At 68.1% G+C, this 45,163-nt stretch carries 42 protein-coding genes and 5 pseudogenes (1 of these 47 running past the window's edge); 21 read left to right on the forward strand and 26 right to left on the reverse strand.

All coding sequences use genetic code 11. The annotated features are described in order from the left end of the window. Together ACFO3J_RS24880 and ACFO3J_RS24885 are read right to left on the reverse strand one after the other, a co-directional pair. Positions 1–596 (reverse strand): annotated as a pseudogene (locus tag ACFO3J_RS24880) (IS5 family transposase); it reaches 193 nt to the left of the window's first position. A 617-nt stretch (positions 597–1,213) separates the two neighbouring features. After that, positions 1,214–4,510, reverse strand: coding sequence for an NB-ARC domain-containing protein (locus tag ACFO3J_RS24885; protein WP_386433315.1), 3,297 nt, complete (start codon positions 4,508–4,510; stop codon positions 1,214–1,216). 810 nt (positions 4,511–5,320) lie between these two features. Between ACFO3J_RS24885 and ACFO3J_RS24890 the strand changes: the two genes are divergently transcribed. Then, on the forward strand, positions 5,321–5,578 hold the full coding sequence (locus tag ACFO3J_RS24890; protein ID WP_386433441.1) for a transposase family protein: 258 nt from the start codon (positions 5,321–5,323) through the stop codon (positions 5,576–5,578). 205 nt (positions 5,579–5,783) lie between these two features. Here the strand turns inward: ACFO3J_RS24890 and ACFO3J_RS24895 are convergent, their stop codons facing one another. The 9 genes and pseudogenes from ACFO3J_RS24895 to ACFO3J_RS24935 all read right to left on the reverse strand — a co-directional run bounded on the left by ACFO3J_RS24895 (position 5,784) and on the right by ACFO3J_RS24935 (position 14,258). After that, positions 5,784–7,646: a hypothetical protein gene (locus ACFO3J_RS24895; RefSeq protein WP_386433318.1), complete on the reverse strand. Its 1,863-nt coding sequence runs from the start codon at positions 7,644–7,646 to the stop codon at positions 5,784–5,786. Beyond that, on the reverse strand, positions 7,639–8,100 hold the full coding sequence (locus ACFO3J_RS24900) for an ABC-three component system middle component 2 (RefSeq protein ID WP_386433321.1): 462 nt from the start codon (positions 8,098–8,100) through the stop codon (positions 7,639–7,641). Before ACFO3J_RS24900 ends, ACFO3J_RS24895 begins: the two co-directional genes overlap by 8 nt. Next, entirely contained in the window at positions 8,097–9,113 is a 1,017-nt protein-coding gene (locus ACFO3J_RS24905; protein WP_386433324.1) for an ABC-three component system protein, read from the reverse strand. Before ACFO3J_RS24905 ends, ACFO3J_RS24900 begins: the two co-directional genes overlap by 4 nt. A 153-nt stretch (positions 9,114–9,266) precedes the next feature. Continuing rightward, a pseudogene (locus tag ACFO3J_RS24910) lies at positions 9,267–9,480 on the reverse strand (IS5/IS1182 family transposase); the annotation flags it as partial. A gap of 177 nt (positions 9,481–9,657) precedes the next feature. Further along, positions 9,658–9,921, reverse strand: coding sequence for a hypothetical protein (locus tag ACFO3J_RS24915; RefSeq protein ID WP_181801438.1), 264 nt, complete (start codon positions 9,919–9,921; stop codon positions 9,658–9,660). 340 nt (positions 9,922–10,261) lie between these two features. Then, positions 10,262–11,350 (reverse strand): hypothetical protein, encoded by a 1,089-nt coding sequence (locus ACFO3J_RS24920; protein ID WP_386433327.1) that lies wholly within the window; start codon positions 11,348–11,350, stop codon positions 10,262–10,264. Between the two features lie 685 nt (positions 11,351–12,035). Beyond that, a complete protein-coding gene (locus ACFO3J_RS24925) occupies positions 12,036–12,698 on the reverse strand; it encodes an HNH endonuclease family protein (protein WP_386433330.1) in 663 nt (220 codons plus the stop codon). Between the two features lie 425 nt (positions 12,699–13,123). After that, on the reverse strand, positions 13,124–13,465 hold the full coding sequence (locus ACFO3J_RS24930; RefSeq protein WP_386433333.1) for a hypothetical protein: 342 nt from the start codon (positions 13,463–13,465) through the stop codon (positions 13,124–13,126). Between the two features lie 33 nt (positions 13,466–13,498). Next, positions 13,499–14,258, reverse strand: a pseudogene (locus ACFO3J_RS24935) (transposase family protein). A 497-nt stretch (positions 14,259–14,755) separates the two neighbouring features. Between ACFO3J_RS24935 and ACFO3J_RS24940 the strand changes: the two are divergent. Continuing rightward, a complete protein-coding gene (locus tag ACFO3J_RS24940) occupies positions 14,756–14,899 on the forward strand; it encodes a hypothetical protein (RefSeq protein WP_386433336.1) in 144 nt (47 codons plus the stop codon). A 561-nt stretch (positions 14,900–15,460) separates the two neighbouring features. On the opposite strand, the gene ACFO3J_RS24945 is transcribed toward ACFO3J_RS24940, so the two are convergent. The 6 genes from ACFO3J_RS24945 to ACFO3J_RS24970 form a co-directional block, all read right to left on the reverse strand. After that, positions 15,461–15,847: a peptidase inhibitor family I36 protein gene (locus tag ACFO3J_RS24945; protein WP_386433339.1), complete on the reverse strand. Its 387-nt coding sequence runs from the start codon at positions 15,845–15,847 to the stop codon at positions 15,461–15,463. Between the two features lie 910 nt (positions 15,848–16,757). Beyond that, positions 16,758–17,549 (reverse strand): Crp/Fnr family transcriptional regulator, encoded by a 792-nt coding sequence (locus tag ACFO3J_RS24950; RefSeq protein WP_386433342.1) that lies wholly within the window; start codon positions 17,547–17,549, stop codon positions 16,758–16,760. Next, entirely contained in the window at positions 17,546–17,875 is a 330-nt protein-coding gene (locus tag ACFO3J_RS24955; protein WP_386433345.1) for a hypothetical protein, read from the reverse strand. Before ACFO3J_RS24955 ends, ACFO3J_RS24950 begins: the two co-directional genes overlap by 4 nt. Positions 17,876–18,641: 766 nt before the next feature. Beyond that, a complete protein-coding gene (locus tag ACFO3J_RS24960; protein ID WP_386433348.1) occupies positions 18,642–19,364 on the reverse strand; it encodes a hypothetical protein in 723 nt (240 codons plus the stop codon). Beyond that, complete coding sequence (locus ACFO3J_RS24965; RefSeq protein WP_386433350.1) at positions 19,361–19,972, reverse strand: sigma-70 family RNA polymerase sigma factor; 612 nt, start codon at positions 19,970–19,972, stop codon at positions 19,361–19,363. Before ACFO3J_RS24965 ends, ACFO3J_RS24960 begins: the two co-directional genes overlap by 4 nt. Positions 19,973–20,857: 885 nt before the next feature. Further along, positions 20,858–21,651 (reverse strand): IS5 family transposase gene (locus ACFO3J_RS24970; RefSeq protein ID WP_386433444.1). Its coding sequence is split into 2 segments (ribosomal slippage): positions 20,858–21,319 and positions 21,322–21,651, totalling 792 coding nucleotides; the frame shifts between segments, so codons are not numbered across the junction. A gap of 90 nt (positions 21,652–21,741) precedes the next feature. On the opposite strand from ACFO3J_RS24970, the gene ACFO3J_RS24975 reads away from it, so the two are divergent. From ACFO3J_RS24975 to ACFO3J_RS25000, 6 genes are all read left to right on the forward strand, one after another. Then, on the forward strand, positions 21,742–22,512 hold the full coding sequence (locus tag ACFO3J_RS24975; RefSeq protein ID WP_386433353.1) for a transposase family protein: 771 nt from the start codon (positions 21,742–21,744) through the stop codon (positions 22,510–22,512). 246 nt (positions 22,513–22,758) lie between these two features. Next, complete coding sequence (locus tag ACFO3J_RS24980; RefSeq protein ID WP_386433355.1) at positions 22,759–22,896, forward strand: hypothetical protein; 138 nt, start codon at positions 22,759–22,761, stop codon at positions 22,894–22,896. Further along, positions 22,897–23,088, forward strand: coding sequence for a hypothetical protein (locus tag ACFO3J_RS24985; RefSeq protein ID WP_386433358.1), 192 nt, complete (start codon positions 22,897–22,899; stop codon positions 23,086–23,088). Positions 23,089–23,423: 335 nt separating this feature from the next. Then, positions 23,424–23,987: a hypothetical protein gene (locus ACFO3J_RS24990; protein WP_386433361.1), complete on the forward strand. Its 564-nt coding sequence runs from the start codon at positions 23,424–23,426 to the stop codon at positions 23,985–23,987. Between the two features lie 790 nt (positions 23,988–24,777). After that, positions 24,778–26,256, forward strand: a complete 1,479-nt coding sequence (locus ACFO3J_RS24995) for an aminotransferase class I/II-fold pyridoxal phosphate-dependent enzyme (RefSeq protein WP_386433447.1) — start codon at positions 24,778–24,780, stop codon at positions 26,254–26,256. Between the two features lie 601 nt (positions 26,257–26,857). Then, positions 26,858–27,415, forward strand: coding sequence for a hypothetical protein (locus ACFO3J_RS25000; RefSeq protein WP_386433364.1), 558 nt, complete (start codon positions 26,858–26,860; stop codon positions 27,413–27,415). A 346-nt stretch (positions 27,416–27,761) separates the two neighbouring features. Here the strand turns inward: ACFO3J_RS25000 and ACFO3J_RS25005 are convergent. Then, positions 27,762–28,418, reverse strand: a pseudogene (locus ACFO3J_RS25005) (lipase family protein). Between the two features lie 762 nt (positions 28,419–29,180). Between ACFO3J_RS25005 and ACFO3J_RS25010 the strand changes: the two are divergent. Beyond that, positions 29,181–29,438 (forward strand): STAS domain-containing protein, encoded by a 258-nt coding sequence (locus ACFO3J_RS25010; RefSeq protein ID WP_386433367.1) that lies wholly within the window; start codon positions 29,181–29,183, stop codon positions 29,436–29,438. Here ACFO3J_RS25010 and ACFO3J_RS25015 read toward each other — a convergent pair whose 3' ends face one another. After that, complete coding sequence (locus tag ACFO3J_RS25015; protein ID WP_386433370.1) at positions 29,439–29,702, reverse strand: hypothetical protein; 264 nt, start codon at positions 29,700–29,702, stop codon at positions 29,439–29,441. A gap of 25 nt (positions 29,703–29,727) precedes the next feature. On the opposite strand from ACFO3J_RS25015, the gene ACFO3J_RS25020 reads away from it, so the two are divergent. After that, positions 29,728–30,558 carry an integrase core domain-containing protein gene (locus ACFO3J_RS25020; RefSeq protein WP_386433373.1) on the forward strand — a complete coding sequence of 277 codons (831 nt, stop codon included), beginning with the start codon at positions 29,728–29,730 and terminating at the stop codon, positions 30,556–30,558. Positions 30,559–30,830: 272 nt separating this feature from the next. Here the strand turns inward: ACFO3J_RS25020 and ACFO3J_RS25025 are convergent, their stop codons facing one another. The 6 genes from ACFO3J_RS25025 to ACFO3J_RS25050 all read right to left on the reverse strand — a co-directional run bounded on the left by ACFO3J_RS25025 (position 30,831) and on the right by ACFO3J_RS25050 (position 36,605). Next, positions 30,831–31,136, reverse strand: a complete 306-nt coding sequence (locus tag ACFO3J_RS25025; RefSeq protein WP_386433376.1) for an ArsR/SmtB family transcription factor — start codon at positions 31,134–31,136, stop codon at positions 30,831–30,833. A 70-nt stretch (positions 31,137–31,206) separates the two neighbouring features. Further along, entirely contained in the window at positions 31,207–31,509 is a 303-nt protein-coding gene (locus ACFO3J_RS25030) for a hypothetical protein (protein ID WP_386433379.1), read from the reverse strand. A 264-nt stretch (positions 31,510–31,773) separates the two neighbouring features. Further along, the gene (locus ACFO3J_RS25035) at positions 31,774–32,535 is read right to left on the reverse strand and encodes a class I SAM-dependent methyltransferase (RefSeq protein WP_386433382.1); all 762 of its coding nucleotides are present in this window, start codon (positions 32,533–32,535) and stop codon (positions 31,774–31,776) included. A 101-nt stretch (positions 32,536–32,636) separates the two neighbouring features. After that, on the reverse strand, positions 32,637–33,854 hold the full coding sequence (locus ACFO3J_RS25040; RefSeq protein WP_386433385.1) for an aminotransferase class V-fold PLP-dependent enzyme: 1,218 nt from the start codon (positions 33,852–33,854) through the stop codon (positions 32,637–32,639). A gap of 1 nt (position 33,855) precedes the next feature. Further along, positions 33,856–35,172: a pyridoxal-phosphate dependent enzyme gene (locus ACFO3J_RS25045; RefSeq protein ID WP_386433388.1), complete on the reverse strand. Its 1,317-nt coding sequence runs from the start codon at positions 35,170–35,172 to the stop codon at positions 33,856–33,858. Continuing rightward, positions 35,169–36,605, reverse strand: a complete 1,437-nt coding sequence (locus ACFO3J_RS25050; RefSeq protein WP_386433391.1) for a Y4yA family PLP-dependent enzyme — start codon at positions 36,603–36,605, stop codon at positions 35,169–35,171. Before ACFO3J_RS25050 ends, ACFO3J_RS25045 begins: the two co-directional genes overlap by 4 nt. Before the next feature lie 396 nt (positions 36,606–37,001). Between ACFO3J_RS25050 and ACFO3J_RS25055 the strand changes: the two genes are divergently transcribed. The 11 genes from ACFO3J_RS25055 to rpsR all read left to right on the forward strand — a co-directional run bounded on the left by ACFO3J_RS25055 (position 37,002) and on the right by rpsR (position 44,741). Further along, positions 37,002–37,985 (forward strand): metal ABC transporter solute-binding protein, Zn/Mn family, encoded by a 984-nt coding sequence (locus tag ACFO3J_RS25055; protein WP_386433394.1) that lies wholly within the window; start codon positions 37,002–37,004, stop codon positions 37,983–37,985. A gap of 2 nt (positions 37,986–37,987) precedes the next feature. Then, entirely contained in the window at positions 37,988–38,947 is a 960-nt protein-coding gene (locus ACFO3J_RS25060; RefSeq protein WP_386433397.1) for a metal ABC transporter ATP-binding protein, read from the forward strand. Continuing rightward, complete coding sequence (locus ACFO3J_RS25065) at positions 38,934–39,866, forward strand: metal ABC transporter permease (RefSeq protein ID WP_386433400.1); 933 nt, start codon at positions 38,934–38,936, stop codon at positions 39,864–39,866. Before ACFO3J_RS25060 ends, ACFO3J_RS25065 begins: the two co-directional genes overlap by 14 nt. Then, positions 39,863–40,729, forward strand: coding sequence for a metal ABC transporter permease (locus tag ACFO3J_RS25070; RefSeq protein WP_386433403.1), 867 nt, complete (start codon positions 39,863–39,865; stop codon positions 40,727–40,729). The genes ACFO3J_RS25065 and ACFO3J_RS25070 overlap by 4 nt, the downstream gene beginning before the upstream one ends. A gap of 29 nt (positions 40,730–40,758) precedes the next feature. Continuing rightward, a complete protein-coding gene (locus tag ACFO3J_RS25075; protein WP_386433404.1) occupies positions 40,759–41,286 on the forward strand; it encodes a Fur family transcriptional regulator in 528 nt (175 codons plus the stop codon). 60 nt (positions 41,287–41,346) lie between these two features. Further along, positions 41,347–41,517: a 50S ribosomal protein L32 gene (gene rpmF / locus ACFO3J_RS25080; RefSeq protein WP_386433407.1), complete on the forward strand. Its 171-nt coding sequence runs from the start codon at positions 41,347–41,349 to the stop codon at positions 41,515–41,517. Between the two features lie 3 nt (positions 41,518–41,520). Continuing rightward, complete coding sequence (locus tag ACFO3J_RS25085) at positions 41,521–42,702, forward strand: GTP-binding protein (RefSeq protein ID WP_386433409.1); 1,182 nt, start codon at positions 41,521–41,523, stop codon at positions 42,700–42,702. A 156-nt stretch (positions 42,703–42,858) separates the two neighbouring features. Then, a complete protein-coding gene (gene rpmG / locus ACFO3J_RS25090) occupies positions 42,859–43,023 on the forward strand; it encodes a 50S ribosomal protein L33 (RefSeq protein ID WP_386433412.1) in 165 nt (54 codons plus the stop codon). A gap of 49 nt (positions 43,024–43,072) precedes the next feature. Continuing rightward, entirely contained in the window at positions 43,073–43,282 is a 210-nt protein-coding gene (rpmE, locus tag ACFO3J_RS25095; protein WP_386433415.1) for a 50S ribosomal protein L31, read from the forward strand. Positions 43,283–43,299: 17 nt separating this feature from the next. Continuing rightward, positions 43,300–44,436 (forward strand): CobW family GTP-binding protein, encoded by a 1,137-nt coding sequence (locus tag ACFO3J_RS25100; RefSeq protein ID WP_386433418.1) that lies wholly within the window; start codon positions 43,300–43,302, stop codon positions 44,434–44,436. A gap of 56 nt (positions 44,437–44,492) precedes the next feature. After that, a complete protein-coding gene (gene rpsR, locus ACFO3J_RS25105; RefSeq protein ID WP_386433420.1) occupies positions 44,493–44,741 on the forward strand; it encodes a 30S ribosomal protein S18 in 249 nt (82 codons plus the stop codon). A 116-nt stretch (positions 44,742–44,857) separates the two neighbouring features. Here the strand turns inward: rpsR and ACFO3J_RS25110 are convergent. Then, positions 44,858–45,163: pseudogene (locus tag ACFO3J_RS25110) on the reverse strand (hypothetical protein); the annotation flags it as partial.

Genomic DNA, 45,163 nt, shown 5'->3' on the forward strand with positions numbered 1-45,163 from the left:
GGTGTGATGCCGCGTTCCCGCAACCATCGCCGCAGGTAGTCATAGTCGTAGCCCTTGTCTGCATGCAGCTTGTCGGGCTTGCGGCGACGGGGCCCGCGTCGGGACCGGATCGGCGGTATACCGCGGACCAGCGGGATGAATGCCTTGCTGTCGTGTGTGTTGGCCGCCGAGATCCCGACAGAGACAGGCAGACCGGAGCGCTCGATGATCAAGTGGATCTTCGACCCGTTCTTACCCCGATCGACAGGATTCGGACCTGTCAGGTCCCCCCCCTTGAGGGCCCGCATGTTCACGGAGTCGATCGCGCAGCGCGTCCAGTCGAGTTCTCCGCGAGAGCCCAGCTCGTCCAGGATCAGACGGTGGAGCTTGGCCCACACCCGGGCCTTTGTCCACTCGGCAAACCGACGGTGCGCGGTCGCCCCTGAAGGGCCGAAGCCCGGGGGCAACTGCTGTCATGTACAGCCTGAACTGGCCACGAAGACGATCGCCGCCAGCACCTCACGGTCACCATGCCGTCGCCGGCCACCACCCTGCGGCCTCGTCGGAGCCGGCGGAACCTCTCGCTCGAACAACATCCACAGCTCGTCAGGAACCATTCGCTCCACAATCCCCACAAAGCCAGACTAGCGAACACCCAAATGAGATGGCTTCTAAGCGAGACGACTCGATGCTCTTCTGAGGTCGGCGGAGCGGCAGGGCTTCGGCGTAGTTGTAGGTTCCGCGTCTCGATGGACAACGCACGCGTGAGATGGACACCGGATGGGCAATTCCGCTGTTCCGTGGGCGCTGACTGCGATCAGTAACTGGGGTCCTCCGCATGGCCTCAAGAGTCAAACTCGTTCCAGCGGGAAGCATGCACCGGCCACGACGTCGATCCGGTATGACGACACGTCGGTTCGCAAGATCCCCTTGAGAGACCTGCGGCTGTCGGACTTCACCTGGTCAGTTCCCTGGCGGAGCTTCCGATTCGTCCATGGCCAGGCACATTACTCGGGGCGATACGCATCGGCGACGATGGCCGGGGCCGTCGCGTACGAGAGTCGTTTGGAACTCGCGCGGCTGCTCTTGGCCGACATGGATCCTGCGGTCCGCGGGATCTACGCCCAGCCTTGCCATCTGAGTGCCCGTTGTCGGCGGCGCGGCGGGCGAGAGTGCAGGTCATCGGTCGCGGCCTTCACGGCCAGGGTCAGGTTGAAGGTGTCATAGACCTCGATTACGGTGTCCGTCCGCGTCCCGTTTGGCCGGTGCCCGATTCGAAGGCGAACAAGTACACCCCCGCCGACCCTGTCATTACCAGGCCACTCCCGTCAGGGAGCCAGCAGCACGATGTGAGAGGCCCCTCAACGCGCATCATGGTTGCAGGATGGCCGGTAGCAACGTCCCAGATCCGCACGGCACCGTCGTCGTCGGTAGTGGCGAGCCAGGTCCCGTCCGGGGAAACCGCCACCGCGTTCACCTGGCTTCTGTGGCCGGTGAGGGTGCTGGTAAGCCGACCGGCAGCAACGTCCCAGATCCGCACCGCACCGTCGCCGCCGGCGGTGGCGAGGCAGGTACCATCCGGGAAGACCGCCACCGCCCGCACCCAATTGGCCTGCTCCGTGAGGATGCTGGTGAGCCGGCCGGTAGCAACGTCCCAGATCCGCACGGCACCGTCGTCATCGGAAGTGGCGAGCCAGGTCCCGTCCGGAGAGACTGCCACCGCGTTCACCTGGCTGATGTGGCCGGTGAGGGTGCTGATGGTCCGACCGGCAGCAACGTCCCAGATCCGCACCGTACGATCGCCGCCGGTAGCGAGCAAGGTCCCGTCCGGGGAGAAAACCACCGCGTTCACCTGGCTGGTGTGGCCGGTGAGGGTGCTGATGGTCCGGCCGGCAGCAACATCCCAGATCCGCACCGCACCGTAGCCGCCGGTGGCGAGCCAGGTCCCGTCCGGGGAAACCGCCACCGCGCTCACCCAATCGGTGTGGCCGGTCAGGGTCGCGGTGGTCCGGCCGGTAGCAACGTCCCAGATCCGCACCGCACCGTCGTCGCCGGCAGTGGCGAGCCAGGTCCCGTCCGGAGAGACCGCCGCGCTCACCCGGCGATCGTTGCCGATTGGCGCGGTGGTGGTCCGGCCGGTGTCCGAGTCCCAGATCCGCACCGTACGATCGTCGCCGCCGGTGGCGAGCCAGGTCCCGTCCGGGGAGACTGCCACCGTCCGCACCCAACCGGTGTGGCCGGTCAGGGTCGCGGTGGTCCGGCCGGTAGCAACGTCCCAGATCCGCACCGCACCGTCGCGGCCGCCGGTGGCGAGCCAGGTCCCCCCCGGGCAGATCGCCACCGCGCTCACCCAATCGGTGTGGCCGGTCAGGGTCGCGGTGGTCCGGCCGGTAGCAACGTCCCAGATCCGCACCGCACCGTCGTCGCCGGCAGTGGCGAGCCAGGTCCCGTCCGGGCAGATCGCCACCGCCCGAACCCAGTCCGTATGTCCGGTCAGGATCGCGGTGGTCTGGCCCGTAGCCGCGTCCCAGATCCGCACCGTACCGTCCTGACTGCCGGTGGCGAGCCAGGTCCCGTCCGGAGAGATCGCCACCGCCCGAACCCAGTCCGTATGTCCGGTCAGGATCGCGGTGGTCTGGCCCGTAGCCGCGTCCCAGATCCGCACCGTACCGTCCTGACTGCCGGTGGCGAGCCAGGTCCCGTCCGGGGAGACTGCCACTGCCAGCACCCAGTCCGTATGTCCGGTCAGGGCGGCGATGGTCCGGCCGGTAGCCGCGTCCCAGATCCGCACCGCACCGTCGTCGCCAGTAGTGGCGAGCCAGGTCCCGTCCGGAGAGATCGCCACTGCCCGCACCCAACCGGTGTGGCCGGTCAGAGTACGGAGTAATGCAGGATCGGGGAGGTCAGGCAGCGGCCATCTGTTCCGGAGGGTTGGCTGCCCGGGATTCCAGGAGGCAGCCTGCTCACGCCAGGTGTCGTGAGAGCCGAGGCGGCTGCGTAGGACCGCCGCGCGTGCGTGCGCTGGAGTGGTCGGGGCGAGCAGGTGGGCTGCGGAGGCGAATACGCGGGCGGCGCTGCGGGCGGTGGGGGTCGGTATGGCGGCCAGATCGGTCCAGGGCGCGGTGGTGGCGCGGTGGTCCAGTCGCCATTGGATCCAGCGCAGGTCGGTGGCGACGGCTTCGGCCTGCCCCTGCCGGCCGGCGGCCAGGAGATGTGCGATGAGATGGTCGGCGAGGTAGCCGTCCGGCATCTGCCACCATGCCCGCCCCACCGCGGGGTTGACACCTGAACGGGGCTGTACCACGGGCAGGTCCGCTGCTGCCGCGTCGACCAGGACGCTGTTCACTTGCTGCAGATGCTCCTGGCCCAGGCGGGTGCGAAGGTAGTCGCGAATCACGTCGTGCAGTTGGATCCGCCCGCCGGCCTGCGGGTCCAGGGACAGCAGCGACACCCTGCCCAGAGCGGCGCTCAGCGCTCTGGACTGCTGAGGAGTCAAGCCGCCGGTGGCCTGCCACAATGCGGCAATCAGATCGACCGGGACGCTCTCGTCCTCGGCGAAGATCCCAAGTTCGGTGAAGCGTTCGTAACCGCCCTCGGGCAGCAGATGGGCGGCCGCTTCGATGGCAGCCCGTACGGCGGTGCTGCGCTGCCGGGGATCGCCCAGATCCACTGCCGTGCCCGGGTCGATCGCGGCGGGCCCGCGGCGGCGCAACTGCTCCAGGACCCCGGATGCGGCCACCACAGGATCGGCGCCCGTATGCACTTGTTCGGCGATCGCCTGGTGGGCCAGGCGCAGCAGCAACGGCCAGCGGCCGGTCGCACGCAGCAGCCCCTCGGTGATCTCACCTGGCCATTGTTGGAGCTGCCAGGTCAGCAGCAACCGTGCCTGCTGTGGGGACATCTGGTCGACCAGGACGCGCGTGGCATCAGCGGGAAGGAGATCCGGGACACGGGTGGTCACCAGCCGTACGCACCGCTGCCCGCCCATGAGGAAGGGGGCGAGCTGCTCACTGAACCAGATGTCGTCCAAGATTAGCAGGACCGGCGGCCGCTGGTCGAGCAGGCGACCCAGATGCGCGCCGGCCAGGTCCGGATCATCGAACGCGGTGTCGTCTCCGGTGATGAACCGGGTGGCTTCCACAACCTTCGCGGCGATGGTAGCCGGGCTGCGTACGTCCCGGCCCATCGTGGTCCGGTAGATGCGCCCGCGGAAACGGCGCCGCACGCGTCGGTTCGCCCAGACCAACTCGGACATGGTGGTCTTCCCGAAACCGCCTGCTCCGTGCAGGCCCGTCGTACTGGTGATCCCCACCGCCCGCCGCCCGCCCCGGCACACCACGGACACCACCTGATCCGCCTCGTCCCGGTCAACCACCCACCCCGGCACCTGCGGCGGCGAAGGTGGTGGAGGGTCCTCCCGCCCGGCGCCAGCCCCGTTCTCGAAGATCACGACCACAGCACCCACTACGAGCAGCAGGACCGTGAACCCGCCGAACGCCGACCACGGATAGCGGCGCAGCAGATCAAGCACACCGGGCCACCGGCTCTGACCGGAGGCGGCGTTACCAGCTAGCGACGCACCCGCGGCGGCACCCGCCTCGACCGCCAACAGCCCCACCAACAAGGGATTACGCCCGTCGGCCATCCAAGCCCCCGCTCCGCACAACACCGTCGCGTGAGGCTATCCGCACACACCAGGGCAGTAGGGCCAAACGCACAACCCCACGCAGGTCTGACCAGCACCTCGCATCAACGTGCCCGGATGCCAGCCCAGCGCCCGGCTCTACCCGACCCGCCCCCGGCCCTTTTTTCACACGCCTATCTGCGCTCATCCCATGAACATGCGGGAGTGCCTCGGGGCGGAACTGACGCGGCATAAGCGTGTGAGAGATAGCAGGTTCAAGTTCTGTGGTGAGACCGATGGGCTAGAGAGCCCTCGCAGTATCGGGGTCGCTGATCGGGCCGACACGGGCTGGTCTCATAGCTCGATTAGGTCCGACTACCGACAGTGGTTGCAATCGACCGCCCGACGAGCCTTTTTGCTCATGCCCGGCCGACGAAAGCTGTGCTCACCTCGCGCGGATTCCGACGTATCCCCAGGAACCAGTGCTCGCGGTGCCGCGTAACCTACAGTAGTCGGTGGGCGTCCGGTTCATGAGGGTCTGCCAGGTTGATCGGCCCGGAGAGCGGGACAGGCACGGTGTTCCAAGATCATGGAGTTCTCGACGCCCCGTGACCTGTCTGGAAGACCGTGCCTGCCGAAGCGCCATTGCTGATCCCGCCTGCCCTTGACCAACTTCGCGGGCATCCGGAGGTCGCGCCGGACGAAGTGCCCGGACTGATGGAGCGCCTCGCTGAGGTGCCCGATCCACGTGATCCCCGCGGAGTGCGCCACGCTCTGGTCGTTGTCCCTGCCCTGGCTGCCTGCGCGGCGCTGTCGGGGGCAACGTCACTGCCGGCAGTCAGCGAGTGCATGACCGACGCTCCGCCCTACATGCTCGAACACGTTGGCGCGAAGCTCGACCCTCTGTTTCCTCGACGTTCGGTGCCTGCGGAAACGACGGCTCGGCGGCTGCTGGCCCGCCCGGATCGATGGTGAGGCACTGGACCTGGCGGTGGGCCGCTGGCTCGCCGACTGCCGCAGCCGAGCCGAGGGCGGATGCCCGGCCTGACGGTCGACGGGAAGGCGCTTCGCGGAGCCGCCAGGGCCCGGGGACGCGGTCCACCTGCTCGCGGCCCTGGATCACACCAGCCGGCTGGTCTTGGCCTAGCTGGATGTGCTTGCAGCTCGTGACCTCAGCCCCTCATGGACCTGACCAGCTCTCCCGCTCTGAGGGGAAGAAGCCGACGCGGTCGCCTTCTTGCAGGCCGAACCGGTAGGTGCGGGCTTGGGCGATGACGTCATGGGGCGGGTCAGGGTTCTCGAAAATGATCACCTGTCCTGGGAAGGTGAGCATGTTCCGGTAAAAGTGATCGACGACAGTCGATGTCATCGGTACGTCGTCGCCTGGGGCGTCGTCCTGGGGGTCGCTGTGGGGGCCGCGGTAGGTGACGACGGGAGAGTCGAGGACGACGAGCCCGGGGTGCGGCCGGTCGTGTTCACGGCAGTAGTGGGCCAGGGCCGTGGTGAATGCGGAGTGCAGCACGGAGCGGACGCCCTTGCCCCGAGAGGCCCGCAGTCGGCTACCTGCCCTGATCTCCATCTGGTACTGGTCGTACTCCGCGTACTCGACGGAGGGCACCTTCCACGCCTCCAGCGTGTGCTGGAGGACCTGGTCAAAGGCGGAGAGTATCCGGTTCGGAATGTAGTCGGTCGGCCGGGGGCCGGGGGTTGCGGCTGCACCGTCCAACTTAGACCGGCGTTCTTCCAGTTCCTCGATGCGCTGGTGAAGATCCAGGTCGCGTTCGATGGCCGAGCGGACCTCAAGATGCTGGTCCATGTCCTCGCGCAGCGGGGCAAGACGTCCTCGGGTGACCGAGATGTCCGCGTCGAGGCGAGCAGCGGACACCTTCAGCTCCTCCCTGCTGCTGCTGAGCTCTTCGAGCTGACTGCGCAGGTGGCGCATGGTTGGCCGAAGGTCATCTAGGAGGGAGATGGTCTTGGCCATCTCGGTCTCCACTGCGAGATGCAGCTGAGTCGTCTCGCGTTCGCTGTGGTCGGGGTGTTGGTGCTCGGGTTCGGCGCCGCAGAAGACGCAGGTGCCGACCTTGAAGAACCCGAGGAGGTTGCCGGCCTCGGTGACCATGACGAGCCGGTCCATGTCGGAGAGGTACTGCTTTTCCAGCAGGGTGAACCGGGACATGAGGTCGCCGGCCTCGGCCAGGCGCGCTTCGATCCCGGCCAGCTTCTCCGTGACTGACATACGTTCGGCCACGGAGTTCAGGTGCTGTTGGGTGATGGTTTCGACTGCGCGGGAGTAGCCGTCGATGGCTGTCTGCAGGCGCCGGTGCCGGTCGCGAAGTTCCTGAACGTTCTCGGAGGTGCTGAGCTTGTTCTGCAGGTCGACGATGATCCGGTCGAGGAGACCGACCTGCCCTTTGTTGACACGGCGCTGGCCGGGGTTCATGCCGGTATTGACCTCGGCGTCGCCTTCTCCGGTCAGCAGCAGCCGCATGACGGAGGCCGCCATGGTCTTCCCGTTGGCCGAGGAGGAGTGCAGGGCCGGGGAGCGTTTGTCGACCATGCGGTTCTCGGGAACGACCGAGAGGTGCACCAGGTCGCTCAGGCGCAGCTCGCGCGTGCCGCCTGCGTCGTTCGTGCGAATGCGCAGGTCGTTCCATCCCAGGCGGCCCAGGAGGAACTGGGAGAGGCTGTTCTTGCTGCGCGCGGTGTGCGTGGCCGTGACGTCGAAGTCAGAGGGGCGGGTGACTAGATCCCGCAGGTCCGCCCAGTGCACGTGGATGATGTTGGATTCCGGGACGCGCAGCAGAGTGAGCGGGGTGCCGTCATCGAGTTCGAGGCCGAGGAGGATCTGGCTGTATCCCTCGGCCTCGGAGACGAGGTCGAGCTTGCTGCCGCCGAGCATGTACTCGATGGACTCCGCGACGAACGACTTGCCAGTGTCCGAGGCGCCGTAGACGACGGTGAGGGACGGATCGAAGTCCACTGTCGCGAGTGGCTTGGCCGCGGAGGCGTAGGTGAGATGTGTCAGACGCAGGTCAGCCATGGCCAGCCCCTCCGGATGCGGAGCCTGTTGCGGCGCGGTTGATGATCTGATGGGTCACGCTGCGGGCGTGCGCCGGGGAAGCGTAGTGGCGGAGGGCCCACTCGGCGCGTTCGCGCAGAGATGCGATGTAGGGGGCTTCCAGCACTTCGATGAAGGTGGGGCCGTTTTCCGTGGCCGTGTACATGAGGCCGTCGTCGCTGCTGACGAGGTCGGCCAGCCCGGCCCGGATCAGAACGAGAAGGCCTTGTTCGAGGAGTTCTCGCTTCCTGCCTAGTTCGCCTTCCCGTGCCGGCAGGTCGGGGTGGAGGCTGTGCGGGCCGTCGAACTCGCCGCTGTGGAGCACGAGGTAGTCCAGCGCGACGAGCTGGGTAAGGTCCATGGGCTGGGGGTGGCTCTCGGCCAGGAGGACAAGAGCGCGAACGCCCACCTCAAGCGGACTGTTGAGCGGGGTCACTGTTCTCCCTCCTGGCACCAGATAAGGCGGTTGTCGTTCGCCAGGTGGTGGCATACCCCCTTGCGGACCTCCGGCCCCACGTAGGGCTTGAGGATCGTCTCGGTCACTTCCACGGTTCCCGCACAGACCATGACGGCTGCGTGGCGTTCCCAGCCGTTCGGGTGAGACCGCTCCGACTCCTCTACGACAATTGTGTAGATATCCTCTTTGACCTGGTCAAAGTATTCCGGTGTGGTCGAATCCCGCGCGAATACGCGCACGGACTCGGCGGCAAAGAAGGCCACCCGCTGCCGCAGGAGGTGCCCTTTGGCCTCAGCCACGTCCTCGACCTGCTCCAGGGAGTTGATCTTGTCGGAAAACCGCTCCCGATAGACATCGACGAGGCGCTGCACATACCGAGCCTCGTCGTGCCGGGGCCGCTCGGGAGGAGTCAGCTTGGTCGGCCCGTTCGCAGGCGGGACGTGCGGGAAACGCGCGAGCCAGTGCGGCGTGGTCATGTGCTCTTCGAGCACCTGATCGAGATCGACGCATGAGAACATGCCGAAGTCGGTGCCTTCCGCCAGCTCCTTGACCTTGCGGCGCTCGTCATCATCGAGCTTGGTCACGAGCTTGTCCCTGGTTGTGGACAGGTCCTCTAGAAACCTTGCCCGGCACTCGGACGGCTTCGAGATGAGGCGCTTCAGGCTGGCAGCGAAGGTGAGAGCGACGAAGACGTAGCGGGTGGGGACGGTGAAGTGATCGGCCGCGGCGGCCACGAACATCTTCCGCATCTCCTGGGCCGCAGTGGTCCAGGACAGATCCCGCTTGTACTGCTTGCACTGATAGTTGTGCCATTCCCCCTCAAGCTTCGCCTGCGTCAGGAAGCCCGCCACGTCGATGCCGTGGTCCCCGGCGCCTCCCTGCCGCTCAACGAGGTCGTACTTCGCCCCCTGCGTCGGCACCCATTCCTTCACGAACTCCTCGAAATCGTCGGGGTCCATCAGGAAAGTGACCGTCTGCTTCGGCGTCGCCATCCTCGGCATGCTGAGCCTAGGCGGCAGCACTGTCAGTGCCTGCTGCTCTTCACTCCTCGGCTGACCGTCATGCTGGCCCGTCACGCCATCCCCCTGCTGCGCTTGGCGATCTCAACAGATATCACCCGGGACGCATCCGCATCCAGACTCCAACAGCGGCGTGAGCTGCCGCGTAGTCAAGTTCGTTCGCCAGTAGGCCACAACCAGCAGTGGCCGGTCCTCCAGCCGGAGGCTCCAGTGTCAGCCGCTGCGGACCACGTCCGCACCCCACCCCTCACACCGTCACCAGCTTCCCGAAGACACGCGGGCTCAGCCCGGAGAGCAGGGCTGTCCAGGACGGCTTCGAAGCCGTCATCACACCAGCCACACCAAGATCATCACATCAGGATCAGGCGAAGGTCCCCGGCTCAGCGCTCGCAGCGGATGAGACCTCCAAGGAATGAGAACTCCATGACAGCGTGTCCGGTGACTACCGGAGCACGCTGGTCGGAGAACACAGTCTCGAAGGTGCAGAAGCGCCTACTCGCCGCCTGAAGACGCCCGCCTAGTCGTCGTTCGGCAGGTACCACCCGTGCTCGCGATGCCTGGGCTCTGGTGGGTTCGGGTTCTCGCGGGCATAGGCCTCGTTTGCACGGCGCGTCATCTCTTCGTCGTAGCGGTGCAGCTCGTCGTAGAGTTTCGACGCCTCGTTGACATCCCCGCTAGATACGTAACGCTGTCGCAGCGCCTCGCGCTCGTCTTCGAGTTCCGCATCGGACAGCGGGCGGAGGCTACCGAGGCCACGCGCGATGGAGTCGAAGATACCCATGCGTTGATGTTGTCACGCTGGGGGCTACCGCCGCGTCGTTGTCCGCCAACATCGCCTCGAAGGTGCGCGAAGACGCCCGGCTCGCGGCCGCCGGGATCACCGCGCCGGAAGGCCCCATCCGCAATTCTTGACTATTGCTCGATCGCTTCGTCCTCCTCACGCATCCCAGAAGGTTTTCCCGTGACCTGCGAATGGTGTCTCGTCACCAATCACTCCCACAGTGACGCATCCCCAGTCGCCCATGTCTGTCGGCGTGCGGCCCCAACCCCTCGACGGTCGGCGGCCGAGATTGGGCCCGTGAACACACCAGAGGGCCTCCCACAGCCCTGGGCCGCCGGGGTTACGCGTCAGGACGTACGGCGACGGCCGAGGTCCGCGCCTTCGGCAACGAGATGCCCTGAGCCTGAGCCATCACCCCAGGCCGTAGCGTCCACGGCACTGGGCTCGTGTCCATCAGCCACTCGTTCGACAGCAGTCGCTGCACGATGAAGCTGCGCACGGATCGGCATACGTCCCACCCCAGGCCCGAGCACAGCTGGTTGAAGGAGGGACCGTGGCCGTGCTCGCCCCGGAAGGCCACGGTGAACTCGGCTGCTTGCTGGCCGCGGTCAGGGTGTGCCTCCTTCCACTCGCCGTAGGCGTTCTTGATCCACTTGGGGACGAAATGCGGGCGGACCCGCTCCATGAACGCCGCAGCGACCTGACCCGGTTCGAGTGCGCACACGGCGCAGTACTCGACGGCCTCGGCGTGTCGCCTCAACACGGGAGTTGCCGCGTTCTTCCACTGGGACCAGGCTGCAGCGTCAAAGCGAACCGCCAGCCTCGTGCGGCGCTCGACCTGGCCTTCGGCCTTTTCGACCTTCGCCGTCCGCCCGTCTTCGGTGGGACGGCGCAATCCCGACAAGTGGCGTACAGCCGGGTCGAGGCGGTAATAATCCTCTGACAACTCCGTAAGGAACCCCTTCGGCAGGAGGTCGGGCAGGGCGGCTCGGCAGGCATCGGGGAAGTCGGACGGGATCTGCCCGAGAAGCTTGGACGTGCTGTGCGCCGCGAGGAACAAGCCGGCCAGCCGCGCCGTAGGAGGAAGCTTTTTGACCGGCTTGACGGACAGGGCGCGCGTGGTCCATCCGGAAACCCGCGAGCGCACGTTCTTCCCGAAAGGGAGCGGGTGGTCAACTGTCGGGGTCAGGTCGGGGACTGTGATCGGTACCGGAAGCGCGGGATCGTCCCCGAGGAGAGCGCCGCCGATCTGCCAGCCCAAACAGCGAAGGGCGTCTACGGCTTCGCGTGCATCGCCGAGCCGCAGAGAGGACAGGTCCGTCCCGGAGAGGTTGCCGACACCACCACGGGCGGCCCGGATGGCCACCACCACGGCGACGAGCTGAGCATCAGGACTAGGCAGCGCGAGGGAGGACGCGAAGCTCAGCAATGTTCGTGCGGCTTCTCCTTGTTGGGAACTCAACAAGAACGGCTGCGGCTCTGTAGCCGGGGGTGCGCTGATATTGCTGGAGCTGGATGCATTCTTCGGCACGAGGGTTCCAACGCGTGCGGAAAGGGCTGGTCACGATCCATGCTCCATCTGACCAGACCACATGGAGATTGCCTTGGTCCGACCTCTGCTAGTAATCCCAACCTCTGGTCACAGGGTGAGATGGTGCCTCCAGGACGGGCCCCACCCGACAGAGCCCGTGCAGACTCCCAAAACTTCAACATGCTGAACTTGACGGAGAAACCATGTGCCTGAAGGGCGGACCATCTCCGCTCGCGCGGAGACCGGCCAGCCAGTAGGGCCAGGGCGTCGTTCTCGAACGGACCACCTCCGCTCGAGTGGATGTAAGCCGTTCACCCTGTCCGGGGAGTGCGACCTGACCGTCCGCTCTCCGTGCCCGTCCTGGACTCGGTGGCCGCGGGAGCCGCCGAGTCCAGGACGATCGCGTGCGCCCCACGGCATCCGCCGCAAGGCTGGTGAGGCAGTACACGGTGTGGCCTTCCTCCAGCCTTGTGGCGTCGACCGGAAGCGGTAGAGCAGCCGCGGCAGCAGGCTTGGGGGGAAGTTCTTCATGAGGAGGGCTCTGGGAGGTGGCGTGTGGTGGCGGGTTGGTTTGGGGTCGTGGTCAGGGTGCGGGGGTGTAGGTGATGTCCTGGTCGGGGCAGCTGTCGGCGAGCCGGGTGAGTGTGTCGTGTTCGGCGGGGTCGATGGTGAGCTGCCAGGTGAGTTTTACGCTGATCCAGTCGGCGGTGTAGCGGCAGGTCGCGTCGGGGGACGGCGGCATCCATTCGGACGGGTCCTTGTCCGCCTTCTGCCGGTTGGAGCGGGCGGTGACCGCCACCAGGTGACGCGGGTCCGTCAAGTAATTGGCGTAGCGGACCCGCCGTTCCTTGGTCCACTTCGAACCCCCGGAGTCCCAATTCTCAGCCAATGGCACGACATGATCAATATCGAGTCCGCTGGGGCCTTCGACGGTGGTGTTGTCGTACCAGGAGTACCAGCTGCCGCCGGTCAGAGTGCACTTGCCGGTGACGATGGGGGCGGTGACGGCCTCGTCCAGGAGGACTTCGGCGCGGGTGTTGCATCCGTTGTGGTCAGCGTCGGTCCAGCCGCCGTAGGAGGTCTCGCGGTTGTAGCCGGTGCGGTCCTCGGCTGCTACGGGGAGTTGGGCGACGGCCTGGTGCAGGGTGATGTCCAGCACGGTGCTGGCTGAGTCCGCCGCCTGGGCCGGGACGGTCATCAGGAGGGCGGCGCAGGCGAGCAGGCTCGCCAAGACGGTTCGGATCATGGAGCGCATGACCATGGTCTTACCGCCCCCGCGGGCCGGGCGTCCGCACCCGCTGCGGGAACTCCACGCATGGGGGTGAAGCAGACCACCCGCACGAGTGGCACCCGCGGCTTCGACCGCGCCCCGCAACTGGCGGCCTGCAAGTACGGGCCGGTGCGGTGGGAGGAGACCGGGGCGGCTGGCGCTACCTGGATCGGGTCCTCCTCAGAACCTGCGTGCGGCAGCGTGGCGGGGTCGGCACCTGGCGGCGCGGCCGGCTGCGGCGCCGGCAGTAGATGCGAGCGCCGGGAAGAGTGCCGGGCCCCGCCTGGCTGACCTGCGGCCCCCTGGCGCTCCCGTCTACTCCCTGCGCCGCAGCCGCACCTTCGCCGAGCTCGCAGCCGGATTCCGCGTGGGCCTGCCCCCGGCCATAGCGCCGGGCGAAGTCAAAAACCAAGGTGCGGAGGAATGTCTGATCGCACGAGGCGGACTCGCGCGGCTGGTATGCGGCCGGGCAGGTAGACGAATCCGTGGCCGTTGTCGAGCAGCAGCTCCTCATCGATGCCGTCCACGGACCAGAGATCAACCGGCCCGCCGGTGTTGTTGATCTGAAGGAAGAACTCTGCTGCCTCCTCGCCCCGGCAGACGAAGATCCCCTCCACCTCGGGGCGGCGGCTGCCGGCGATTCCCGGTGCGGCGCCCATCCGGGTCCAGTCCAGGCCATGCCGTGCGATCGACTGCCGATTGAGCACGGAGGAGACGTGGAAATGGCTCCAAGTATCAGACACGCAGGGAGTATAGGAGGCAGCGAGACGTTCTCCTCAGGTTGAGGCGGTCAGCTCCAGGGGGAGAACGGCCTTGACGAGGTTGGTGATGCGGGTGGTGCTGCAGCGGAGCTTCCTCAGCAGACACAAGGACTTGAGGATGGCCACAGCCTGTTCGCCGAGTGCGCGGGGATCTTCGCGGGAGCGCAGTTAACGGCCTTCTTGCCCGCGGAGAGCTGGTTCCAGAGGCTGCGGAAGGGGAACGCGGACGGCGGTGCCGGAGCCCTGGTACGCCGTGCCGGCCCAGCACCGGATGCCGCCCGGCGTTGAGGGTGCCGAGCAGGCCGTGGGATCGGGCCGGCCTGCTGTCGTGGACCGCGCCCGCCAGGGCTGGCGAGGCCCGGATGGGCTTCCCGAACGGGTCGGTGAGGACCTGGACGTTCATGCCGTGCTTGCCGGAGTGGCAGGGGTGGTTGGCCGCGATGCGGTCGTTGGGCAGCAGGGTTCCGTCCAGGATCGCGACCGCCTTGCGTGCGGCAACCGTCGTGGCCTGCTGGAGGGTTGGGGCGAGGACGGCCAGGACGTCCACGGCCTCGGTGACGCAGCACTGGGCGGTGGCCAGGCCGACGCCGAACCCGGCCGCGAGCTGGGCGAAGGTGTGACCGCAGCGTAGGTGGGCCAGGGTCGCCAACGCTTGTCCGTCGCAGGTGAGTCGACGCCGGCGGGTGCCGATCCGTCGCCGCCGAGCGGTCCGCTCCTGCCGCGGCAGCCGCAATGGGGAAGTGGACAGGTCCAGTCCGGACGGGTGGACAAGCACGCGAAGCTCCTGGCAGCAAAGGCCGATCTTGGTTGACGACCCGTCTGCCAGGAGCTTTGTCGTTCTGCCACGCCAACCCCTGCGATTCTCAGCCATGTTGGATAGGGCTCAGTTCCCCAGTCAACAGCGAGACGCTTGGTCTGATTATCATATCGCCCGGCCATCGTCCGACTTGGCGGGAGGGTCGCGCCATTGCAGAACTCACTCATTAGGAGGAACTGCAGTCATGTGAGCATACGCAAATGGCGGCTCAGTCGTTGAATGTGAAGACCGCACTAGCGGAATCGTGTAGGTGGGGTCCCTCGCGACTCGTATCAACTTCTCAGGGCGATCAAGCCGCGAGGGCCCCGGACAGTGGAGGCGTTATGTCGCCAACTTTGCCGTGCTCATGCCCGTCCCGGGAGCGGGATGATCAGTCGCAGCCCGACCGGCCCGGCCGAGGACTGTTGCAGGCCGGTGCGCAGATGCTCCTGGTCGCAGTAGGCGGAGTCGCGTTCGTGCTGGAGTCCCTTCGAGGCCTTTCACCTGCGGAGGCCAGTGGTGTCGCGGTCTCGCTGACCGGCGGCCTGAACGCTGCTCTCATCTTGCCGCACACCATGGGCGCATTGAAGGACAAGGTGCTGCGGTTCATGCGCTCGTAACACCTCACCTTTGTGTGGGCCGCCGGTTGCTTTCCGGTGGGGCGGCACTGTGCTTACTCAGTGTCGCCCTGCTTAACGGTAAGAGTCCGCTTTCGTTCCCCGATTTAACCCGAAAGGGTGAGAGGGCGGAGCCTTGCCTGGATACTGAGGCGTGTTACAGTGCGCGCCCAACCGGCGGTTTTTGCATAAGGCATCAAAGAGCAGTCTCATGCGATCAGTTGTGAAAGTGCCGGTGGGGTTGACTCCGGCGAGGCGGCGGTAGATCTCTGTCGCCTGTTCGGTGGCGGTCGGTGTCTCCGCACGGCGTCCCGTCTTCAAAAGCCGGATGCTGAGGTTGGACAGCGAGGCGGCGAAGCCGGGTTCCGGCACAGGCGCCTCGTCCCGGCCGCAACGGTTGCGGCGCCGTCCGAGGCGTTGCCGACCCGGCACGGTCAGGGAGACACCGGCGCTGCCGCAGCCGGCGGCACGGTCACGCTGGCCGGCCGCCTCGTGTCCGACCGGCGCTGTCCTTCGTCGTGGATGTCCGGGCCCGGGCGGGTGCGCGTGGAGTCCGGACATCTGTCATGTGCCGCAGTAGGAGCTGTTGACGCGCAAGCTGCGTGTCTGATCGTTGAGGGCGTAGCTGCGCAGGTCGTTGATGCTGCCGCCGGGGACGACGCAGACGTGGGAGCCGGTGTAGAGGCGGTGCCGGTAGACGCGGGCGGTGCGGTTGGAGGCGTTGCGGATGGAGCTGCCTTTGTCGCGGATGCTGGATGGGAGTTCCGCGACGCTGCCGTCGACGGCCCGTTTGACCCAGGGCTGACCGCCGTAGTTGATGTCGGGGTAGATGCAGACATAGCCGGCCGGGCAGGTGATTTCCGCGGTGGGACGGGCGTCGGCGGCAGGGGCGGACAGGAGCAGTGCGGCCACGGCCGCGGCTGCTGCCGCCGCGTACATGCGGGGTTTCATACCGCCAGTACAGCCATGCAGAGATCAGCAGTCGGCCAATGGGCATCAAAGGAAACCCTTTTGGGGTAATCAGTCATATCTGACGCCTATTGGGGATGTGTTATCAGCTGCCACGGTGTGGGGCCTGTCTCGTCCATGATCGGCACCCCCGTCGTCACCGAGGTGCTCTCAGACGTAGGGGCGGACTTCATCAGGCACCACATCGGCGTTCCAGGGTGGCTTCGCAGTAGTCGCTGCATCGCACCGGGACGGTCGTGTTCGGCCCGCTCGGCCGGCTGCCAGCAGTTCTTGCGCTCGCGCCGGACAGTAGTCCGTGCACGAACGCCCCTGCCGTCGTCCGGGGGTTCAGCGCGCCTCCGGCGGCCCGCGACGCGGGCTATGGCCCGGTCGAACATTGCCCGCCAGCCCCCGGGTGCCGATCGGAGTCGGGCCGGGAGACTTCCGGTCGGTCGACGTGCGAGTGACCGGGAGAAGCCTGAGCGCGCTGTACACCGACGGCGTGGTCGAGACCCGGAGAGCTGATATCGACCGAGGTGAGCGCGGCTCCGTACTCGTAGTGTCCGTTGACCGAGGCGGTGCTTTCCGTGGCCGACGCGCCCGGCACGCCGGAGGTGGCTGCCAGCTGCAGGCAGTCGCCCTGCCAGATGTCGGCCCCGGTCGCGGGTTCGGAGTGGACGTCGTCAGTGAGGATGCCGACGGGGCCTGGCCGCGGCCCACCGATCTATGCTGGCCGCCGTGCGTTCGGGTGGCGCGGCACAGTTGAGGTTGTGATGGCCGTCCTTTGGAGGGTGCGGCCTGGGGCCGGCCGGAGAGCGGGCCGTCCCGCCTTGCGTGGTGGCGGGTGTGGTCCTGGGGGCTGGGGGAGCCGTTCCGGGCCGCATTGTGGCGGCCCGGAACGGCGAGGGAGGGGTCAGTAGTCGGGCTGGATGCGGCTGGGGGAGCCGGCTTCGGCCCACAGGGCTCGTGGTTTGTGGATGGCGTAGGTGCGGTGGTTGGTGCTGAGGATCTCTTTGTCGCGGAGTTCCCTGAGGGCGGCTTCGATGCTTGCCCTGCCGAGCATGAGGGCTTCGGCCAGGTTGGTCTGGGTGGGTCCGGTGACGGTCAGGCGGGGTGGCTGTTCGCTGCTGTGGCTCCATTCGGAGAGGTAGAGGAGGAGATGTGCCACGCGTTGCAGGGCGGCGAGGCGTGAATTGGCGTAGACCATCTGGGACTCGGTGCTGCTTTTCGCCACGGAGGCCAGGAGTGCCTTGCCGAAGGCGGGTTCGGAGTCGAGGAACTCTCTCATCTTCACTATCGGGATGGCGTCGACGACGGAAGGCGTCAGGCACGTGACAATGGTCGTGTACAGGGATGCGTCGTGCTCTGTTTTTTGTTGAGGGTTGAATGGTGTGGACAGGTCGTTTTCGCCGATGACGGATCCGGCCTGGCGGAACCTCAGCGAGGCCGGTCTCATGTGGCCCGCCTCGGGGAAGAGGATCTGTTCGGTGATGCACCCGGATTCCACGAGGAAGACGTGGGTGGCCCGGTAGCCGGCGTCTTTGAGGGTGGTGCCCCGGCGGACGGACTTGCGGACGGCGGCGCCCAGGACGGCCGCGGCCAGGCCGGGCGGCAGGTTGTCGAGGAAGGCGGACGTCCGGGCGCCCTTCCTGAGCCTTCGGGCTTCGGACGGTGTCAGAAGGGGGGATGGGGGGATGGTGGTCATGTCCGGCCCCGCACGGGGCCGGCCGAGGCTCTGGCCAGGGCGCCGATGGCTTTGCCGCACAGGCCGGGCCCGGGCGGGCTCTGGCCGGCGGGGCGGCCGGTGTGCTGGGGAGGGGGCGCGATCAGGCCGATCACGGGGGGCACGCTCGCGAGGAGGGTGCCGCCGGCCAGCATGACCGCGGCCACGCGGGCGGGGTGCTTCCGCAGCGTCTTGACGATGACGATCGCGAGGCTCGCGACGGTCAGCACGACGGCGGTCACTGCAGCGAGGTACAGCGAATAGGCGTACACGGTGGGTTCTGCTACCTCCTGGGAAGTACTTGCCAAGGCCCTTGCACCGGAAGCCGCTAGGACTTGCCCGGACGGGTGTCGCGCCTGTGGTGAGCAGTCCCGTTCGGGTGAAACCCGGTAACCGCTGAGGATATATGAATGCCTGAGAAGCCGTTAATTTGCCCTGTGTGCAGGGGGATTGGGCAGGTCAGGGCGGTGTCGGCGGCGACGGCAGCGGGAGCGGCATGATCGTAAGCGGAGAAATCCCGGTGATTCACGGCCACTTTGCGTCATGGATTGCTCTCGCAGAGCGCGCAGTCTCGGTTGTATATGATCTTTTTGTTATTAACATCCTGCAAGGATCGGCGACTTGGTTGCTTCCCGGTGTCGGACCCTCGTGATATTCTCCGGACCTTCACCATCTACTCGCGGGTAATACTTGGTTTCAGGGCTTCTGGTGCCATGAAAGTTCCCTGAAACTAGGGACGAACCAATGGTCTGACCCCTGATTCCATGGTTCTGGGGATAACATGGGGTCCGGGTGCGGTTATATGTGCACTCGCTGGACGGTGGCTTGCCAAGGCCCGATTCAGCACTGGCCGCAGGGACCCCCGGGGGTGGTGCCCTGGGATGACCTGGGTCACACGGCGCCATCGAATGACTCGATGGCGCCGTGTCGTCTCCGCACCCGGTCCCGCCGTCGCGCCACCGTCTCCTCAGGCCCGCACGGCCGCCGCGGCGAGGCAGCGGGCAGGTACGCGGCACACCTCTGCCGGCGGCGCCGGCCCGGCTGCTGGGGCGCCCGGCCGTCCACGGGATGCCTTCAGTGTCGGGAGGAGAAGTCGTGGAGGCGGTCGGCGAGCCGGCGGTCGGGGCGGCTGACGATCCCGCTGGGGTGGCGGGAGGCAAGGCGGTCGACCTCGACCTCCAGGCTGCCGGGGGGCGGGGCGCTGGCCGCTGATCCGTTGCGCCGCACGTAGAGCGCGACGGTGCCCAGGCCTTCCAGGAAGTCGCCGTCCGGCGCGGTGTCGGCGGCTTCTTCAATAGCCCAGGTGACCTGGTGGTACCAGTGCTGTGACTCCCGGGTCTCGCCGAGGACCAGGTGGTGCAGGTGCAGGCAGTAGGCGGCGATCCGGTTGCCGGCCCCCGCGGCCAGCTGCCACCAGAACTGGGCCGATTCCGGCTGGCGGGTCAGGTGCAGCAGGCACGCGAAGACCACGGCGCCCTGGATGTCGAGCCTGTCCTCCAGGAAGTGGCGCTCGGCGGCCGGCAGGATCGTGATGGAGTCCTCCGTGCTGCCGCGGTCCTCCGGCGGCTCCTGGACCAGGCGGTCGACGTGGGCAGCGGCGCCGGGGGTGTTCAGCACCCACCGGCACATGATGCCCAGGCGCTGCCCGGCCTGGGCGGCGCGCAGGACTTCGGGTGTCGGGCTTCCCGTGGCGGCCTCCGCGGCGAGCCGCCGCAGGCCCGCCGCGACATCGAAGCCGCAGGAGGAGGTCGGGACGGCCGCGTCGGCGAGCAGGGCGTCCAGGGCGGCGGATGTCACTGGCGTGCTCCCTTCCGGGTGGTCTCGGCGGGCAGGCCGAGCTGGACGCGCAGTCGCTCCTTGGCCCTGCGCAGGTGGTAGTCGACGGTCCGCTCGTTCTTCAGTCCCAGCAGCCAGGCGATGTGCGTGGTGCGGTAGCCGAGGACGAAGCGCAGCACGATGACGTCGAACTGACGGGTGGGCAGCTGGGCGATGGCCGCGTACAGGCCCCGGCTGCTGTCCATCAGGTGGAGGCGGTCGCGGGCGGAGTCCAGAGCCTGGGCGGTGTGCAGCGCGCGGAGGATCGGCCCGTTGATGACCAGCGCGGGCGGCCGGCCGTCGGCCTCCAGCTGCCGGCTGACGAGCCGGCGCATGATGGCCCACGCCTGCTGCTCCAGGTTTCCGTCGGCGAGCAGCTCCGTCCAGTTGCCCAGGATCTCCAGGAAGCCGCGGTGCACCGCCTCTTCGGCCTCCTCGCGGTGCCCGAGGGTGACCTCGGCGTAGTCGTGGAAGGCCTCCTGGTGGCCCAGGTAGAAGGCTTCGAAGTCCAGCGGCAGGGCCTTCAGCGCGCCGACGGGGGGAGCGCTGTGCGGGGCTGCGGCGGCCTGGTCCGGAACGTCATCGTTCACAGCGGCCTCCGGTGGTGCGTGGGCGTCATCGTGATCCTCTGCGAGGGGCGGCTCGGACCCCCGGCACGGTGCCGGAGGTCCCCGGGTCTCAGCACCACTCAAGCGATTTCCCGGCCCGGTCACGCATCCCTTCACCTGAAAAAATCACTCCATGATCATGAATCAGCACGTTCAGTAGTAAGTATTCTTCCCAGAGGGCGCTGACCTGCGGCGACGCCGGATGCACTTGCAGAACCGCTCAAAAGCGTTCTTAGAAGTGCTCTAGATCACACAGGTGCATAAACGTAACGATTCGTGATCATGCGAACTGGGCAAATCAGAAGGCTCAAAAGGATCAATCGGTCACATCAGTGAATCAAGTCAGACAACTTGCTGCGAGCAACCAACGCCACAGGGCAACAGAGCTGTTGATGCCGGCGACGGGCCGCCGCGAGGCAGTGTCCGTGGCCGGCCCTGCCGCGAAGAGGTGCCGTCGAGCCCGCCATTGCCGGGGAGCAGCCCTGCTGCAACGCAACCGCGGAGGGCGCGGCGTGCCGGCCGTGGCTCCAGCCTGGGGCCCCGGCTGGCAGGGCAGAGCGAGCCGGAGCAGGGTCGGGAGCCTGTGAAACCCGGCAGCGGCGAGTCCCTCAGCCGCGCCGGGTCGCTGCGAGCGGGCAGGCGTTGCCGACAGGCCGAACGTCCTGCGCGAACGACCCCGCACGAGCTCCGGCGTCTCGCCAGCGCCTTCGTCGGCCGCCTTACCCGAGGTCTGCATCGCCATCGAAACGGGCGGCAAGCACCGCGACGTCGTCATCACGCCCCGGCCGAAGATCACCCGACCGGGAAGCCACACTCGAACCCATGCTCACCATGAGCGATAGAGCATCGGCTTCCTAAGAAGTCGTCTCATTTGGTGAGTCTGCGGTAGCAGATGAGGGTGCAGGCGATGCTGGTGAAGGCGAGGAAGTGCTCGGCTTTGCGTTCGTAGCGGCGGTGCAGGCGGCGGCAGCCGGCGAGCCAGGCCATGGTGCGTTCGACGGTCCAGCGGTGACGGCCCAGGTGCTGGGAGGACTCGATGCCTTTGCGGGCTATGCGGTGTGTGATCCCGCGTAAGCGGAGCCATCGACGCAGGTGGTTGTAGTCGTAGCCTTTGTCCGCGTGCAGTTTGGCGGGACGCCGACGCCGCGGACCGCGGCGGGAGCGGATCGGCGGAATGCCGCAGACCAGTGGGATGAGGGCTTGGCTGTCGTGGAGGTTCGCCCCCGAGATCCCGACGGATATGGGCAGGCCGGACCGCTCGGTGATCAAGTGGATCTTCGAGCCGTACTTGCCCCGATCGACAGGATTCGGACCTGTCAGGTCCCCCTTCTCATGGCCCTCATGTTCACCGAGTCGATCGCGCAGCGGCTCCAGTCCAGCCCACCGCGGGCACCGAGTTCGTCCAGCACCAGGCGGTGGAGCTTCGCCCATACCCGGCCCTTGCTCCACTCGGCGAACCGGCGGTGGGCCGTGGGCCCCGAAGGCCCGAAGGAAGGCGGCAACTGCCGCCAGGTACAGCCAGAGGTGGCGACGAAGACGATGGCCGCCAGCACCTCACGGTCTCCGTACCGACGCCGACCACCACCCTGCGGCCGCGACGGCGCAGGCGGCACGACCCTCTGGAACAGCTCCCACAGCTCATCCGGCACCAAGCGCTCCACGATCCCCACGACCACAGACTACCGAACCCACCAAATGAGACGACTTCTAAAGGGTGTTGCAGAAGGGCTAGTTCTGGGCATTTTTCCTGTATGGGTGGGGTGTTGAGGGCTGAGCGGGTGTGGGTGGAGACGTTCACCGGGCTGCGGGTTGAGCAGTTCGGTCGGTTGTTGCGGGCGGTGCGGGAGCGGGGCGGTGAGGGGCCGCGGCTTGGTCGGCCGTGGTGTCTGCCGCTGGCCGAGCGGGTGCTGCTGGCGGCGGTGTACTACCGCACCAATCTCACGATGAGGCAGTTGGCGCCGTTGTTCGGTGTCTCGCCGGCGACGGTCTGCCGGGTGATCCAGAAGCTGGGTCCACTGCTCGCGCTGGAGCCGGTGCCACGTCGTGAAGAGGGGGTGGAGCGGTTGTGGATCGTGGACGGCACGCTGATCCCGGTACGCGACCGGAGTATCGCGGCATCGTCGAAGAACTACCGGTTCTCGGCGAACGTGCAGGTCATCATCGACGCGGACACCCGGCTGGTGGTGGCAGCAGCCCGCCCGGCTCCGGGCAACCGGGGCGACGCGCAGGTCTGGCGTGCCTCCAGCCTGCCCGAGCAGTGCGGGGATGCGGTCGTGCTCGCCGACGGCGCGTACATCAACACCGGCCTGGTCGTCCCACACCGCAAACGCCCAGGCCGTCCATTGCTCCCGGGCGAGGAAGCCGACAACGCACAACACCGAAGGGTCAGAGCTCGCGTCGAGCATGCCTTCGCCCGCATGAAGACCTACAAGATCCTCCGTGACTGCCGCCAGAAAGGCCCCGGTCTCCACCACGCCGTCCAAGCCGTCGCCCACATGCACAACCTCGCCCTGAGCACATGAACACCACCACGCCGAAACCGGTGCCAACCCGCCCGCGAGCACCCTTCTGCAACACCCTTTAAGCAGCGGGCGGGGTGTTGGGGCGGGGTGACGGATTGGTGCGGGGTCTGCGGTTTCGCCTGCGGGGTGAGTGTGGCGGGGCTACGGTCCGAAGAGCGGGTCGACGCGTTGGTGGGGGTTACCGTGTTCGATGCGGAGTTAGCGGTGGGTTATGTGGTCGCGTGGGCGGTGCGCAAGGTTCGACGTGTGGCCGGTGCCGCTGACGAGGCGGTGGACCAGGCGTTGGACGCTGGTGTGGAGCGGGTCCATGATCTGGTGGCGGGCCGGTTGTGCGGGCAGCGGGCGCTGGAGCGGGTGGAGGAGGAAGTCGCCACGAGCCTGTAGTTGGCGATCGAGGATGCCGTCGCCGGTGATGAGGCCTTCGCCGCTGTGTTGCAGGAGGCGGTGGCGGCCGTGCTGGTTGCCACTGAGCAGGCGCCTGCGCCGACTCGCGCGGTGTACGGGAATGTCTTCCACGGACCGATCGCGTTCCAGGTCGGTAACCACGCCACGCAAACCAACACGTTCGGGTCCTGACCGGTGGCCGGCGACACCTACCATGGCCCAAGCGCTGGCCAGGACGGCGACCACAACACCCAACACAACCACTTTCACCCCTCCGCTTCCCGTCCGATCGTCTGGCCGTACCAGGTGGGGGTGATCCCGTCGCGGGCGGGTGGGTTCCAGGATCGGGCCGAGCAGGCGCGGCTTCGCGAGGTGGTGTCCGGTGGGGGGGCCGTGCTCGGCCAGCCGCAGCCGCCGGCGCGTCAGGGCACAGGCGCTGGCGGGCGTGGGGTGCTGTCGGGGATGGGTGGGTCGGCAAGACCTAGCTCGCGGCCGACTACGCCCTCACCTTGTGGGCCGCTGGTGAGGTGGACCTGCTGGTGTGGGTGACCGCGACGGACCGTGCGGCGGTCGTGGCGGGTCTGGGCCGGGCCGGGGTCCAGGTGGCGGGTGCGGATGCGTCGGATCCGGCGGCGGGGGCCGAGGCGTTTATCGCGTGGCTGGAACCCAAGACCGGGCAGGCGGTGTGCCGGTGGCTGCTGGTGCTGGACGACGTGGCCGATCCCGCTGATCTGGCGGGGTTGTGGCCGCCGTCCAGCCCGCACGGGCGCACCCTGATCACGACCCGGCGCCGCGTTGCCGCCATCACTGTCGGCAGCCGTACCCTGATCGAGGTCGGCCTGTTCACCCCCGCCGAGGCCGTCTCCTTCCTCACTGTCGTCCTTGCCGGCCACCAACGCATAGGACGCGCAGGCCAGTTGGCGGCCCTCGCGCAGGATCTGGGACACCTACCGCTAGCGTTGTCCCAGGCGCCCGGCAGGGTTGGCCCGGCCGCTGCTGCACCTGGCCTCGCTGCTCGACCCCAACGGAATCCCGGCCATTGTCCTCACCACCCCACCGGCGTTGGCCTTCCTGGCAGAGCGCCGCGCTGACACGGCTGAGCGGCCTGCGACCAAGCAGGCCGCCTCGGGGGTCAGCGCTGCGGACGTGTCGGCTGGACTGCGGGTGCTGCACCGTCTCAGCCTCATCGACCACACCCGAGACGACCCCCACCAGAATGTGTGGGTTCACGCCCTGGTCCAGCGCACTGTGCGCGACGCCCTCGCCCCTGACCAGCAGCAGCACACCGCACGTGCCGCTGCTGACGCCCTGTTCGCAGCCTGGCCTGAGGTTGAGCGCGACACCGCCTTCGCCCAGGCCCTGCGCGCCAACACCAATACCCTTACTGCCCAGGCCGAACCTGTGCTCCACGAGCCGGACGCCCACCTGGTGCTGTTCCGGGCAGGAAACAGTCTCGGTGAGTCCGGCCAGGTCCTCGCCGCCATCGCGTACCACGAACACCTGGCGGCCACCGCAACCCGTCACCTCGGCACCGACCACCCCCACACCCTCGCCGCCCGCTACGAAATCGCATCTTGGCGGGGGAGGGCGGGGGATGTGGCCGGTGCCGCGTCCGCGTTCGCGGAACTGCTGGAGGACCGGTTGAGGGTGCTGGGCCCCAACCACCCCGACACTCTCACCACCCACCCCGAATCGCCTACTGGCTGGGGCGAGCGGGGGATGCGGCCGGTGCCGCGACGGCGACCGAGGTACTACTGGAGAGCATGGTCGCTTTTCCGGGTTGCGGCACAAACCTTCGATGCCGCGCTGCCGTGTAGCCGGCAGCGCGGCCTGGAGCCCCGGTCTGTTTTCCGCGTTGCCGGACCGGGAAGCCGCACCAGCATGGACCACTCGAAAGTTCCCGTCCTGGACGCCCTGTCTGCATACCAGGAACAGCACCAGCTGCCCTTCACCCCGCCGGGGCACAAGCAGGGACGCGGGGCCGATCCGCGGGTCCGGGCCGTGCTCGGCGACGCCCTCTTCCGGGCCGACATGCTCGCGGTGGCCGGCATGGACGACCGCACCTCCTCGCAAGGCATCCTGGAACAGGCCGAGGAGCTGATGGCGGACGCGGTCGGCGCCGACCACACGTTCTTCTCCACCTGCGGCAGCTCGCTGTCCGTGAAGGCCGCGATGCTGTCGGTGGCAGGCCCGCACGAGAAGCTGCTGGTCGGCCGGGACGCGCACAAGGCCGTCGTCTCCGGCCTGATCCTGGCCGGCATCCGTCCCGTCTGGGTCGATCCCCAGTGGGACCCGGATCTGCACATCGCCCATCCGCCGGCCCCGGAGGCCTATCGGGCCGCGTTCGAGCGGCACCCCGACGCCCGCGGCGCCCTGGTCACCAGCCCCACTCCGTACGGCACCTGCGCCGACGTCGCCGCCATCGCCGGCCTCTGCCACGACCGCGGGCTGCCGTTGATCGTGGACGAGGCCTGGGGCGCCCACCTGCCCTTCCACCCCGACCTGCCCGCCTGGGCCATGAACGCCGGCGCCGACATCTGCGTGACCTCGGTCCACAAAATGGGCTCCGGTCTCGAACAGGGATCGGTCTTCCATCTCCAGGGCGACCTGATCACCAGAGCGACCCTCGCCTCGCGCGCCGACCTGCTGGGCACCACCAGCCCGTCCGTCCTCATCTACGCCGGCCTCGACGGCTGGCGCCGCCAGATGGTCGAGCACGGGCACGGCCTCTACGAGCGGACCCTCGCCCTCGCGCGCGACGTCAGGGCGGCCATCGAGGGCATCGACGGGCTGCACGTCAACGGCCGAGACGACTTCTGCGCCCCGGGCCGCGCCTTCGACATGGACCCGCTCCAGGTGTTCATCGACCTGCACAACGTCAAGTTCAGCGGTTACGACGCCGCCGACTGGATGCTCGAGCACCACCACATCAACCTGCATCTGTCCGATCACCGCCGCATCAGCGCACAGCTCACCCACGCCGACGACGAGACCACCACCGCACGGCTGCTCGACGGCCTGCGCGACCTCGTCGCCCACGCCGACCAGCTGCGCCCCGCCCCGCCCGTCGACATCCCCGACCCCCACGACCTCCGCCTCGACCAGGTTGCCCTCCCGCGCGATGCGTTTTTCGGTGCGGTGGAGCAGATTCCCGCCGACGAGGCGGTCGGCCGGATCTGCGCCGAGATGCTCACCCCATACCCCCCGGGCATCCCCGCCGCCCTGCCGGGTGAGCGACTCGACCAGGCCGTGGTGGACTACCTGCGCAGCGGAGTCCGCGCGGGCATGGTCGTCCCCGACGCCGCCGACAGCGATCTCGGCACCTTTCGCGTGTCCGTCGAGGAAGCCCACGCCGACTGACCGGACAGCGGGTCCGGCAGGCACCGACCAGCCGGACGACGCTCCGGCCGGATCGGTCCGGCAGTGGACAACGGCGGGCCTGTGGCCCACGCCCCGACCGGAGCAGCGTGACCGAGCCATCAGGGGGCTCTTCGTTGCGGTACGCAGCCGCGAGGCGCGGCGCGGGCATCTGAGACGGCGTGCCCGGTTTGCTCCGGCGGGATCTGGTAGACGCCGAAGCCGAGGATCGGAATCCTGAGGCCGTTGTGGAGGATGACGGTTTGCACAGTGATCTTCCCTGTCGCCCGATACGCGATGAGTCGACGCCCGGCCAGTACTCGGCCAGACCAGGGGAACGGGGCTATCCAGAACGTGGGCAGCAGCTTCTCGCCGACCGTCGAGAAAGATGATCATGACGGCGAGGCTGCCGTAGGTCCTGTGCAACAGCCGGCGACACCCGGCCCTGTCAGAAGCAGGGTCGACCGACGCGCACCTCGTCCCCTGTGGCCGGCGAACAGTGCCCGGACGTACCACCCACCTCGCGCGGTGGCGCATCTTCCCGAAGAGTGATCCGGAGAGCCCGGCACCGCCACGGCCGCCCTACGCCAAGAAGAGGAACGACATGTCCGAGCGAAACACTGTCCTGCGCAGCGTCCATGACCTCGGGCTGGCCGCCTGGTTCGGCGGCGCCCTGATGGGTGCCGTCGGCGTGAACGGCGCCGCTGAGCAGGAAGGGAGTACCGAGCGGGACACCGCGCGGATCGCCAGCACCGGCTGGGCGAAGTGGGCACCGCTGGGCGCCGCCGCCGTAGGAGCGCATCTCGTCGGAGGAGCCGGGCTGCTCAACGTCAACAAGGGCCGGGTTCTCAGCCAGCCCGGAGTCACCGCCTCAACCGTGGCCAAGACCCTCCTCACCGGAGCCGCGCTGGCCGCAACCGTCTACACCCGCCTCCTGGGCAAGAAGGTGGACCTCGCCACCTCCGAGGACCCCGACAAGCGCGAAATCTCGGCGAAGGCCCCCGGCGACCCCGACCAGGCCCAGCGCCATCTCACCGTCATGCAGTGGGTCGTACCGGCCCTGACCGCCGGCCTGGTGGTCCTCAACGCGCTCCACGGCGAACAGCAGCGCCCCTCCCGGCGCGGTATGAGCGTCCTGCGCCGCGCCGGCCTGTCCAGTTAAGAAAACACAACCGCCGACACGGACCGGGAGAGCACGCCCAGGGCGAGGACTCCCTTAGCGGACTAGAAACCGCACGCGCGCGGATCGGCAGGCGAACTGGTGGTAAAGGCCGCCCGGCTCTGGTTGATCCGCAGACTGATCGAGGCGATGATCCCGGCACGGAACCCGCAGAAGCCGTATGCATACCGGTCATCAGGCGTGGAGATCGAATAAGAATCCTGATCGGATGGTCTCGGGGTGGTTCGCGGCTTTCGTTGTCGCCGGCAGAGCCGGAAAGTTGTCCCTGCCGGGCCATGATGGCAGCGCACAGACCGGAGCCGGCGCTGTAGGCGGCGGGCCCGGGTGATCAGCTGGTCGTGGCGAGGTTCTTCTCGAACGCGGCGATGTAGCTGGGCAGGTCCTTGATGGCGTCGGTCTCGGGGGCGAACAGGTCGGCCCCGACGCCCTTGGACCGGTCTTGCAGCATCGCGACCATGGGCATTGCCTGGTGGAGCCTGCCGTCGGCGTCGAAGTAGCGCAGGGCGTCGACGTGGGTGTAGCCGGGCTCGGGCGGGAGGTGCGGGACGATGTCGTTGGTGTTGACGAAGCGGTAGCAGCGGTCGGCGAACGCCCTGCTGTGCGCGCCGGCGAGCAGCCGTTCGCAGGTGCGGGGCTGGCCGAAGGTGTACACACCGTCAGCGAGCAACTGCGGATGCTCGAAGTACAGGCGGGCGCCTGCCAGCATCGCCAGCGCCGCGCCGAGGCTGTGGCCGGTGAATCAGATGCTCTGCCCTTGGGTGCGCACATCCTGGATGGTGTCGCGGACCTGGGGGTAGACGGACTGCAGTGCCTGGTGGAAGCCGTAGTGGACGAAGCCCTTGTTTCCCGGGCCGGGAACGGGCGCTGTGTCGATGTCGGTGAGCCAGTCGAGGATCTTGGTGACCTCGGTGCCTCTGAAGCCCGTGACGATCATGCGGTCACTGGCCATGACGTACGCCTGGGTGTCCTCGATCGGGAACGGCATCTCGTGCGTCGACGTAGTCACGCGCTGAGCACGGTGGCACCGACCGCGCCCGTGCCCCACCCGGACGGACGGAGGCGCTTCACCCGGCAGTGGTCAAGAGTCTCGGCGGCGGCTGTTCAGCACTCCGGGAGGCGCCATTGCCGGCGGCGGTCCCGGAACTGGTGTCGGGGGTGCAGGTGGTGGTCACGCCGATCGCAGAGTCGGTGATGTCTACGGTCGCGCACGCGGCGGCGCCGGGTGCGGAGCGGGGCGGCGGCCGCCGGGCGGAGGTGATCCCGCCGACGTCTGTTCGGTCTGGGCAGCTATTGCACTGGTGGAAAGCTCAAGCCTGAGCAGGCGAAGTATCCCGGGCTTGGGCTGGGTGTCGGTCCAGAGGAGGTCACCGCCGCCTACTTGCCGCGGTTCGCGCGGTTTGCGGGCCGCGGTGGCACCGGGTTCTCGCCGAAGCCCCGGCGCAGGAGTAAACTCCTGGACAGCCATTGGTGGTTCCCGTGCCGCTGCATCCTTTCAGATCGAGAAGCGGCGCCTTAGGTGCGGGCTCCTCGATCGTGTGACCGCCCGAAGGGCCGCACACTTCCTTCCCGCCCGCCGGGAACGAGGGGCTCCGCGCACCACCAAGGCTTCAAGAACGGCGGCCATGGCCCCAAATTCCCTCGCGCCTGTCGACCGGCCGGAGCGCGCGCAGACGCACTCCGAAACTGCCGGGCCGATACCCCCACCGTCGACGCCACGTGCACGCTCGAGCAGGAAGAGCGGATACTCGTGATCCGCGCGGCCGGAGACTTCGACGCCGATACCGTCCACTTGATTCAGGACCCTCTGCGGGCTTTCCCCGCGACGCGGACGATCGTGGACCTCAGCGAGGTCTCCTTCGCCGACTTCGCCCTTTTGAACCTCCTGCTGGACGCACGTCCCACCCACCACCTGGTCCTGGCCGGCCTCCCCCGCCACCTGCGCAGACTGTTCGACCTCACCTCAACCGCCGCCTGTAGGGTGCCAAAACTGGTACACGGCCTTTGATCAGGCACTTTGCGGTTCGTAATGATCATGGCATGTTCGGACTGTATGGCGTTGCGCGTGCTCTGCCTGATCTTCGTCCGGCTCCTCGGACTGCTCCTGCTGCTGTCGCGGTCGGAGGATGCCAGGGATATTGAACTCCTCACGCTGCGCTGCGAGGTCGCGGTACTGCGTCGACATCTCGGCACCCGGCCGTGCCTGATGTGGCCGGACGGCGCCGTGCTCGCCGCCCTCAGCCAGCACCTGCCGGGCAGGTTGCGTCGTCACCGTCTGGTCACCCCCCGGCACCCTCATGGCGTGGCACCGCCGGCTACTGCGGTGGAAAGGGAAGCAGAAACCCGCCAGGACCGGACGCCCGCCGATCTCCGAGGGACTCACCGCCCTCATCCTGCGTCTCGCCCGCGAGAATCCGACCTGGGGGTATACCCGCATCCAGGGCGAACTGCGACGCCTCGGCCACCGTGCCGGCGCCTTCACCGTCCGCCGCATCCTGCGCAGCGCCGGCCTGGGACCCGCACCCGGACGAAGCCGTAGCGCCCCGACGTGGCGGGAGTTCCTGCGCGCGCAGGCATCCGGGCTGCTCGCCGCCGACTTCTTCCACGTCGATACCGTGACCCTGAGGCGGCTGTACGTGTTCTACGTGACGGAGGTCGGTGCCCGGACTGTGCACATTCTCGGCGTCACCGCCCACCCCACCGCGGCCTGGACCACCCAACTCGCCCGCAATCTGTTGACCGATCTCGGCCGGCGAGCTGTCGGCTTCCGCTATCTGCTGCGTGACCGTGACAGCAAGTACACCCAGGCCTTCGACGCGGTCTTCACCGCGGACGGAGTCGAGATCCTGAAGAGCGCACCGCAGACCCCACGGATGAACGCCCACGCCGAAAGAGGCATACGCACCATCAGAGCCGAGAGCACCGACCGGCTCCTGATCTACAACGAACACCACCTGCGTCACGTCCTCGCCGAGTACGCCGAGCACCACAACGCCGGCCGGCCCCACCGCGCCCTGCAACTGCGCGCTCCCTCCGACGACCCCAACGTCATCCCCTTCCCCGCACAACGCATCCAGCGTCACGACGTCCTCGGCGGACTCATCCACGAGTACTGCCAGGCCACTTGACGAAGATCAGCACCGCTGGCAAACGCCCACATCAGCGCCTGCGCAGGACTTTTGGAACCCCACAGGGCGCACGGGTGCTGGACGGCCAGCTGCGTTGTCGCCACCGACTGGGGTCAGGTCGGGCCCGGTGAGAGGTCCGGGGACGGCGTCGGTCGATGCGAGGGAGAGGGAGAGTGTTGTCCTCGATCCGGTCGGTCGGATGGTGTGCGAGGCACAGTCTGAGCGTGCTAGGGGGCATATGTCGGGACTGTCGGAGAATGTCCGTGCCACAGTCACTCCTGCGAGTGGCGGATGGCGTCCAGGACAATGTGGGCGACATGGTCGTCGACCAGTGTGTATTCGACCTCTCGGGCATCGCGGCGGGCGGCGACGATGCGGGAGGTGCGCAGGACGCGCAGGTGCTGCGACACCAGGGGTTGGTTCACGCCCAGAGCCGCGACGAGTTCGTGGACCCGCTTGGCGCCGCTCGCCAATTCCCTGACTATGCCGAGCCGCACGGGTGAAGCCAGCGCCCGCAGCAGCTCGCTGGCAGTGAGCAAATCCGGTGCGGTGCTGTCCGGGCGTGCACTGGCTTCCATATGCAGACATTACCATCTGGGAATCGCTCTCACTTGGGGAGCGCTTTACCGGGAGTTCGCCGCGCTGCGATCAGTGCTCGTCCCAGGCGCCTTCGTGCCCGGCGTGCCGGTGACCGTCGTGCACGTAGTCCGTGTGGTTCTCGTGCAGGACCGCCACGTGTCCACAGTTGTCGCCGTGCTGGTCATCGTGCTCCTCGTGGGGGGCATGTCCGGCGATGACGCATTCGTCGACATGCTCGCCGTGCGCCCGGTGCAGGTGTCCGTCGTGGACGAAGTCGGTGTGGTCTCGGTGCGGAACGGCGACATGGCCGCAGCCCTCGGCGTGCACGTGGTCGTGCGCTTCGTGCGGCTGGTGATGGGTGGCGGTGGACAAGGCAGAACTCCTTCTGTGGTTTCGAGCGATTTGCCCTTTCTGGTTAAATCGTACATTAGCATATAGCAATCTCAGCATGTATTATCTGTGTGCGGATGCTGGCCGCCGTTGCTGTGCGGGGGTCGGCGAGGGTCCTCTTGGGAAATAGCACTCTTGTCCCGGGTCTTGTGCCTCGGGGCGTCCGTCCGTGGGGCGATTGGGGATGGTGCCTTGGATCGCCCCACGGCCTCGCATCCGAGCTGCGGTTGTCGGCGGCGCAGCGTTTCAGCGCACGGCGACCAGGACGTGACTCGTGCCGAACTGCCAGATGGACCCGGCCTGGGCGAACCGCGCCTTGCGCAGGAGACCCACGTGCCGGGACAGGGACAGTCCGTTGTCGCGGGTGCCGGCGGAGGCGGGTGGCCGGCGCAGGCGCTCGGCGAGGAGGTCCGTGAACGCGGGGTCCTCACTGACGGCCGCCCACCATGCGTCCCAGTCCTCGTGGTCGAACGCCTGCTGGCGTTCGGCCCGCAGGCGACCGATTCGCGCGCTGATCTCCCCGGGGCCGGTGGACTCCGGAGCGAAGTGGTCGCCGTTGACCAGGGCGCCTGCCGGGCGCAGGACGGTGCTGATCTGTTCGTACGTACGGCGCAAGACGGCCTGCGGCAGGCAGTGCAGCGCTGTGGTGGAGACGACCGCGTCGACCGGTCGGTCGAGTTTCATGGCGGCGATCCATGAGTCCGTGCCGAGCGACGCTTCCACGAAACGGGCGGCGACGCCGTGGCAGCGACGGGCGAGTTCGAGGACGAGTGGGTCCCGGTCGACGCCGATGATCTCGATACGCGGCATTCTCGCCGCCAGACGTGCCGTCAGGGAGCCCGGTCCGCAGCCCAGGTCGACCACCAGAGGGCGCGGCCGGCCGGCCGTGACATGGTCGACCACGTCGGTGATGACGTCGAAGCGCTCTTCGCGGGCGATGGCGTAGCGCTGCTGCTGGCCCTCCCATCGCCGCACGTACTCCCGCGCCGTGTCGGTGCTCAACGCCATCGCTGCCCGCCTTTGCCGTTCGTGGTTCCCGTCGCCGGGAGCTACAGCGTACTATTGAAAACTGTTTTCATTCCAATCGTGTGGAGCGGAGCTGGCCATATTCACCCCAGCGAAGCCAGGACGCCGACCAGTCGGTCGATCTCCTCGGGGGTGTTGTACACGTGAGTGCTGACTCTGACTGAGCCGGTCTTCTCGCCGGCGCTTCCCTGACAGTGGTTGTCGCTGCGCACCATGAAACCGTGGCTGAACAGCACGAAGCCCAGGTCCGACGAGGTCAGGGAGCGGTGCCGGAAGGTCACGATGCTCTGCCGACGCTGGGTGGCTGAAGCGGTGTCGAGGCTCAGTTGGCAGCCCAGAACGTGAAAGGCATCAAGGCGGCTGAGCGCGTCGGTGAGCCGGAGGGCCAGCGCTGTCGTCCACCGCTCTATCCTGTCGATGCCCGCATCATGGAGCCAGTCGAGCGCGGCCAGAAGGGAGACGGCTCCCGCGGTATTGGGGGTTCCGCTCCAGCCCTGAGGCCGGAAACGCGGGCCGCGGACCTGGCGGGACCACAGAGCGCCAGTGCCGGGCAGGGCGAGGGCTTTGTGGCCGGAGAACGCCACGAAGTCGACGTCCAGATCGGTGACGGAGACCGGCTGGTGGCCGATGCTCTGGGACGCGTCCAGGCATATCACGGCGTCGGGGCCGACAGCCTGTCGGATGCGGTGGATGTTCATGTCGGCGCCGTAGACGTGGTGGACGTGGGTGACGGCCACGAACCTGGTCCGGGGACCGACCGCGGCGGCCAGTGCGCGGTGGTCGTAATCTCCTGAGCTGAGCTGGTATGGCATGGGACGCAGGCGTACGCGCACCCCTTGGCGCGCGAGGAGGTCCTGGGTCTCCTGCCAAGGGAGGATGTTGGCCTGGTGGTCGGCGAAGGGCACGACGATCTCGTCGCCGTCGCGCAGGTGGAGCGGGAGCCAGTCGCGGGCGACGGTGCGCAGGGCCTCGGTGGCCCCGCTGGTGAGCAGCACGTGGGAGCTTTCAGGAGACGGATCGTCGAGCATGTTTTTGATGCGGTCCCGGGTGCGTTCGACCAGTTCGGTGGTGCGGTTGGCCCAGGTGTAGGAGCCGCGGCCGGCGTTGGCGTTGGTCGTCGACAGGTAAGCGGTTGTCGCATCCAGGACGGCCTGTGGTTTCTGGGAGGTGGCGGCGTTGTCGAGGTAGGCCGCCTGGTCGGGATCGGCGAGGATGGGGAACTGCGCGCGCAAGCGCTGCTGCCAGGAACGCAGTTCGCGAAAGGTCGCTTCGGTGCCCCGGGGTTCGTCGGTAGGGGTCATGTCAGTCCCTCTCCAGGGGGGCGCCGGCGTCCCGCCAGGCTACGATTCCGCCGGTCAGGCTGCGGCAGTCCGGGTGTCCCATTCGGGTGAGCAGGGCGGCGTAGCGGGCGGACTGCTCACCGACGGGACAGGCCAGCAGCACGGGCTGCTTGAGGCTGAACGGCAGCCCGCCACGCAGGAGTTCGCCGAAAATCTCGTCCACGATATTGACGGCGCCCGCCATGTGCAGGGCGGAGTATGCGAAGGTGCTTCGCAGGTCGATGACGAGAGGGCGCACCGCGTCGATCCACGGGCGTGCGTCCTGGACGCTGATCGCGGGAGCGGCGGCGACCTCGGCGGCGGTCAGGTCTCCGATCGCGTGCCGGGCGCGGGTTCCGCCCAGCAACTCGGGCCTGCGATGCCGGATGTAGCTGAGGTAGCTCTCGACCCGGTCGCAGACGATGAAGACGGCCGTCTTGCGCTCGGTCAGCGTCGCGTCGATCTCCCGCAGATGGCGCAAGGCGCCGAAGTAGGCCGCACCGCCGGTCGGGCCGGCCAACATCCCGCAGCGGCGGATCAGCGTCACCATGCCGTCGATGGCCTCGCCTGAGTCCACTTCCTCGATGCTGTCGTAGGTCCGTGGGTCGAACAGGCCTACCTCGTGGACCTCGTCGCGGGTGCGGATACCGGGGATGAAGTCGGATTTCGCGGCGACAAGCCCCACGACCCGCACCGACGGGTCATGGGCGCGCAGTACCGTGGCCACTCCGGTGGAAGACCCCGCAGTGCCCACGCAGGCGATGAACCAGTCAGGCGCACCGCCGAGGTCCGTGATGATCTCCGGTCCGGTGCCTGCGGCGTGCGCCTGGATGTTGCGGGGGTTGAAGTACTGGTCGGTGTGGAGCAGCGGGCTGTCGGAGCCCGAAAGCGCCTGATGGAACAGCGTGAGTGGGTCCTCGGTATTGGTGGGATCCAGGCATTCGCTCTGCCCGGGAAGCTCCTCGATCTCCGCCCCGAGCAGGAGAAGCAGTTCCTTGATCTCCGGTATGCGCATCCGGTTGGTCACACTTTTGAACCGCAGGCCGTGCATACCGGCGATGACGGCCAGCGCCTTGGCCGTGTTGCCGCTGGACAGCTCCACGATCTGGCTGCCGCTCTCGACTGCCGCGGCCAGTTCGGGCCGCGCCATGTTCCAGGCGGTGCGGTCCTTGACCGATCCGAACGGACTGAGCATCTCCAGTTTGGCGTACAGGTCGATGCTGCGCAGGCCGTGCACGGCCGGATCGATGCGTACCAGCGGCGTGTTCCCGATGGCGTCGGTGATGCTGTCGTACCTCAACTTCGTTCTCCCTGCTGGGTATGCGGCCAGTAAGCTTCATCGAGGCACCATTGCCAGGTTTCGCCGGAGCGCCAGGCGGCGACCTTGCGGGCGGCTGGGTGGCGCTGGGCGCGGCTGGAGTGGAAGTCCATGCAGTAGGCCGCCGTGTTGACGAACGCCAGCAGATCCCCGGTCCTCGGGGCCCGCGGCAGATAAACGGTGCGGCGCGTGATCAGATCGGTCTCCAGACACAGGTTTCCGAACAGATGCACGCCGACCGGGCCGCCGTCGGTGTCGCTGTTCGCCCCCGCGGGCGAAAGCAGTACCGGATCCATCAGGACACCGTGTTCCTCAAGAGCGACGTCATCGGCCTTGGCCCCCAGCCGCACCCACAAGTCCGCGCTGTCCGCCAGGGACGGGCGCACTTCCAGTACCGAGGCGAGGGTCACGCCACACTGGTCCAGCAGTGCCCGGCCCGGTTCGGCGTGGACGTCGTACAAGTGCTCCAGCACGAGCGTTGCCAGCCGCCGTCCGCCGTGAGCAGCCGACGGCGCTGCCAGGAGTTCGTCCAGGTACTGCGCCCCCGCTGTCGGGCGCCATGACGGGTAGAGCCCCAGGGAGCCGCGGAGCGTTCCCTTGTCGTTGCGCAGCCCGTATCCGTGATTGCCCCACGTCATGGCGGGCCGGGAGCCCAGCACCGCGTCGGAGAGCGCGCTGGTGTACTGCTCCCATGCCTCCCGCTCGTCCAGGTAGCTGATCCCGAAGCCGCCGCCGACATCGATGACCTGCGGGTCGAAGCCGTGCTCCCGGCACGTGCGCAGGGCCGTCAGGCATCCCTCAAGCGCGGTCGCCTTCTCCGTCAGGCTGGTCGTGTCCAAGTGGTAGCTGACACCGATCAGTTCGACAGCGGCGCGGTGGCGGGACACGTGTTCCAGAGCGTCCTCCAGGTCCCGCGCCGGAATGCCGAAGCGGCTGCGGCGCGACAGGACACGGACGGCGGGGGCGGTGAACCCCGACAGCCGGATCAGGATCCGGCAGCGGGGGAGTGCGTGTGCGTCGACGAGTGCTGCCACGGAGTCCAGTTCGCCGACCGAGTCGACGGCGACAGTGGCGCCCACCCGGGCGGCAAGCCACAGGAACCGCGGGTTCTTCGGACCAGTCGCGGTGATGCGGTCTCCGGTGAACCCGCAGGCAAGTGCGTGCTGGAGTTCGCCGAGAGAGGCCACGTCGACCCCGGCGGCGCCATCGGCGGCAGCCAGTCGTCGCAGCAGGGCGCTGGAGCCGGTGGCTTTGTGGGCGAACAGCACGCGCCCTCGTAGCCGGTGCTTGCCGAACACCGCGTGGAAGTCGGCCGCGTTCGCGGCCACCTGTTCGGGAAGTACGACGTTCAGCGGTGATTCCAGCGCGTCGACGAGTGATCGCAGCAGCTCCGGCGAGTCCAGCAGCGATGCCATGGACGGCCCCACGCGGGGACGTAGATACAAGGGACTTGCCATTGTCTGCCACTGCCTTCCGTCCGGGCCGTCAGGTATCTGACGCGGTAGCAGCATGTCCAGTCACCCGCCGCGTTACGCCCACCGTCACAGGGCCGCAGGCCCTCGCGAGCACCCAGGAACATGGGGAACGCTTTCACTCCCGCTGGGACGCATCGCCGTGACCTGCGCCGACGCGGGTCTTGTCAGAGCGGGGCCGGCGCCTGGCCGGACGACCGACGCCCCGGTCACGATTTTGTAATGATTTTCATCTTGATGTGATCGTCATGGGATTGGAAGTCGTTTTCATCTAATCTGTTGCCGGCTGGCCGGTGGATCCGGCCGCGGCAGGACCCCGCACGCTTTGAGGAGAACACCATGACCATTCCCGCGGCCGTCCGGACGGCGCGCTCCCGTCCGCTCACGTTCGCACTCGGCGGCCTCGCCGCTGCGGCGCTGACCATGGCAACGGCGTGCTCGACGGACTCCTCGTCGGGCAAGGACGACCAGGCGACCCCGTCCGCCGACACGACGCAGCAGAGCAAACAGATCAAGGTCGTCGCGGCCGAGAACTTCTGGGGAAGCATCGCCGAGCAGATCGGCGGCAGCCATGTGACGGTCACCAGCATCATCAACAACCCCGACGCAGACCCCCACGACTACGAGCCGACCGCCGCGGACGCCCGCGAGATGGCGACGGCGCAGTACGCCATCGTCAACGGCATCGGCTACGACTCCTGGGCGACCAAACTGGTCGACGCCAACCCGGCGCCGGGCCGGACGGTTCTCACCGTCGGCGACCTGGTCGGGATCAAGGACGGCGGCAATCCCCACCGCTGGTACTCACCCAGCGACGTGCACCACGTCATCGAGCAGATCACCGCGGACTACAAGAAGGCCGACCCGGCCGACGCCGCGTACTTCGACGCGCAGAAGACGACGTTCGAGACGCAGACCCTCGGCGAGTACAACAGCCTCATAGCGGATATCAAGGCCAAGTACGCGGGCACGCCGATCGGCGCTTCCGAGTCCATCGTCAGCCCGCTCGCCGACGGCCTGGGCCTGAAGATGCTCACCCCGTACTCCTTCCTCAGCGCGATCAGCGAGGGCTCCGACCCCTCCGCCCAGGACAAGGCGACCATCGACCACCAGATCGCCACCAAGCAGATCAAGCTCTACGTCTACAACAGCCAGAACGCCACGCCCGACGTCCAGGAACAGGTCAAGGCCGCCAAGGCGAACGGCATCGAGGTCGCCACGGTGACCGAGACCCTAACCCCGGCCGGCGCCTCCTTCCAGCAGTGGCAGGTCGCCGAACTCAAGGGCCTGCAGCAGGCGCTGGCCAAGGCGACGGGCAAGTAGTCGTGCGTCCGATCGCCCGCATCCGCGACGCCGCCGGGCCCGGCGTACCGCACCAGCACGGGCCGACCGACGACGCCGCGTCCGCAACCCGCGCCGCCGACACAACGCCGGCCGCCCGGCAGCGGAATGCCGTGGTCTGCCTGCGGGCGGCCTCGGTGCGGGTCGGCGGACGTGCCCTGTGGTCGGACGTGAACCTCGACATCGCCCCCGGGGAGTTCGTCGCTGTCCTCGGCCCGAACGGGGTCGGCAAGTCCACGCTCGTCAAAGCGATCCTCGGACTCATTCCCATCACCGGCGGCGACGTCACCGTCCTCGGCCACAAGCCCGGGCACCTCGCGCACCTGGTCGGGTACCTGCCCCAGCGCCGCAGCTTCGACGCGAGCCTGCCTATCCGCGGTGTGGACATCGTCCGCCTCGGGTGGGACGGCGACCGCTGGGGCCTGCCCAGGCCGGGCGCCGCTCGAGCGGCCCGCAAGGCGATCGACGAGGCCATCGAACTCGTCGGTGCGTCGGCGTACGCGCATCGGCCGATCGGACAGTGCTCGGGCGGTGAGCAGCAGCGGCTGCTGATCGCCCAGGCACTGGTCCGCCGCCCACGGCTGCTGCTCCTCGACGAGCCGCTGGACAGCCTCGACCTGCCCAATCAGGCCGCCGTGGCCGCACTCATCGGCCGGATCTGCGCCGAGGAAGGGGCCAGCGTCATGATGGTGGCGCACGACGCCAATCCGATCCTGCCGCACCTGCACCGGGTGGTGTACCTGGCGGAGGACGGTGCGGTCGCCGGAACCCCCGGAGAGGTCATCACCTCCGAGACCCTCACCCGGCTCTACCGCACCACGATCGAGGTGCTGCACACCTCCGACGGCCGGCTCATGGTGGTGGGGCAGCCCGAACCCGCCGCTGTGCACACCGACCGGCACTCGGTGGCCGGGCAGCAGGGGGCGGGCCATGCTGACCACTGACGCGGGCTGGTCGTGGAACCCGCTGACGGACGTTCAGCAGATGTGGGCCTTCCCCTTCATGGTGAACGCCTTCCGGGCCGGCACGGTCGTCGCCGTGCTGGCCGCGGTGATCGGCTACTACATGGTCCTGCGCCGGCAGAGCTTCGCGGGCCACACCCTGTCCGCCGTGGCGTTTCCGGGGGCGGCTGGCGCCACGCTGGCCGGCGTCGCCCCGCTGTACGGCTACTTCACGTTCTGCGTAGGTGCCGCACTGATCATCGCCGCCATCCCCCGAGAGGGCCGCGAGGGCGGTCGGGAGGAGGCGGCCGTCACCGGAACCGTCCAGGCACTGCTGCTCGGCACCGGTTTCCTGTTCATCGCCCTCTACAAAGGCTTCCTCGGCGGCGTCAACTCCCTGCTGTTCGGCAGCTTCCTCGGCATCACCACCTCCCAGGTCGACGTGCTCGCCGCCGTGGCAGTCGCAGTCCTCGCGGTGGTGGCGCTCATCGGGCGGCCCCTGCTGTTCGCCTCGGTCGACCCGGCGGTCGCCGAGGCGCGAGGGGTGCCGGTACGGCTGCTGTCCAGCGTCTTCCTGGTCGTGCTCGGCACGGCGACGGCGGCGACCAGCCAGATCACCGGAGCTTTGCTGGTCTTCGCCCTGCTGGTGATCCCCGCCGCCACCGCCCAGAACCTCACCTCCAAGCCGTTCCTGGGCATGGCCCTGTCCGTGGTCATCGCGCTGACGGTCACCTGGACCAGCCTGACCGTGGCCTACTACTCGCCCTACCCCATCGGATTCTTCGTGACGACCTCCGCCTTCGTCCTGTATGCCGCGTCCTGGGGTGCACGCGCGCTGCGGGACAGCCACAGCCGTCCGGCCTCCAAGACGGCGAGCGTAACGCCGGCATCCGAGCCCTGGATCTCGGGGAGCGTGCTGTGATCGTCTCGGCGGCGTCCGTACTGCCCGGAGCGCTCGGGCACCCGTTCTTCCTGCATGCCGTGCTGGCGGGCGCGGCGATCGCCGCCGCGTCCGGCATGGTCGGCTACTTCCTGGTCCTGCGGGCGCAGGTCTTCACCGGGGACGCGCTCAGCCACATGGCGTTCACCGGTTCGCTGGCCGCGCTGGCCGCCGGAATCGACCTGCGCGTCGGGTTGTACGTGGCCACCGTTGCCATTGCCGTCCTGCTCGGCACCATGGGTGCCTCCGGCCGCGCCGATGACATCGCCATCGGTAGCGTCTTCGCCTGGATCACCGGCCTGGGCGCCTTCTTCCTCACCCTCTACACCACCTCCAGGGGCGCCGCCGACGGCGGCGCCGGAGTCAGGGTGCTGTTCGGCTCCATCTTCGGCCTGTCAGCGGGCCAGACCGTCACGACTGCGGCCGTGGCCGGCGGCGTATCCATGGTCGTACTGGCCGGCTTCCGCCCGCTGATGTTCTCCTCGGTCGACGAAGCGGTGGCCGCGGCCCGCGGAGTGCCGGTACGCGTCCTCGGCTTCGCCTTCCTCGCCCTGGTCGGAGTCACCGCCGCCGAGGCGACCCAGGCCGTGGGATCGCTGCTGCTGCTCGGCCTGCTCGCCGCGCCGGTCGGCGCGGCCCAGCGGCTGACCAGCCGGCCGTCACGGGCGTTCGCGCTGTCCACGGTGCTGGCGGTCGCCGAGATGTGGGGCGGCCTGGCCGCCAGTTACTTGGTGCCCAAGATGCCGCCCAGCTTCGCCATCGTCGCCGTCGCCGCATCCGTATATGCCGCGGCCTTCCTGCTCGGCCCCCGTGACCGGCGTGCGACGCCTGCCACCACTGGCTGACCGCGCAGGGATGAAAGGGGAGATCCCACGTGCCCGGCACCTACCGAAGTCCCACCGAGCGCTCGACCGAAGACGCCCGGATACCCGGCCGCCGGACCCCTCAACGCCGTTCGCTGCTCGAGGCATTGATGAAGGGACACGACTTCCTCAGCGCGCAGAGCCTGCACAACACGTTGCGCCTCAAAGGCGTGCACGTCGGGCTGAGCACCGTCTACCGGACCCTCGCGGCCTTCTGCGAAGCCGGGCTCGCCGACGTCGTGCGCGACAGCAATGGCGAGCGGCTCTTCCGCTACCGCCCCAGCCGGGGGCACCAGCACTATCTGCTCTGCCGCAGCTGTGGATTCAGTGCACCCGTGGAATCCACCGCCGTCGAAGCGTGGGCCCAGGCCATCGCCGACACGTCCGACTTCGCCGAAGTCGAGCACACCGTCGAACTGACAGGCATCTGCGGAGACTGCCTCCACGACGCCCGCCGGACCGACGTGGCCGGCCGGCCCGCGTCGGAACTTTCGCCAGATGCTGGACCTGCAGAGGCACAGGACAGCGCCAAGGATTAGCAATGAAATTCATGTTCATATAGCGTGGGTGTCCTACCCGAACCTCCGGAGGACCTCGCCATGGCCGTTCCCAAGCGGAAGATGTCCCGCAGCAACACCCGTCACCGCCGCGCACAGTGGAAGGCGTCGCCGCCGCAGCTCATGCCCGTCGTGATCGACGGCACCCGATACCTGGTTCCACAGCGGCTCGTGAAGGCGTACGAGCTCGGCCTGCTGAACCCGGAAGGCTGAGTGGTGGCTACACCCGGCGGGCGGCTGCCCGTGACCGTCCTGTCCGGATTCCTCGGCGCGGGAAAAACAACGCTGCTCAACCACGTCCTGAGCAACCGCCAGGGCATGCGGGTCGCGGTCATCGTCAACGACATGAGTGAGATCAACATCGACGCGGCACTCGTCCGCGGCGGGCAGGCGGCCTTGTCGCGGACCGGCGAGCGGCTGGTCGAGATGACCAACGGGTGCATCTGCTGCACCCTGCGCGACGACCTGCTGGAGGAGGTCGACCGGCTCGCGCGGGAGGACCGGTTCGACTACCTGCTCATCGAGTCGAGCGGGATTTCCGAGCCGATGCCGGTCGCCGCCACCTTCGCCTTTCCCCGCGACGACGGTGCCACCCTCGGTGACCTGGCCCGGCTCGACACGATGGTCACCGTGGTGGACGCGGCCGGGTTCCTGGCCGAACTGGCGGCCGGAGACGGGCTGTCCGAACGAGGCCTCGACCAGTACGAGGAGGACGAACGCACCGTCAGCGACCTGCTGATGGACCAGGTCGAGTTCGCCGACCTGATCGTCCTCAACAAGCTCGACCTCGTGGACGAACAGGAAGCTGTCCGGCTGCGGGCGGCGCTCGGCCGGCTCAACCCCGGTGCCCGCGTGATCACCGCCCGATACGGACAAGTGCCGCTGGAAGAACTCCTCGGCACCGGCCTGTTCGACCTGGAGCGGGCCCAGCAGGCACCCGGGTGGGTGCGGGAACTCAACGGCGACCACGTACCCGAGACCGAGGAGTACGGGATCTCCAGCACCGTCTTCCGCTCTCCGCTGCCGTTCCATCCCGAGCGGCTGTGGGCCTTCGTCACCGAACGCCTCGACAGTGGTGAGTTCGGACAGATCCTGCGCTCCAAGGGCTTCTTCTGGCTCGCCAGCCGCCCGGGGGTCACCGGCCTGTGGTCGCAGGCCGGAGCGGTCGCCCGTTTCGAGCCCTCAGGGGCCCGCGACGCGGACACGCTCCAGGGGCAGGAACTGGTCTTCATCGGAACATGGCTGAAAGCGGACGCTCTCCAGAAGGCGCTGCGAGCCTGCCTGCTGACCGAGGGCGACACCGGTCCGTACGACGACGTCTTCCCCGCCTGGGACACCTTCGGCATCGAAGATGAACACAACCACGACCACCACCACGCCGAGGCCCAGCGCGTGTAGCGTCCGACGGGGAAGGCCGCCCCCGGTTGGATCCGGCGGGTACGACGACAGAGAGCGGTGCACCGTCCGATGGATGGAGTGCCGCTCTTTGTCATGGGCGTCGGGAACATTGCGAAGCCGCCTTGAATATGAAAATCGTTTCCGTATAGTGGGCGCGTGGCCCGTAAGGAAGTACGCCCGATCATCAAGCTCCGCTCGACGGCGGGCACCGGCTACACCTACGTGACCCGCAAGAACCGGCGCAACGACCCCGACCGCGTGGTCCTGCGCAAGGACGACCCCGTGGTCCGCCGGCACGTCGACTTCCGCGAAGAACGCTGAGCCGGCCAGCACTGAAGAAGAGCCCACGACAAGGACGAGGAACCCTGCTGTGAAACCTGATATCCACCCCGCCTACGGCCCCGTCGTCTTCCGCGACAAGGCCGCCGACTTCGCTTTCCTCACCCGCTCCACGGCGACGAGCACCAGGACCGTCGAGTGGGAGGACGGCCGGACCCACCCCTTCTACATTGGAACCGCCAGGGTCCTGGACACCGCCGGACGCGTCGAGCGCCGCTACGGCCGGCGGGGGACCCGGTGACGGGCGCCGGCGACCGGATGCCGGTCGTCATCGTGGCTGGCCTGCACAGGGATGCCCGGCAGGCGGTCGTCGCGGGGTTGCTCCGGACGGTGGCCGGCAGCGTCGCGCTCCACCACGATCTCTCCGCGGCGTTGGCCGGCACCGTGCGGCGCACCGTCCGTGACGCCGACAGCATTCTCTCCAGCGGTGAGACCCCTCTGGTCAACGACTGCGCCTGCTGCGCGCTCCGCGAAGACCTCGTGCCGGAACTGGAGCGTCTGGCCGCAGGCGGCCTGACCCGGCTCGCGGTGGTGGAACTGTGGGATTCGGTCGAGCCGCAGGCCATGGCCGAGATCATCGCCGGGCAGGGCGCCGACTTCCTCGAACTGACCGGCGTCATGACCGCCGTCGACCCCGCCCTGAACCTACCCTGCCTTGCCAACGGCGACGACCTCCACGAAGCAGGCATCGCCGCCGCCCGCGAGGACCAGCGGACCGTCGCGGACACGTGGGCACACCAGTTGGAATACCCGCCCGTGCTCGCCATCGTCCAGGACGACGAAGTGACGGACGAGGACCGCGCCCTGCTCAGCCAACTCCACCCGACCGCCCGACAGGTACGGGCCGCGAGCCCGGACCTGGTCGGGGAGGCGTTCGCAGGGTTCGACGTGGGCGCCGCGGCGGCAGCCCAGCATCCGGCCTGCGCGCGCCTTCCCCAGGAGGCCGATGCGGCGGGCGTTTCCACCTTCGTCTGGCGCCGCCGCCGCCCCTTCCACCCCGGGCGGCTCTATGACGCGTTGGAGGACCTGGTCTGTGCCGCCGCCCGCAGCCGGGGGCGCTTCTGGCTTGCCGACCGGCCCGACACGCTCCTGGCGTGGGACGCGGCCGGCGGCGCTCTCTGCGTCGAAGGCGTCGGTCCCTGGCTGGCCGCACTGCCGGACGCGGCCTGGGAGATGGAGTCCCCGATGCGCACGGCCGCTGCGGCTCTCGACTGGGACGCCGAGCACGGCGATCGCTGCCAGCACCTCGTCTTCACCTCACCAGGACTCGACCGGGACGGCATCGAAGACCTCTTGAATTCCTGCCTGCTGACCGATGCCGAATACGGGGCGGGGCACGACGCGTGGCGGGCCCTGCCGGCAGCCTTCGACGAACTTCTCGACCCCGTCTCCTGACCCCGTTGTCCCAGCGACCCCTCCCGGCCATACCGCCGAACGACCAAGGAACACGCATGGCTCGCCGACCCGAACCCCGCAAGACCACCAAGCCCCGCCCGAACCCCCTGGACGCGGCGAAGATCGACTACATCGACTACAAGAACACCGACCTGCTGCGGAAGTTCATCTCCGACCGGGGCAAGATCCGCAGCCGACGCGTCACCCGGATCAGCGCCCAGCAGCAGCGCCGGATGGCACGAGCCATCAAGAACGCCCGGGAGATGGCCCTGCTCCCCTACACCTCGTCACCCTCCGCCCGCTGAGGCGTGGCGTGCCACCCCGGGCCCGGGCCGGCGGTGGGGGCGCCGGCCCGGGTCGGGACCGCGTGCTCGGCTGCGTACCGCTGATCAGGTGATCAGGTGTACCGCCGGTCAGGTGATCAGCTGGCGTTGACCGCGGTGTCGTCCACCAGGAACGAGGTCTGGAGCGAGGAGTCCTCGGTGCCGGTGAACTTCAGGGTGACGGTCTGCCCGATGTACGGGGTCAGGCTGACCGTGCGCTGGACGTAGCCGGTGCCCTTGTTGACGTTGGAGTAGCTGGCCAGCGTGGTGGAGCCCGCCGCGACGGTCAGCTTGTCGTAGGCGGTGCTGGTCGTGGTCTCCGACGAGTCGATGTACAGGTAGAAGCTGAAGGTCGCCTGCGTGCAGGAGGCCGGGATGGTCACCGACTGCGAGAGCGTGTCGGT

It is taken from the genome of Streptomyces polygonati (assembly GCF_042650325.1).
In the GTDB taxonomy this organism is placed as follows: Bacteria; Actinomycetota; Actinomycetes; order Streptomycetales; family Streptomycetaceae; genus Actinacidiphila; species Actinacidiphila polygonati.

Excerpts from the sequence above, each read along its gene's own strand:
- ACFO3J_RS24890 (WP_386433441.1), top strand. The coding sequence starts at position 5,321 with ATGGAGCGCCTCGCTGAGGTGCCCGATCCACGTGATCCCCGCGGAGTG.
- ACFO3J_RS24895 (WP_386433318.1), bottom strand. The coding sequence starts at position 7,646 with ATGGCTGACCTGCGTCTGACACATCTCACCTACGCCTCCGCGGCCAAG.
- ACFO3J_RS24905 (WP_386433324.1), bottom strand. The coding sequence starts at position 9,113 with ATGGCGACGCCGAAGCAGACGGTCACTTTCCTGATGGACCCCGACGAT.
- ACFO3J_RS24915 (WP_181801438.1), bottom strand. The coding sequence starts at position 9,921 with ATGGGTATCTTCGACTCCATCGCGCGTGGCCTCGGTAGCCTCCGCCCG.
- ACFO3J_RS24925 (WP_386433330.1), bottom strand. The coding sequence starts at position 12,698 with ATGATCCGAACCGTCTTGGCGAGCCTGCTCGCCTGCGCCGCCCTCCTG.
- ACFO3J_RS24945 (WP_386433339.1), bottom strand. The coding sequence starts at position 15,847 with ATGAAACCCCGCATGTACGCGGCGGCAGCAGCCGCGGCCGTGGCCGCA.
- ACFO3J_RS24950 (WP_386433342.1), bottom strand. The coding sequence starts at position 17,549 with ATGACCACCATCCCCCCATCCCCCCTTCTGACACCGTCCGAAGCCCGA.
- ACFO3J_RS24975 (WP_386433353.1), top strand. The coding sequence starts at position 21,742 with ATGGGTGGGGTGTTGAGGGCTGAGCGGGTGTGGGTGGAGACGTTCACC.
- ACFO3J_RS24995 (WP_386433447.1), top strand. The coding sequence starts at position 24,778 with ATGGACCACTCGAAAGTTCCCGTCCTGGACGCCCTGTCTGCATACCAG.
- ACFO3J_RS25000 (WP_386433364.1), top strand. The coding sequence starts at position 26,858 with ATGTCCGAGCGAAACACTGTCCTGCGCAGCGTCCATGACCTCGGGCTG.
- ACFO3J_RS25020 (WP_386433373.1), top strand. The coding sequence starts at position 29,728 with ATGGCGTGGCACCGCCGGCTACTGCGGTGGAAAGGGAAGCAGAAACCC.
- ACFO3J_RS25025 (WP_386433376.1), bottom strand. The coding sequence starts at position 31,136 with ATGGAAGCCAGTGCACGCCCGGACAGCACCGCACCGGATTTGCTCACT.
- ACFO3J_RS25035 (WP_386433382.1), bottom strand. The coding sequence starts at position 32,535 with ATGGCGTTGAGCACCGACACGGCGCGGGAGTACGTGCGGCGATGGGAG.
- ACFO3J_RS25040 (WP_386433385.1), bottom strand. The coding sequence starts at position 33,854 with ATGACCCCTACCGACGAACCCCGGGGCACCGAAGCGACCTTTCGCGAA.
- ACFO3J_RS25050 (WP_386433391.1), bottom strand. The coding sequence starts at position 36,605 with ATGGCATCGCTGCTGGACTCGCCGGAGCTGCTGCGATCACTCGTCGAC.
- ACFO3J_RS25055 (WP_386433394.1), top strand. The coding sequence starts at position 37,002 with ATGACCATTCCCGCGGCCGTCCGGACGGCGCGCTCCCGTCCGCTCACG.
- ACFO3J_RS25065 (WP_386433400.1), top strand. The coding sequence starts at position 38,934 with ATGCTGACCACTGACGCGGGCTGGTCGTGGAACCCGCTGACGGACGTT.
- rpmF (WP_386433407.1), top strand. The coding sequence starts at position 41,347 with ATGGCCGTTCCCAAGCGGAAGATGTCCCGCAGCAACACCCGTCACCGC.
- ACFO3J_RS25100 (WP_386433418.1), top strand. The coding sequence starts at position 43,300 with ATGCCGGTCGTCATCGTGGCTGGCCTGCACAGGGATGCCCGGCAGGCG.
- rpsR (WP_386433420.1), top strand. The coding sequence starts at position 44,493 with ATGGCTCGCCGACCCGAACCCCGCAAGACCACCAAGCCCCGCCCGAAC.